54 protein-coding genes and 1 pseudogene (2 of these 55 cut by a window edge) are annotated in these 56,597 nt (G+C 65.8%); 32 read left to right on the top strand and 23 right to left on the bottom strand.

The genetic code is table 11. From position 1 onward, the window contains the following. On the top strand, positions 1–155 hold the end of the coding sequence (locus H3005_RS09385) for a PAS-domain containing protein (RefSeq protein WP_191078019.1). Its footprint begins 3,178 nt before the window's first position; the window shows 155 of its 3,333 coding nt (coding positions 3,179–3,333); its start codon lies off the left edge, out of view; it ends in the stop codon at positions 153–155. Positions 156–162: 7 nt separating this feature from the next. Here the strand turns inward: H3005_RS09385 and H3005_RS09380 are convergent, their stop codons facing one another. Then, the gene (locus H3005_RS09380) at positions 163–837 is read right to left on the bottom strand and encodes a response regulator transcription factor (protein WP_100552561.1); all 675 of its coding nucleotides are present in this window, start codon (positions 835–837) and stop codon (positions 163–165) included. 88 nt (positions 838–925) lie between these two features. Here H3005_RS09380 and H3005_RS09375 point away from each other — a divergent pair, with 88 nt between their 5' ends. Continuing rightward, positions 926–2,779, top strand: a complete 1,854-nt coding sequence (locus H3005_RS09375; protein WP_191078018.1) for a 3-hydroxybutyrate oligomer hydrolase family protein — start codon at positions 926–928, stop codon at positions 2,777–2,779. Positions 2,780–2,805: 26 nt separating this feature from the next. Continuing rightward, a complete protein-coding gene (locus tag H3005_RS09370) occupies positions 2,806–4,530 on the top strand; it encodes a fatty acid--CoA ligase (protein ID WP_191078017.1) in 1,725 nt (574 codons plus the stop codon). Positions 4,531–4,549: 19 nt separating this feature from the next. On the opposite strand, the pseudogene H3005_RS20925 reads toward H3005_RS09370, so the two are convergent. The 3 genes and pseudogenes from H3005_RS20925 to H3005_RS09360 all read right to left on the bottom strand — a co-directional run. Then, positions 4,550–4,846, bottom strand: a pseudogene (locus H3005_RS20925) (GFA family protein); the annotation flags it as partial. A 122-nt stretch (positions 4,847–4,968) separates the two neighbouring features. Beyond that, on the bottom strand, positions 4,969–5,871 hold the full coding sequence (locus H3005_RS09365; RefSeq protein ID WP_331273757.1) for an aspartyl protease family protein: 903 nt from the start codon (positions 5,869–5,871) through the stop codon (positions 4,969–4,971). Between the two features lie 112 nt (positions 5,872–5,983). After that, positions 5,984–6,142, bottom strand: coding sequence for a hypothetical protein (locus tag H3005_RS09360; protein ID WP_191078016.1), 159 nt, complete (start codon positions 6,140–6,142; stop codon positions 5,984–5,986). Between the two features lie 122 nt (positions 6,143–6,264). On the opposite strand from H3005_RS09360, the gene H3005_RS09355 reads away from it, so the two are divergent. Next, a complete protein-coding gene (locus tag H3005_RS09355; protein WP_191078015.1) occupies positions 6,265–6,711 on the top strand; it encodes a hypothetical protein in 447 nt (148 codons plus the stop codon). A gap of 73 nt (positions 6,712–6,784) precedes the next feature. Here H3005_RS09355 and H3005_RS09350 read toward each other — a convergent pair whose 3' ends face one another. The 8 genes from H3005_RS09350 to H3005_RS09315 form a co-directional block, all read right to left on the bottom strand. Then, positions 6,785–8,359, bottom strand: coding sequence for an alpha/beta fold hydrolase (locus tag H3005_RS09350; RefSeq protein ID WP_191078014.1), 1,575 nt, complete (start codon positions 8,357–8,359; stop codon positions 6,785–6,787). Between the two features lie 125 nt (positions 8,360–8,484). Continuing rightward, positions 8,485–9,756 carry a carbohydrate porin gene (locus H3005_RS09345; RefSeq protein WP_191078013.1) on the bottom strand — a complete coding sequence of 424 codons (1,272 nt, stop codon included), beginning with the start codon at positions 9,754–9,756 and terminating at the stop codon, positions 8,485–8,487. Further along, positions 9,753–11,150, bottom strand: a complete 1,398-nt coding sequence (locus H3005_RS09340; protein ID WP_100552569.1) for a cytochrome c — start codon at positions 11,148–11,150, stop codon at positions 9,753–9,755. Before H3005_RS09340 ends, H3005_RS09345 begins: the two co-directional genes overlap by 4 nt. After that, the gene (locus tag H3005_RS09335) at positions 11,147–12,787 is read right to left on the bottom strand and encodes a GMC family oxidoreductase (protein ID WP_100552570.1); all 1,641 of its coding nucleotides are present in this window, start codon (positions 12,785–12,787) and stop codon (positions 11,147–11,149) included. The genes H3005_RS09340 and H3005_RS09335 overlap by 4 nt, the downstream gene beginning before the upstream one ends. Before the next feature lie 46 nt (positions 12,788–12,833). Then, positions 12,834–13,367, bottom strand: coding sequence for a sugar dehydrogenase complex small subunit (locus H3005_RS09330; protein ID WP_100552571.1), 534 nt, complete (start codon positions 13,365–13,367; stop codon positions 12,834–12,836). A 1,062-nt stretch (positions 13,368–14,429) separates the two neighbouring features. Further along, a complete protein-coding gene (locus H3005_RS09325; protein WP_100552574.1) occupies positions 14,430–14,780 on the bottom strand; it encodes a hypothetical protein in 351 nt (116 codons plus the stop codon). 123 nt (positions 14,781–14,903) lie between these two features. Continuing rightward, positions 14,904–15,485 carry a hypothetical protein gene (locus H3005_RS09320; protein ID WP_100552575.1) on the bottom strand — a complete coding sequence of 194 codons (582 nt, stop codon included), beginning with the start codon at positions 15,483–15,485 and terminating at the stop codon, positions 14,904–14,906. 39 nt (positions 15,486–15,524) lie between these two features. After that, positions 15,525–16,145 (bottom strand): hypothetical protein, encoded by a 621-nt coding sequence (locus H3005_RS09315; protein ID WP_133120072.1) that lies wholly within the window; start codon positions 16,143–16,145, stop codon positions 15,525–15,527. Between the two features lie 428 nt (positions 16,146–16,573). Between H3005_RS09315 and H3005_RS09310 the strand changes: the two genes are divergently transcribed. Continuing rightward, a complete protein-coding gene (locus H3005_RS09310) occupies positions 16,574–17,314 on the top strand; it encodes a DNA/RNA non-specific endonuclease (RefSeq protein ID WP_100552577.1) in 741 nt (246 codons plus the stop codon). 83 nt (positions 17,315–17,397) lie between these two features. Here H3005_RS09310 and H3005_RS09305 read toward each other — a convergent pair whose 3' ends face one another. From H3005_RS09305 to H3005_RS09290, 4 genes are all read right to left on the bottom strand, one after another. Then, positions 17,398–17,628: a hypothetical protein gene (locus H3005_RS09305; RefSeq protein ID WP_100552578.1), complete on the bottom strand. Its 231-nt coding sequence runs from the start codon at positions 17,626–17,628 to the stop codon at positions 17,398–17,400. Beyond that, on the bottom strand, positions 17,625–18,044 hold the full coding sequence (locus H3005_RS09300; protein ID WP_100552579.1) for a VOC family protein: 420 nt from the start codon (positions 18,042–18,044) through the stop codon (positions 17,625–17,627). Before H3005_RS09300 ends, H3005_RS09305 begins: the two co-directional genes overlap by 4 nt. An 11-nt stretch (positions 18,045–18,055) precedes the next feature. After that, entirely contained in the window at positions 18,056–18,529 is a 474-nt protein-coding gene (locus tag H3005_RS09295) for an AraC family transcriptional regulator (protein WP_100552580.1), read from the bottom strand. A 133-nt stretch (positions 18,530–18,662) separates the two neighbouring features. Beyond that, positions 18,663–20,519, bottom strand: coding sequence for an XVIPCD domain-containing protein (locus H3005_RS09290; RefSeq protein ID WP_100552581.1), 1,857 nt, complete (start codon positions 20,517–20,519; stop codon positions 18,663–18,665). 120 nt (positions 20,520–20,639) lie between these two features. On the opposite strand from H3005_RS09290, the gene H3005_RS09285 reads away from it, so the two are divergent. Both H3005_RS09285 and H3005_RS09280 read left to right on the top strand, forming a co-directional pair. Then, complete coding sequence (locus tag H3005_RS09285) at positions 20,640–22,835, top strand: hypothetical protein (protein WP_223880154.1); 2,196 nt, start codon at positions 20,640–20,642, stop codon at positions 22,833–22,835. Between the two features lie 80 nt (positions 22,836–22,915). Continuing rightward, on the top strand, positions 22,916–23,401 hold the full coding sequence (locus tag H3005_RS09280; protein ID WP_100552582.1) for a TspO/MBR family protein: 486 nt from the start codon (positions 22,916–22,918) through the stop codon (positions 23,399–23,401). Positions 23,402–23,412: 11 nt separating this feature from the next. Here the strand turns inward: H3005_RS09280 and H3005_RS09275 are convergent, their stop codons facing one another. From H3005_RS09275 to H3005_RS09260, 4 genes are all read right to left on the bottom strand, one after another. Then, a complete protein-coding gene (locus tag H3005_RS09275) occupies positions 23,413–23,709 on the bottom strand; it encodes a hypothetical protein (protein WP_100552583.1) in 297 nt (98 codons plus the stop codon). A gap of 71 nt (positions 23,710–23,780) precedes the next feature. Beyond that, positions 23,781–24,464 (bottom strand): NAD(P)H-binding protein, encoded by a 684-nt coding sequence (locus tag H3005_RS09270; RefSeq protein ID WP_100552584.1) that lies wholly within the window; start codon positions 24,462–24,464, stop codon positions 23,781–23,783. Positions 24,465–24,483: 19 nt separating this feature from the next. Continuing rightward, a complete protein-coding gene (locus H3005_RS09265) occupies positions 24,484–25,158 on the bottom strand; it encodes a ChrR family anti-sigma-E factor (protein WP_100552585.1) in 675 nt (224 codons plus the stop codon). Then, positions 25,155–25,778: a sigma-70 family RNA polymerase sigma factor gene (locus H3005_RS09260; RefSeq protein WP_100552586.1), complete on the bottom strand. Its 624-nt coding sequence runs from the start codon at positions 25,776–25,778 to the stop codon at positions 25,155–25,157. The genes H3005_RS09265 and H3005_RS09260 overlap by 4 nt, the downstream gene beginning before the upstream one ends. Positions 25,779–25,922: 144 nt before the next feature. Here H3005_RS09260 and H3005_RS09255 point away from each other — a divergent pair, with 144 nt between their 5' ends. From H3005_RS09255 to H3005_RS09190, 14 genes are all read left to right on the top strand, one after another. After that, positions 25,923–26,690, top strand: coding sequence for a hypothetical protein (locus H3005_RS09255; protein WP_100552587.1), 768 nt, complete (start codon positions 25,923–25,925; stop codon positions 26,688–26,690). 84 nt (positions 26,691–26,774) lie between these two features. Continuing rightward, entirely contained in the window at positions 26,775–27,731 is a 957-nt protein-coding gene (locus H3005_RS09250; RefSeq protein ID WP_191078012.1) for an acyl-CoA desaturase, read from the top strand. 1 nt (position 27,732) lies between these two features. Beyond that, on the top strand, positions 27,733–29,010 hold the full coding sequence (locus H3005_RS09245; protein WP_100552589.1) for an FAD-dependent oxidoreductase: 1,278 nt from the start codon (positions 27,733–27,735) through the stop codon (positions 29,008–29,010). Further along, positions 29,007–29,774: a DUF1365 domain-containing protein gene (locus tag H3005_RS09240; protein ID WP_100552590.1), complete on the top strand. Its 768-nt coding sequence runs from the start codon at positions 29,007–29,009 to the stop codon at positions 29,772–29,774. Before H3005_RS09245 ends, H3005_RS09240 begins: the two co-directional genes overlap by 4 nt. Next, positions 29,771–31,036 (top strand): cyclopropane-fatty-acyl-phospholipid synthase family protein, encoded by a 1,266-nt coding sequence (locus tag H3005_RS09235; protein WP_100552591.1) that lies wholly within the window; start codon positions 29,771–29,773, stop codon positions 31,034–31,036. The genes H3005_RS09240 and H3005_RS09235 overlap by 4 nt, the downstream gene beginning before the upstream one ends. Position 31,037: 1 nt before the next feature. After that, positions 31,038–31,580: a DUF2878 domain-containing protein gene (locus H3005_RS09230; RefSeq protein WP_191078011.1), complete on the top strand. Its 543-nt coding sequence runs from the start codon at positions 31,038–31,040 to the stop codon at positions 31,578–31,580. After that, positions 31,580–32,356 (top strand): DUF1295 domain-containing protein, encoded by a 777-nt coding sequence (locus tag H3005_RS09225; RefSeq protein ID WP_191078010.1) that lies wholly within the window; start codon positions 31,580–31,582, stop codon positions 32,354–32,356. The genes H3005_RS09230 and H3005_RS09225 overlap by 1 nt, the downstream gene beginning before the upstream one ends. A 5-nt stretch (positions 32,357–32,361) precedes the next feature. Beyond that, entirely contained in the window at positions 32,362–33,438 is a 1,077-nt protein-coding gene (locus tag H3005_RS09220; protein WP_100552593.1) for a class I SAM-dependent methyltransferase, read from the top strand. Between the two features lie 14 nt (positions 33,439–33,452). Continuing rightward, positions 33,453–33,986 carry a lipocalin family protein gene (locus tag H3005_RS09215; protein WP_108265214.1) on the top strand — a complete coding sequence of 178 codons (534 nt, stop codon included), beginning with the start codon at positions 33,453–33,455 and terminating at the stop codon, positions 33,984–33,986. Between the two features lie 203 nt (positions 33,987–34,189). Then, positions 34,190–36,628, top strand: coding sequence for an aminotransferase class V-fold PLP-dependent enzyme (locus H3005_RS09210; RefSeq protein WP_191078009.1), 2,439 nt, complete (start codon positions 34,190–34,192; stop codon positions 36,626–36,628). A gap of 304 nt (positions 36,629–36,932) precedes the next feature. Further along, positions 36,933–38,081, top strand: a complete 1,149-nt coding sequence (locus H3005_RS09205; protein WP_089235748.1) for an SPFH domain-containing protein — start codon at positions 36,933–36,935, stop codon at positions 38,079–38,081. 24 nt (positions 38,082–38,105) lie between these two features. Next, positions 38,106–39,455: a hypothetical protein gene (locus H3005_RS09200; RefSeq protein ID WP_100552596.1), complete on the top strand. Its 1,350-nt coding sequence runs from the start codon at positions 38,106–38,108 to the stop codon at positions 39,453–39,455. Further along, positions 39,452–39,712, top strand: coding sequence for a hypothetical protein (locus tag H3005_RS09195; protein ID WP_191078008.1), 261 nt, complete (start codon positions 39,452–39,454; stop codon positions 39,710–39,712). The genes H3005_RS09200 and H3005_RS09195 overlap by 4 nt, the downstream gene beginning before the upstream one ends. 219 nt (positions 39,713–39,931) lie before the next feature. After that, on the top strand, positions 39,932–41,590 hold the full coding sequence (locus H3005_RS09190; RefSeq protein WP_191078007.1) for a tyrosinase family protein: 1,659 nt from the start codon (positions 39,932–39,934) through the stop codon (positions 41,588–41,590). Positions 41,591–41,664: 74 nt separating this feature from the next. Here the strand turns inward: H3005_RS09190 and H3005_RS09185 are convergent, their stop codons facing one another. Continuing rightward, complete coding sequence (locus H3005_RS09185) at positions 41,665–42,276, bottom strand: TetR family transcriptional regulator (RefSeq protein ID WP_100552598.1); 612 nt, start codon at positions 42,274–42,276, stop codon at positions 41,665–41,667. A 156-nt stretch (positions 42,277–42,432) separates the two neighbouring features. On the opposite strand from H3005_RS09185, the gene H3005_RS09180 reads away from it, so the two are divergent. From H3005_RS09180 to H3005_RS09145, 8 genes are all read left to right on the top strand, one after another. Further along, positions 42,433–43,281, top strand: a complete 849-nt coding sequence (locus H3005_RS09180; RefSeq protein WP_100552599.1) for a siderophore-interacting protein — start codon at positions 42,433–42,435, stop codon at positions 43,279–43,281. A gap of 205 nt (positions 43,282–43,486) precedes the next feature. Beyond that, positions 43,487–45,664, top strand: a complete 2,178-nt coding sequence (locus H3005_RS09175) for a TonB-dependent siderophore receptor (protein ID WP_191078006.1) — start codon at positions 43,487–43,489, stop codon at positions 45,662–45,664. Positions 45,665–45,763: 99 nt separating this feature from the next. Continuing rightward, positions 45,764–46,018, top strand: a complete 255-nt coding sequence (locus H3005_RS09170; protein ID WP_100554126.1) for a DUF3649 domain-containing protein — start codon at positions 45,764–45,766, stop codon at positions 46,016–46,018. After that, the gene (locus tag H3005_RS09165; RefSeq protein WP_223880153.1) at positions 46,015–47,637 is read left to right on the top strand and encodes a PepSY-associated TM helix domain-containing protein; all 1,623 of its coding nucleotides are present in this window, start codon (positions 46,015–46,017) and stop codon (positions 47,635–47,637) included. The genes H3005_RS09170 and H3005_RS09165 overlap by 4 nt, the downstream gene beginning before the upstream one ends. Continuing rightward, the gene (locus tag H3005_RS09160) at positions 47,637–47,915 is read left to right on the top strand and encodes a DUF3325 domain-containing protein (protein ID WP_191078005.1); all 279 of its coding nucleotides are present in this window, start codon (positions 47,637–47,639) and stop codon (positions 47,913–47,915) included. The genes H3005_RS09165 and H3005_RS09160 overlap by 1 nt, the downstream gene beginning before the upstream one ends. 77 nt (positions 47,916–47,992) lie before the next feature. Beyond that, positions 47,993–48,952, top strand: a complete 960-nt coding sequence (locus tag H3005_RS09155) for a cation diffusion facilitator family transporter (RefSeq protein WP_100552603.1) — start codon at positions 47,993–47,995, stop codon at positions 48,950–48,952. A 46-nt stretch (positions 48,953–48,998) separates the two neighbouring features. Further along, positions 48,999–49,661: a DNA-3-methyladenine glycosylase gene (locus H3005_RS09150; RefSeq protein ID WP_100552604.1), complete on the top strand. Its 663-nt coding sequence runs from the start codon at positions 48,999–49,001 to the stop codon at positions 49,659–49,661. A gap of 119 nt (positions 49,662–49,780) precedes the next feature. Continuing rightward, positions 49,781–51,487, top strand: coding sequence for a PAS domain S-box protein (locus tag H3005_RS09145; RefSeq protein WP_191078004.1), 1,707 nt, complete (start codon positions 49,781–49,783; stop codon positions 51,485–51,487). A 33-nt stretch (positions 51,488–51,520) separates the two neighbouring features. Here H3005_RS09145 and H3005_RS09140 read toward each other — a convergent pair whose 3' ends face one another. Both H3005_RS09140 and H3005_RS09135 read right to left on the bottom strand, forming a co-directional pair. Beyond that, entirely contained in the window at positions 51,521–52,615 is a 1,095-nt protein-coding gene (locus tag H3005_RS09140) for a crosslink repair DNA glycosylase YcaQ family protein (protein WP_191078003.1), read from the bottom strand. A 100-nt stretch (positions 52,616–52,715) separates the two neighbouring features. Then, complete coding sequence (locus H3005_RS09135) at positions 52,716–53,396, bottom strand: TraX family protein (RefSeq protein ID WP_191078002.1); 681 nt, start codon at positions 53,394–53,396, stop codon at positions 52,716–52,718. Between the two features lie 140 nt (positions 53,397–53,536). On the opposite strand from H3005_RS09135, the gene pip reads away from it, so the two are divergent. From pip to mgtA, 3 genes are all read left to right on the top strand, one after another. Next, positions 53,537–54,484 carry a prolyl aminopeptidase gene (gene pip, locus H3005_RS09130; protein WP_191078001.1) on the top strand — a complete coding sequence of 316 codons (948 nt, stop codon included), beginning with the start codon at positions 53,537–53,539 and terminating at the stop codon, positions 54,482–54,484. A 265-nt stretch (positions 54,485–54,749) separates the two neighbouring features. Next, positions 54,750–55,049 (top strand): hypothetical protein, encoded by a 300-nt coding sequence (locus H3005_RS09125; protein ID WP_025874438.1) that lies wholly within the window; start codon positions 54,750–54,752, stop codon positions 55,047–55,049. Positions 55,050–55,111: 62 nt separating this feature from the next. Then, positions 55,112–56,597 carry the 5' portion of a magnesium-translocating P-type ATPase gene (gene mgtA, locus H3005_RS09120; protein ID WP_191078000.1) on the top strand. 1,274 nt of this gene lie beyond the right edge of the window, so 1,486 of the gene's 2,760 nt are visible here — the first part of the coding sequence; it begins with the start codon at positions 55,112–55,114; the stop codon falls past the right edge of the window.

Raw genomic sequence — 56,597 nt, 5'->3', positions numbered from 1 at the left:
GGCCGACGGTGATCCTCAGCGCCGACACCGGCAGCGACACCCGCGAGGCGGTGCGCAGCGTGGGCCTGTCACTGCTCAACAAGCCGTTCAAACCGCTGGCACTGCGCTGGGCGATCAACCATCTGCTGGCAACGGCCGCTACGGCAACGCCCTGACCAAGGGTCAGGCGTCCTGCGTCTCTTCGATCTGCCGCGAGGGATCGGTCAACCCCATCTCGTGCAGCACACGGATGGCCTGCGCACGATTACGCACGCCCAGCCGGCCCATGATGCGGGTCATGTGCGCCTTGACCGTGCGCAACTGCACGCCCAGCCGGTCTGCGATCTGCTTGTTGAGCAGCCCTTCGGCCACCAGGCTCAGCACCTTGTACTGATGCGCGGACAGGCTGGACAAGCGCGCGGCAAGATCGGCGTCCTTGTTGAAGGGCGCAACCCGTGCCACTGGCTCACGCAGCAGCGCCGGAATCCAGCGTTCACCTTCCAGCACGGTCTGCAGCGCGGACTGCAGGTCGGTCAGCCCTGAACTCTTGGGCAGATAGCCGGCTGCGCCCAGATCGATGGCGCGGCGGATCACGTGCGGCTCTTCATTGGCCGAGACGATGATGATCGCCAGCCCCGGTTGCAGTGCACGGATGGTCGCCAGCCCGGCAAGACCATGGTTGCCCGGCATATGCAGGTCCAGCAGCATCAGGTCGATCTGCTGGCTCTCGATCGCTTCCAGCACGCTGTGCAGCGAATCGGCCTCGCTGATCTGCAGGTCAGCCACTGCCTCCTCGGCCGCGCGATGCAGCGCCGCGCGGAACAAGGGGTGGTCATCGGCGATGAGCAGGGTCGGCATGTCCAGCCGAGGTTAGCAAATCGCCTGCGCCTGGGCACGGGTACCAAGGTACGCTGGCGTGCGCCGCCGGTATTGCTAGGGTGGAGCAATGAACATCCATCGCTCCCTTGCTCCGCTGTGCGCCGCGCTGGCCCTGTTGCCGGGCGGGATCCCCATCGCCGATGCCGCCACGCCCCGCCCCGCCACCGCTGCTCCGGTGTTCGAGCAGTGGCGGGAAACCCCGCATCGCGGCAACGATGAACTGCTGACTGCGGGACTGGGAATCGACGCCCTGCGCTCGACCACCGCGCCAGCCTTCAGCAAGCCGGCCCAGCCCACGGCAGAGGAGGCCCGGCGCCGTGCGATCTGGAGCAGCTGGCGCGGCATCGCCGACCTGACTCCCGGTGGTGGCTTCGGCGATGTCTACGGCAGCCTGCAGGCGGTGCCCGGCCGCGAGTTCTCGGCCTACGCGCGCATTCCTGGCGCGCGCCAGCCCCACCGCGTACTGGTGCAGGTACCCGACAACTTCGACGCCTCGCGACGCTGCCTGGTCGTCGCTGCGTCATCCGGCTCGCGTGGCATCTATGGCGCGATTGCGGTAGCCGGCAGCTGGGGCCTGGCCCACGGCTGCGCCGTCGCCTATACCGACAAGGGCGCAGGCAGCGACTACTACGATCTGGACGCCAAGGCCGGCTTCCAGGCAGACGGCACGCCCGCCTCACAAGGCGCGTTGGCCTTCATCCCTGCGGGTGCGGCAGCCACGCAGGGAATCGCCTTCAAACACGCCCATTCGGGTGACAACCCGGAAGCAGACTGGGGCCGGCATCTGCTGCAGGCGCTGCAGTTCGGCCTGCAGTCACTGGACCGCGCCTACCCGGAATCGAAGCCATTCACGGCGGCCAACACGCGCACGCTGGGCGTGGGTGTATCCAATGGCGGTGGCGCCGTGCTGCGTGCGGCGGAGATCGAAGGCGACTGGTTCGATGCGATGGTGGCCGGCGAACCCAATGTCTCGGTGGCAGGCGCTCCACCGCTGTACGACTTCGTCACCCAGGCCGCGTTGCTGATGCCCTGTGCCCTGCTGGCAGAGGACGATCTGCCGCAACCGCCGATGCGGGCGCAGGCCGTGCCGGTGTGGACACTGCGATGCGCCACGCTGAAGTCCGCCGGCTTGGTGCAAGGTGATGACACTGCGGCACAGGCACGATCGGCACGCCAGCAGCTGCTCGACGCCGGCTTGAGCGCCGGCGCACTTCGCGCCGGCGCGTTCTCGACGGGATTCGATCTGTGGCGCGCCATCGCAGCGACATATTCGTCGGCCTATGGACGCTACGGCGCTGGCGAACATCCCTGCGCGTACAGTTTCTCGCCCACTGGGGCAGATGGCAGGCCTGGCGTGGCCGCAGCCGAGGCTCGCGCAACCTGGTGGAGTGAGGGCAGCGGCATTCCACCGGGCAACGGCGTGGTGCTGGTGGATGGCAATGCAGCCGGGGCGGCAGACAATCCGCTGCGTGGCCTGAACTGCCTGCGCGCACTCGGCAAGGGCGATAGCGCCGATGCCCGGCGGGTACGCGCCGGCATCGCCGCGGCCACCACCAAGGCGCCGCGTCGCGGCCTGCCCATCGTGGTGATCCATGGCATCGACGATGGGCTGGTGCCGATCAGCATGACCAGCGATCGCTACGTGCCACTTGCACACAAGGCGGGGGCGCCGATCGCCTATTGGCGGGTGAACAACGCACAGCATTTCGACTCGCTGCTGGCCTTCCCGGATTACCGCAGGCGCTACGTACCGCTGCTGCCCTACATGTTCGCGGCGCTGGACCAGGTGTGGGGTCACCTTGAGGATCCAACGCATGCGCTGCCGACGGATGCGCTCATCCAGCCGACCCCGCGCGCGGAAACGCCCTTGCTACGCGAGCAGCTGTCCATTCCCGCGGCCCAGACCATCCCAAGCCGCTGACACGCCGCCCACCAGGAAGCCCCCACATGTCATTCGCCACCGCCACAGACGCGCCCGCCGCCGAGGCTCATGCCTTTCCCCTGCTGATCAAGCAGTTGCTGCTGACGCCGCTGGCCGTGCGTCCACAGCAGGAAATCGTCTACGGCGACAACGTCCGCTTCGACTACCGCACCCTGCAGGCGCGCATCGGCCAGTTGGCCGGGCTGTTGACCTCGCTGGGGGTAAAGCACGGCGATACCGTGGCGGTGATGGACTGGGACAGCAACCGCTACCTGGAGAGCTATTTCGCCGTGCCGATGATCGGTGCGGTGCTGATGACGGTGAACATCCGCCTGGCACCCGAGCAGATTGCCTATACGCTCAATCACAGCGGTGCGCGGGTGATCCTGGCCAACCGCGAGTTCCTGCCGGTGCTGGAAGCCATCGACGAACAGCTGCCGGATGTGCGCACGCGTGTCCTGCTGGATGATGAGGATGGGCCGCTGCCAGCGGGCTTCGTGACCGAGTATGAAGCCGGGCTGCGCGAGGCCACGCCCATCATCAGCTTCCCGGACTTCGACGAGAACACCCGCGCCACGACGTTCTATACGACCGGCACCACGGGCCTGCCCAAAGGGGTGTATTTCAGCCATCGGCAACTGGTGCTGCACTCGCTTGCGGCGATGGCCGCACTCGGCAGCGCGTCCAGCCAGGGGCGCCTGCACCGCGACGACGTCTACATGCCGATCACCCCGATGTTCCATGTCCACGCCTGGGGCATGCCGTACGTGGCTACGCTGCTGGGCATCAAGCAGGTCTACCCCGGGCGTTATCTGCCGGGCAAGCTGCTGGCGCTGATCGCCCGCGAGAAGGTGACGTTCTCGCACTGCGTGCCGACCATCCTGCATATGCTGCTGGGCCATGCCACGGCGGCCGATACCGATCTGCGCAGCTGGAAAGTGATCATCGGCGGTGCGGCACTGCCGCGGGCACTGGCGCAGCAGGCACTGGCCCGTGGCATCGACATCTTCGGCGGCTACGGCATGTCCGAGACCTGCCCCCTGCTCACCGTCGCACAGATCGATGCCCACGCCCTGGACGACCCGGATGAGGAGCTGTCACTGCGTACCAAGGCCGGCATCCCAGTGCCATTGGTGGACCTGCGCATCGTGGACGAAGACATGAACGACGTTGCCCACGATGGTGTTGCTACCGGCGAGGTGGTGGTGCGCGCGCCCTGGCTCACCCAGGGCTACCTGCACAACCCGGACGCTTCAACGGCGTTGTGGGCGGGCGGTTACCTGCATACCGGAGACATCGGCAACATCGATGGTGGCGGCTATCTGCGCGTGGCCGATAGAATCAAGGATGTGATCAAGACCGGCGGTGAGTGGATCTCCTCGCTCGCCCTCGAAGACATCATCGCCCTGCATCCGGCGGTCAACGAGGTCGCCGTGATCGGCATCAGCGATACGAAATGGGGCGAGCGGCCGCTGCCGTTGGTGGTCCGGCAGGACGGCAGCGATGTTACCGAGGCTGACATCATCGAACTGGTCGCAGCACGCAGCCGCTCAGGCGACATCTCCCGCTACGCGATCCCCGACCGCGTCAGCTTCGTTGATTCGCTGGAACGCACCAGCGTGGGCAAGATCAACAAGAAGAAGCTGCGTGGGCTGCATGATCCAGAGGCAGTTGCTGATGACCCGGGCTCACATGAAGCGGACCGTCCCAGCCATCGAGGTACTTCGGCAGCGCATCTGCAACGTCGATGACGCGCTCCCGATAGAACAGGTGCATCGTCGGCGAAAACGCTTCATCCAGCACGCCATCAGCGGCTCGAGCAACTACCGCGTTGGGAACCACGCGCATTCCAAGGCGATTGGTTCCAAACAACACATCGCCGCAGTTCAGGCAGAAGGTCTTGGAAAGCTGCTTGGACGGGTGCTGGAACCGCGCATTCTTCACCCCTGAAACGGTCACCGATTCCGCCGCCCATGCGGTGGCCGAGAGCATCGCAACGCCGTAGAAATCCCTGCAGGTTGCGCAATGGCAGTTCGCCCGCGCAGCGGGACTGCCGTGCAGTTCCATGGTATTTGCGCCGCACAGGCAGGTGATGCGAAGGGCCATGGACGTCTCTTGAAGGGAATGGCTGGCGAGGAGTGTGCTGTTACCGCTCGCCGTTCACAAGAGGCGATGGAAGGCTGAAGCCTCTACTTCCTGGCCGGGTCCACGCCAACGTACTGGTTCCGTCGCAGATAGACCTCACCCGTCTTCATGTCCAGCAGCATGTTGAACTGCCGGAGAACACCCGCGCCGATCGTACCGTCGCCGGTGGAGGCGTCATCGTCGATTGGGAAGGATGCAGCAGGCTTGCCGATGGCCAGCCCCTGGATGCCAGCCGAGGGGACCCGCACATCCACTGCACGGATGACATTGCCCGCGCTGCCCGTAGATCGGGAGGTCCCCACCTTCTGGGTGAACACTTCCATCAGGCCATGGCGCGAGCTGTACGCATAGCTGAGATCGATGGAGCCGTTGCTTCCCGTATCCAGTGCCAGCCACGGTTTGAAGATGGCGTCGCCGTTGCCGAGCGTGACTTCGATTGCGGGTGTGTTGTCGATCCAGCGGACGTTGGCGCGGGTATAGCCGGTTACATCCGGCAGGCTACGATGGACGAGCAGCTGCTGCCGGTCGTAATCGATCTCGACCACCTTCCCTTCAAAAAACTTCCATCCCAGAACCGCATCAAAGGGACGGTTCCTGTAGTCGACCACTACCGCGCCCATGCGCGTATGCAGCCCGCCGATCTCCACGTCGTTGCGCGTGCTGTAGTCCATCGTGGTGACGCCGTCTGAACCTATGTTCTCAGTGCGATCATCGATGACCACCGATGCCTTCGGCACGATGGCGCGCGATATGGCCAATCCGTCCGCGCCGGTGTCCACCAGGAATCGCAAGGGCTCGGACCTGTTGACGCTGCCGCGGACGTAGATCCGGTGGTCCTTGTCCTGCTCGAACGGGATAGCCACCGGCGTGGCATTGGCGCCGGCACTCGCACCTGAAGCGGCTGAAGTGATGGCGGCAGCCAGCAGAAAATGCAGGATTCCAGGCACGGGCGACTTCCCTTTCGTTTGGCGATAGTGGCGTGGCACCTGATGGATGCTGCCAATGCGGGAAAGGTTTAAATCGATGCCGGTGCTGCGGGTGATACCGACCGATGGGGTGTCACTGCGGTGGCGCTGACGGAACGGGAGCGTCGCGCTTTTCTGGCGGTGTCACGTCAGCAGATGCGTACTCCCGCGCCTTCACGCGAAACGGGGCAATGCAGCCGGCAAGGCTGATGCAGATGGAGAGGGAAAGTGCGATCAGGGCCAGTGTTTTCATCGAGCTGCCAGGTTGTGCGGGGTATTCTTGGAGCGCCATGGTCAGGTGCTCGTGGCTATAAGTCCATAGCCCTCTGCCGCTGTCGGCATGCTGCCCCGTGGTAGGCTGGCCCAGCAGAACCCGTGCACGATATCGCAGCTGCATTCCCCTCCGGGATGACGTCCATGAAGAACCCACCCGTACCTGCCGCCGAGTCGGATCGTGCAATGGAAGGCCAGTCGCCCAACCTGTTTGCCGCCCTGCGCGATCTGCTGCTTCCCTACAAGGCCGATCTTCTCGTCGTGCATGACGAGGACGATCACTTCTACGCCAATTGCAGGAACGTAGACGCCAAGGGCAAGGCTCAGTTCTTCAGCGCGGTGAAAGTATCGGGTCGCAGGCATTCATTCCATTTCATGCCCATCTACACCTTCCCCGACTTGTTGGCCGGCATCAGCCCGGCCCTGAAGAAGCATATGCAGGGGAAGTCCTGCTTCAACTTCGATGCCTGGGATCCAGCGTTGCTGCACGAACTGCAGATGCTGATCGAACAGGGTGTCTCCCGCTACCGGGTGGTCGGCAAGCTCTGAGCACACCACGCGGCATCTGCCGCCGGTGTGCCCACGGAGCGGCCGCGCCCTCAACGGCGGGCGCGGCATGGATTCAGTGCAACGGCACCTTCAGCACTGATGGCGCGGATGCGGGTGAACTGAAGGTCACCGCCCCGCCCAACTGGCTGATGCCTGCATAACGCAGGTCCACCGTATCGACCACCAGCGTCAGGCGACTGCCGGCGGGAATGTTCCAGCTGCTCGCTTCCAGCCGCAGATCGAGGGTGGTCGCCTGGCCCGGTGCAACGCCGCGCAGGGTGTAGGGCTTGTGGCTGATCAGCTGGCCATTGCCCAGCACATCTTCCGCGTACAGATAGGCATACAGCGTGGTGTTGGCGCGGCTGGGGGTGACGGTCACGCGCACTTCCGGCGCACCGTCCAGGCGGCGTGCGTTCCAGTAGATCGGCCCCTGCCAGACGCCTGCAGCGTTGCGCCCGATGAAAGGCACGTATGCACCCGGCGGAAGGTTGATCATCTGCAGCGAGCCCGACACCATCGCCACGCCGGAATTGGCAGCGGTAGGCAGGCCGCTGCCGATGCGGTAATTCCAGCCATTGCTGCGCCCGTTTTCAACCAGGCCTCCGGTGGGCAGAAGCAGGCCGCCGGGTGCGGTCAACGCGTAGCTGACCGCGCCACTGTTGGTGGCCTGCCAGTTCGGGTAGCTGCTCCAGCTTCCCTTCTGTGACTTCAGCTGCACCGCCGGTTCGCGGTCGATGCCGTTGGTCACGCCCTTGAGGTAATGGTCGAACCAGTCGCCCACCGAGTCGTAGACCTCGTTGGGAATGCCCAGTGCGCCCAGGGCCTCGTTGAGGGCGTGGTCGCCGTGGCGCAGCTGCAGCTGCTTGGGGCCTTTCAGCTGGTTGAAGAAATCCACCAGCTGACCCGGCGGAAACAGGCTGTCGTTGAAGGCGTTGGCCAGGAATACGGCCGGCTGGTTGGCGTTGATTTCGTTGATGCTCGCAGCGGGGCTGCGGATCGCGGCCACCGGCAACAGCGATTCCACTGCGCCCTGATAGTTGCCGACCACCACGTTGCGGTTGATCGTGGCCAGTTCGGACCCGGGGCGGCCGGTGACCAGGCCGGCGGCCACCAGCAGTGCGATTCCCTGTGCACTTGGGGTGTCGTTGGCGTACAGCGACGCCTGCAGGTCGGCCCATCCGCTGAGGGCGGCCACTGCCTTGATGCGGGGATCGCGTGCGGCCGCCAGCAGGCTGGTGCCGGCGCCGTAGGAGATGCCCGAGACGCCGATCCGCGCCGGGTCGGCCTGGGTGTTCTCCAGCGCCCAGTCGATCAATGCGCTGACATCCTCGACCGTGGCTGGCCCGGCGATGTCGATGGCCCCGCCGGACTCCCAGAAGCCGCGCGAGCTGTAGCTGATGACCACGTAGCCGCGTTTGGCCAGCGACTGTGCGACCCCTACGTACTCCACGCTGGGAACGGCCCAGCTGCTGGGCATCACCAGCAGCGGGTACTTGCCGCTACCCGCGTCCTGGGGCTCGATGACAAAGACCCCAAGGGGTGTGCCGTCCCAGCTGGGAACGGTGCGGTGGGTGGTCTTGACCGTGGCGGCCCAGGCGGTGGGCGCCAGTCCGGTCAGCAGGATCAACAGCAGCAATACCTTGCGCATCGTCGTCTCTCCCCGTTGTTGGTGGTGCAACGGGTTGGACCGTACCAGTGCGAATGGTGGCTGACACCTTGCGCCGCAACATGCGGTGGCGGCCCTGCCACCCCACGCCACGGGCCTGAATGCGCCTACAGCGTCGCCTGCGCCTGCAGGGTGAACACCCAGCTGTCGGGTCGGCTGGCATAGGCGCCGGGACGTGCCACGTACTGAACCGCCGGCCGCAGCACCAGCCACGGGGCGACCTGCACGCCGTAGTTCAACTCGACGAACTGCTCGTTGCTCTGCACATCCTTTCCGGTCAGCTGCTGATGGCGAGCGAGCCGGTCGGAGATGTCCAGCCGATTCCAGGCCAGGCTGAGCACATCATCCTCGCGCGACGCGATCACGCCGCGCCAGCTCACGCCCGCTTCCCACGAGTAGCGCATCAGCCCTGTCTTTGCATCGGCACGGGTGGCCACGCCGAACACCGAGATGCCGCGCACCGTATCGCCCTCGGGCTTCCACACGCGCTGCGCGGCCTGCACGTATGAACCGCTGCGATGCGAGGCGCGAGGTGCGGCCGGATTACCGATGTCATCGGCGTTGGAGGTGTCCAGGTAGTAGCCGACCTTGTAGGTGCCGCCATAGTCCTCGCCGGACTTGCCGTGGCTGTAGCCCACTTCCACGGGCAGGAACAGACCGGTCTTTCCCCTCGTCGAAACACGAAAGCCACTGTTGGCCTGCTTGCGCGTCGGGTTGACGTCGTAGATGCTGGTCTGTGCGTACCAGCCCGACGGATCGTTCCACTTCACCCGCAGGCCCCACTGGCCCGTCGGGTTGTCCAGCCACCCGGAGCTGTAGATCGGGCCCAGCGGATGCCCGCATTGACCGTTGTTGTTGAAGTTGCAGGTGTAGGGCAAGCCACCGAAGTCGTTGCCCATCGAGTAGAAGCCCCCTTTCAGGCTCAGCCGCTTGTCCAGCAGCAGCCGCTCGTAGGAGAGCTCGTTGAAACGCAGGTTCTGGCCCTGGCCATAGAAGGCCTGGTTCTGGATATAGGAACCGGTGGACCGCTCGTTGATGGCGTTGCCGAAGCGGTCGGAGAACACCACGCGCAGCGTACCGTCGAAGCCGAGTGCTTTGCCGGTATCGATCGTCGCGCCCAGATCGATGTGTTCGGCGGTGGACCAACCACTGCCCTTGTAACCGTCGCTGTTGACGCCGCTGCCGATCACGATGCGTGCGCTGGGGGTTACACCACGGTCCTGCAGCCAGAGGCGCGCGGCCCAATCCGCACTCAGCGGCGTCTGCACGATGCTGTCGACCGGTTTGGGCTTGGCGGTGGCACTCGCTTCGGCGGCCGACACCGGGCCATTGGCCACGAGCAGGAGCAGGCCGAGGCCGTTCAAGGAGAGCAGCTTCATGCTGCGGCCCTCCTGTCCTTGCGCTTCTTCCAGGCGCGCCGCACCAGCAGCACGACGCCGACCAGCGCCAGCACGGCAACGATGAGCATCGGCAGCCACAGCCGTGCGATCTTCGCCAGCAATGGCTTCTCGCCGCCGGCGCGGGTCAGCGCCACCTGAGCCTCGGTGACCTGGTCGCCCGGCCCGAACTGTGTACGCACGTAGGTCGCCACCGCTGCGATATCGGCGTCACTCAGGTCCTGCACGAATGAGCCTTTCGAGAAATGCGGCATCAACGCGTGTTCGCCATGCACATCGCGGTCGATGCCGCCGATGATGGTGGCGATGAGGTTCTGCGGGCGGGTCATGCCGACGGTGGTGTTGTGCACCAGGGAGGGGTAGTACCCGTCCCTGCTGCCCTCGCCCCGCGATCCATGGCAGCTTGCGCACAGTCCCGAATACAGTACTCCGCCCGATGCCAATGCCGCACCCGTGCCGCGTACCGGTTGCTCGCCCGGCGTAGCGGCGGCATCGCCCCAGGCAAAGGCGGCCCGCGTGGCGTCAGGATCGGCCACCGCCGGTACCGTGCGCAGGTAGGCAACGATCGCGGCGATATCCTCGTCCTGCAGCTTGGACAGGCTGTTGCTCACTGCTTCGGCCATGCCGCCACCGGCCTGCGCCTTGCCGGCGACACGGCCGGTCTTCAGGTACTGGGCCAGTTCTGCATCGCTCCAGCCACCGATACCGCTGGTGGGATGGGAGGTGATGTTGGGCGCGTACCAGTCCCCCAGCGATCCGCCGGCGAAGGCCTTGCCGCTCACTTCCTGCATCATCAGCCCGCGCGGGCTGTGGCAGCTGGAGCAATGCGCCAGGCCTTCCACCAGATAGGCGCCGCGATTCCATTGCGCACTCTTGCCTGCATCGTGCTTGAACGTTTCCTTGTCCAGGAACAGCAGGTTCCACACCGCCATGGACTGGCGGATGCTGAAGGGGAACGGCAGTTCGGTCGCGTGCGCTTCCTCATCGACCGGCGCCACCTCCGTCATGAAGTAGCTATACAGCGCGTGGATGTCCTCGTCGGTCAGCTTGGCATACGAGGTATAGGGCATCGCCGGATACAGATGGGCGCCATCCTTGCGCACGCCTTCACGTACCGCCTTGGCGAAGTCATCTTCGCTGTAGAGGCCGATGCCATGGCTCTTGGAGGGGGTGATGTTGCTGGCCCAGATCTCACCCAGCGGGGACGCAATCGCGTAGCCGCCGGCGTAGGGTTTGCCCTGTTTCGGGCTGGTGTGGCACGCCACGCAGTCTGCGGCGACCGAGAGGTAGCGCCCACGTTCGGCGACCTCGTCTGCGCGCGCGGATTGGCTGGCTGCAGCCAGCAGCATCAGCAGAGCCGACGCGAAGGTCTTCATGCCGCACGCTCGATGGCATCTGCAGCCCGCAATGCCAGCGCGGCCATGGTCAAGGTGCTGTTGACCACGCTGGCCGATACCATCGGACCACCGCCTGGCAGCCACAGGTTCGGGTGGTCGTGCGCTCGGCAATTGCCATCGACCACCGAATCGCGCGGGTCAGCGCCCATGATGGTCGAGCCCATGATGTGGTTGTTGGCGTTGAGCGCCGTGGTGATGACGAATTCCTCGGCGTTGAACAGCGAGCCGATATGCCGCAGCTGTTTGCAGGACTCGTCATAGCCCTTGCGGGCGTAGTCGCCCAGCGAGTAGTGGATGTCCGGGCAAGCCAGGCCATGGCCATCGACCCGTGTCTTCGACAGCGTCAGCCGATTGCTCGGGTCCGGCAAGGGTTCCAGGCTGATCGAAAGATCGACGCCGAAGATCGCGCGACGGCGGATTTCTGCATCCAGCGCGTCGCCAACCAAGCCTTTCTTCAGCGCCTGGTCGGTGGCGATCGCCACGCGGCTGATGTTGTTGAGGATGATCTTGGTGGCCGAGTACTGCGAGCGGAAGGCACCGTCGCGCGGACCGACCATGCAGCTGGACTGCGCCGGTCCGCGTCCCAGCCAGATCGGGCGATCGGCGATGAACGAGCAGTGGAACCCGGAGTGATCGAGCATGTTGCGCCCGACCTGGTCGGAACTGTTGGCGATGCCGTTGGGGTTCTGCTCGTTGGCGGCAAGCAGCAGCAGTCGCGGCGTCTCCAGCGCGTTGCATGCAATCACGAAGCTGCGCCCGGTGGCCTTGTGGCTGACCTTGTTGTTGTCATACCAGTGAATGGCCGTCACCCGGTTCTGCGCATCGGTGTCGATCCTGTAGGCCACTGCTTCGGCCAGCACCTGCGCACCCAGTTTCTCGGCCGCTTCGATGGTATGGATGCCGTTGTACATCGCGCCGATCGGGCAGATCGGCTGGCAGTTGTTGTTGCCGCAGCAGGCCGGCCGATCATTCCACGGCGTGACCATGCGACCCTGCGGAATGGGCACCAGGTTGTAGCCGTGCGGATTGACCACCTCGGCGAACACCTTGTCGCCGTTCCCCCAGGGAATCATGTCGGCCAGGTACGGCTTGGATCGCTCGGAGGGGCTCTGCTTGCCCGGGTCGTTCGGCCCGGAGACACCCATGGCCTCTTCCGCGCGGCAGTAGTACGGCTCGATGTCGTCGTAGCTGATCGGCCAGTCGCGCCCTACCCCATAGGTGGACTGCATCTTGAAGTCCACCGGCAGGTGGCGCCAGCAGGAGGCGGCCCAGTGCCAGGTGGTGCCACCCACCGCCTTGATGAAGCCCTGGTGGAAGCTGCTGGCGTCCGGGCCGGTCAGGCCCACGTAGTCGTTGGCCGGGAAATACAGCGGCGCGGTGGCCAGCGGCGACTGCGGATATGGGCCCTGGAAGTCGCTGCCGATGCGTCGCTCGAAGCTGACGTTGCGCCAGTTTTCAACCACGTCGGAGCGATGCAGGCGCGGGCCGGCTTCAAGGACCAGAACCGATTTTCCGGCACGAACCAACTGATGGGCGATCAATGCGCCGACGACGCCCGAACCGACGATCACAACATCGGCATCGGCGTCGCCATCACGGAAAACCGGAGCTTTCATGAGGGGGAATCCAGATCAATTACGGGAAAGAGATGAAAGCGCTGGCTCAGCCGTGCGCTCGTACCGTCGGCGGCGGCGCAGCCGTCCACCACGCAGGGCCACCTTGTGCGTAGGTCGGCGGGAACAGACCATCGTCCACCGGGCGCTGCATCAGCGCGTCGCGATAGGAGACGGTGATCGCCTGCGGGCCCTTGCCGACGCTGCCGGTGTACCAGGCAGTGATGATGGCCAGCGCTGTGGGACGTGCATCGCCAGCCGCAGCCAGCAGTGCTTCGGGGCCTTGTGCCTGTTGCGCCTTGGCCGCGAGTGCCGGGAACCGGGCGTGCATCTCAGGATGCAGCTTGGCGAATGCGGCTTCGATGCGGCCGGCGGTCGCCGGATCGAGATCGGTCTTGCCCGTCAGCGCCTGAGACAACTGTAGAAAGCGCCCGTCCGCCGGCTTTGCTGGGGCGGCATTGGCAGCGGTTGCTGGCACCTTGCCGTTGCAGGCCACCAGCAACGAAGCCGAGCCGACGGCCAGCAGGAAGGTTCTGCGCGTCAGGCCTTGCCCACTCCCTTCCAATCCCTCGGGAACACTCATGATGTGGACTCCTGATGCGTCACTTCTTCGGCTGCCCCGGACCGCGACGCGGGGGGCACCTACAGGTGAAACTGTAACGCACCTGCTCGTCGTCGCGGGGTGAGTGGGAGGGGCGATACAAGGGCCACGTGCGCTCCCTTTCAGCGCCAGAGGCGGTGGATTTTCGTTGGTGGCAACGCGATCCCGTCACGCCCGGAGAACGCGCTCAGCGCTAGAAACAAGGGGGTTTTCCACTCTGGAGTCTGGCCATGCGGGTACTACTGTTCTGTGCCGTGGCGGTGATGGCATTGTCGGCCTGCGACCAGGCCGAACGGACCGATCAGGCACAGCATGCCGATGCGGTTCGGCAAACCGCACCAACGGGCAGCGAGCCGGCGCGCAACGTGCCTGGCGGCGGCAGCGGGACCGCAGCCTCCGAGGACCAGGCATCGGGAACGGACGCCAACGACGGAAAGGATGCCCCGCCACAGCCTCCTGCAAAGCGTTGAGCTCCAAAAGGACGACCCTCAGCTTGCCGTAAGGGTGCTCGATCCCATGCTGGCGCCATGGGGCGTTCAAAGGAAAAGCCGCCGCGACAGAACACCGTCGCGGCGGCCTGGATCAGGCGTTTTCAACGAGATGTGAAACTCGACCTGACGTGGATTCACGCCGACAGCGCTTGAGCAGTGGCATGTTTGCACCGCTACCAGAGAGGTCTGCTCCATGCCCGATACCGGACTCTTCTACGTCTTTTCAGTGGATTACGCGGCCGACGCAATGGGCGGCCCCGATCAGGTCAGCTCGATCACCTTTCGCTGCAACCAATGCCACCACGTGTCCCGCACTGAAGCCGGCGTCCAGCGTGTAAGCGGGGGTACGCTGCTGACCTGCGGAAAATGCGGCGCCCACCAAGCCGTCAGCAACGCGCGCTTCGTCGACTGCATGCCTCCGCCTGCAGCTCTGCGATCTGCAACTGCTCCAGGTGAACGGTAAGGTCGCTACCCCGGCACCTTTCGTAATCCACTACGTCCACTCCATCCCCTGACATCCATCACGCCAGCGTTGTCAGGCGTTGCGGGCTGCTCAGGTGCTGGTGGTACTGGCCACGATGCCTGCGGGCTGCTGCCGCAAGGGCATGCAATGTCTGCTCGACGGCGCAACGCGCTCGTGGGTGGCGGCGAGAACCTGGTTCACGCGATGAAGCGTGCCACGACCACCGGGTTCGATACCGATGATGTAGACGAAGCGGCCATCGCAGCGCGACTGGGCCGATTCAAGCCCCTCTGCTTCAGCAAGGACACGCTTCAACGTCTTTTCCCAGGCTCTGCCCGGAGCCGATGCCAACTCCACCACCACCGCAGTTTCCCCGCAGTCCAGCGGCATCACCTCCACGCGCAGGATGCGTGGCGTCCTGATGGTCTCGGCGCTACCCATTTTGAGTCCTCCTCAGCATGCGACGGCGGCAGTATCCACGCCCGGCGCCAAGGCGGCGTCAAGAATGGATGGCCGTTGCGTGCAGATCGGCCTCTGCCAGCTTTCCCGCGTGAGCCATTGACATCAAGGCGTGACCAGATGCTGCCCGCCCTTTTCTTCTGCCGGCGGGGGCACTGCGGGAGCGCTGACAAATTCATGGCGTGCGAGCAACCAGGCGTGATCGGCAGCCAGGGCGGCTCTCGCCTGTGCCTCCCGATCAATGACGCTGACCAGATTGCCCGTTATCCGCAACAGTGTCTCGGTGTCCACGCGGAAGGGTGAAACGTCGCCAACGTAGATATCACCGATGTAGTTGAGCTTGCCCGCCTCGATCGTGAAGCTGACTGCCTGGGGCTCGGCAATGGCGATGCCCTGCTGCCCGATGCCAACCCAGCCGATGTAGTAGCGGCCAGCCTTGATGGGGCGGGTCTTCAGGCCCTTTGCGCAGGTGGCTACGGCATCGAACCTGTACGGCCCCCAGAAGCCGGTCGACGTATTTCCAGACAGGTAGAGCTGCACGAAGTTGATCTGATCTGCGCAGGTGACCGAAGTGGCCAGAATCCCTTCGTCCGGCTTGAGCTTCTTCGATTCCTTCATGTTCTCGATACCCGCGCAGGCCGTTGTAGACAGCATCAGCAGCACTGCCGCCGCAATGATTCGCTTCATTTTCCAGGTTCCGTTGAAATGCTGGGTGTCACGCGGGGACTACCGCATCTGCAATGGTGGTGCGAGGTACGCGTTGCACTTTTCGCCGCAGGCTCTCAACTCTTCTTCGAGCGCGTCGCTGGACGGTGCGCCCTGCGCGGGAACGGCCAGCTGGCGTCGGAAGGGATACCGCGCGAGCAGCCATCCCTGCTTCTCTTCGAGAAGGCGTCGGGATTCGGCTTCGCGGTTGCGTACCGACACCCAGCGATCGCTGTTGCCGGTGTGGCTGTACAGCCCGAACACGATGATCTCGCCGACGTAGGTGATCACGCCGGGCTGAACATCGAAAACGAGCGCCTCACCTTCCTTCACCAGACCCATGAAGCCGTAGCCATGTTCGATAAGGTGGCCGATGTAGTGCCGCCCTGCCTTCATCCGCAAGGACACCAGTCCCGCCTTGCAGCCCACATCGAAGTCACTGCGCCTCTCGGCAAATGCGCCGCCGGAATCCGCGCCGCTGGGAAAGAGGGTGACGTAGTTGATGTTGCTTTGGCAGTTCATCGACATCACCACCATGCCCTCGTCTGTGGCGAGCGGGATATCGGGTCTGGCCAAGTAGGAGGTGCAACCGCTCATGGGTAGCGCGCAGAGTGCTGCGGCCGCGATGGAAGTCCATTTCATCTGCGTATGCCCTTTTTCGGGCGAGCATAGCGCCAGCGCTGCGCGGCCGCTACGGGGCATCGAGCCGCTCACTCGTGATGCGTCACGTTAATCATCGGCGAGCGCTCTGCAGGCAGGTCTCGCCCAGGCAACGGCCACGCCACTAGCAGCTCTTCTTTTCATGCATGGGTGCCCTGATCTGACAGGAGCCCAGTGCTTGCGCGCAGTCACACCTTCGCACTTTGGTCGTTGACCTGCTGGCGTCAACAAATGACGCTAACGACACCGCAGCACTATTCCTAGTGCCCTTCCGCGGTCGAGATCCCAGGCAGTACCGGCCACGGCCGGGTCGCGTCCCCAATACCTGTCACCGCATCGTCCTTCACACGGAAAGGCCTGGCCTGCCGTGGTGGACGGCTGCGCCTTGCCCATACCCATGGAGATCCGCAATGCGCCTTGCCACGTTCTTCTTTGCCCTTGTTTTCAGTACCTTTGCCGGGGCTGCACATGCTCAGGTCGTGACCCTCAACAAGGGCGGGTACGTATTGACCTATGACTGCAGCATCCACAGCGCGACCCGATACGAATACACACTGGTGGCCGACACCGGCTCGGCCGCCCGCCCGTCCAGCTTCTACAAGGACCCGGACCTGCCGGCCGGCTGCCTCGGCCAGACCAGCACCGCCTCCTATGCCAGCGTGCAGTCCGGCTATGACCGCGGCCACCTGGTGACGTCCAACCACATGGACTACGACACCACCTACATCCGCCGCGCCAACTACATGACCAACATCGTGCCGCAGGTTTCCAGCTTCAACCAGGGCATCTGGGTGAAGGCCGAGAACGTGGCCGAGTGCTATCGGGACATTGCCCCGGTCGACGTCTATGGCGGCGTGGTCTATGGCGATGCGTCCAATGACTATTTCCTGTCCAGCCATGGCATTCCGACCCCGGAATTCTTCTGGAAGACGATCATCACCAAGGATCCGAACACCGGCACCGCCAAGGCCATCAGCTGGATCATTCCCAATGAAACGGGACTGGGCAGCCTGGACAGCTATCTGGTCACCATCGCGGATCTGGAAGAGTTGCTGGGCGCCAGCTACGTGGCGATCAACGCACCGGCGTCGCTGAAGAACATGCTGCCCAGCGCCAGCTGGCCGCTGCCCAGCGGTTGCGATCTGAGCTGAGCACCCAACGGCCCGACGGAGTGCGCTCCGCCGGGCCCATCACGCCCGCCGGCTCAGCCTGGGTGACCCTCTGCTGGGCAGCCTCAAGGTGCCGCCTCGGCGCGCGAACCGAGAGCTCCGCGCCGGTAGTGCAGCGCAAACAGATACAGCCCGGTGAACAACTGCAGGAACAACGGCGGCAGCGGCGAGTACGTGATCCACGCCGGGGGCTCGCCCTGCCCGATCCCGCGCGCCACGAAGTTGGCGATCACCGCCAGGGTGAAAACGATCGAGGTCCAGCGGTGCACGGGACGCGCCCAGCCACCGGCCCTCATTGTGGCTTCCTCGCGGGGCGCTCGATCATCTTCCAGCCATTGCCGGACGGATCACGGAATCCGGCATCCACCGCACCGTAGCGCTCCACCGGCTCCTGGGTGAATTCCACGCCACGGGCCTGCAGTTGTTTGTAGCTGGCCCGGCAATCATCCACCGCCAACACCAGCGGCGGCATCGCGCCCTTGGCCACCATCTGCTGCAGGGTCAGCGCAGTGGCTGCGTCGTGCACCGGCGGCCCCGGCTTGAACAGCCCGAGCTGGAAACCGCCCTCGTCGCCCGAATGCACCGTCAGCCAGCGATAGTCGCCGCTGCCCACGTCGGTGTGCACCTGGAAGCCGAGTTTGTTGACGTAGAAATCGAGCGCTGCATCCTGGTCATGCACATACAGGCCGACCACATTCACCATGCCAGTCATAGGATCCTCCCTCAGGTGGGATCTACGCTAACAAGGCCGCTGCGACGGCGCTTCTCCAAAACTGCGATCTTCAGGTCCGGACGCTGCGCGGCACGGGCGTGGCACTCGGGAACGGGGCCCTGCGCCGGGGAGATTGCACGCTGGCGGTCGCGGATGGCGCCGGGGCTGTCGCCGGTGATGTCGCGGAAGATCCGGCCGAAGGTGCCCAGGCTGGCCCAGCCGGTCTGCAGCGCGATCTCGGTGATCGGCAGGTCGGTATCGCGCAACAGAGCGACGGCGCGCTCGATGCGTCGACTGAGCAGATAGCGGTGCGGCGGCACTCCGAACGCCTCCTTGAAGGAACGCGCGAAATGGGCCGTGGAGACCGCACTGACCTGTGCCAGCCGTGCCACCGGCCAGTCCTCATGGCTGGCCCGATCCATGTGATCTTTTGCGCGCAGCAGGCGGCGCAGCAATTCCGGACTCTGAGGGGAGTGGGCGGCCATAGGTGCGGCCTAGCCTGAGCCGTACCGCCTGCGGGGTCAATCCCCTGGTCGACGTCCGCGCAGCGGCGTGTACCCGAGGCAGATTCCGCTGCGGATTGGCGCAGGGATGTTCACCCCTGCGCCAACGCTCAACTCAGTGCGCCATGACTCGGGCCGACTGCTCACGCGCAGACTGCTCCTGTTCCCGCTCCTGCTGCGGGCTTGGCTGCTGGGCCGCTGCCGACTGCGTCTGCTCCTGCAGTTCACGCACATGCTCGCTGACCGGCGTCGCCACCGCCTGCGCGGTCTCGGTGCGGGCGATCTGTCGATCCGCGGCGTGCGGCTGGCCCTGCACCGCAAATGCATACCTGCCGTCGTCACTGAGCACGGCCTCGTCGATCCGCTGCATGCCCTTGTCCTTGGCCGCTACCAGCAGTGCCATGCCAAGGCGTTCGCTCATTTCATCCGGCTGTCGCCCCATCGCCTGGTCGAGGCTGCTGACCGCGCCTTGGCTCTGCAGCCACATGCCATGGTCCGGGCTGGAAGTGTGCCGGGGGTCCTGCCGGGGCAGCAGCGGTGACGGCGGCGCAAGTGACTGCAGGTGCTCGCCCTGAACGCCAGCGTCGATCTTCTGAAGATCCTTGCCGCCAGCCGCGGCGATGTGGAACATGCGCTCGGCCATGCCGTAGGTGGATTGCCCCTGGTTGCGCGCCAGCCCCAGGGCGAAGGCGTCCACGTCCTGCTGCGGCTTGCCGCTGCCGTCCTCTGCAAGCACCTGCCACGATGGCCCCAGCATCGGGTTGTCCTTGACCATCGACTGGGTGCGCTCCATCAGCGTGCGCATCTGGGCCTCGCTGAAACTCAGTGTGTTCAGCTCACCGGCCTTCATCGGCCCGCGATCACCGGCAGGGTCGCCGGACAGCGCCGCGTTGACCATGCCGGCAATCTGTTCGCCCTGCGCATTCCCGCGCAGGTCGAAGGTGAATTCGTAGCGGCGCTGCGCCGTATCCTCCTGGCCATCGGCGCCGTAAGTGCTGATCCGGGATGCAGGCAGGTTGCCGTTGTACTGCACGCTGCGCAGCTCGGTGCGGCTGCCGTCTTCGCGACTGACCTGCACCACATCACCGCTGTTGCGTGCACCGGCCAGGTCGACACCAAACGTGTCGCCGTAGCCGACCTTCAGCCGCGTCTGCGAACTCATCCCCAGGCGCTCGACCGTGGCCAGATCCTGCACGCCCGCGGTCTGGCTGTTCATCGTGCCGTTGTCGATGAACTGTTCATAGGCCTGGCGGCCCTCGGCGTGATCGAGGTTGAAGGTGGCGGTGCGGACGGCGGAGTGACCGAGCGCGTCCTGGCGACCAGCAATCGCGCTGAACCTGCCTGCGTTGAAGCCGATGCCATTGAAGGCCTCGACCGCCTCGTTCGGCCCGGTGGTAACGCGCACCCGGCCATCATCCAGGCGATCCACGCGGTAGCTGGCACCGCTCGCCTCGGTCGTCTGGCTCTGCATGGCGATGTTGCGGAAACTGCTTTCCAGCGCGGTGCCGGTGAACTGTTGACCATCCAGGGTGATGCTGCCGCCCTTGGGAATGGTCTGCGGATCAAACGGGTTGATGCGTGTGGGATCGACGTCCAGGGCGTCACTGGGCAGGGTGACCCTGTAGCGCCCGCGTACACCCGTGCTGCTGGTGTCCTGGAAACCGGCACCCTTCACGCTTGCACCGACCACCGACTCCATCGTCAGCAGGTAATCCCTGCCGCCATCGGGCGTCGGGCTGCCGGCCATGTTCAGCGACGTGCCCTGGAACTGCGATGCAAGACTGGACGCTGCACGCTTCTGCTCGGCACCCACTTTCAACGCACCGTCACCCTCGTTCAACGTGACCGAGTAACCGCCGGCGGCAGCGCGGACCTCGCTGTTGGCCGAGGTGTAAGTCGGATCGAACGACGCCGTGGCGGCATCGCGCGGCGCATCCGGGGTTGCGCCTTCCTTGCTGGTCTGGGCATTCATGCCGTGACCTCCTTGAACAGAGACGCGCTGATTATAGGGCGCAGGGCGCGCGGCACGTTCACATCGCGCCGCAGCAGCATCCACGATAGTGATGGCCATCCCATTCCCTGCCGAGGGTCCATGCCCCGCTCCCTCGCCCGCCCGCAGCGATGGCTCCACCATGCCCGCAAGATCCTGCCTTATCTGCTGGGCCTGTATCTGCTGTACCTGCTCGCGGGCAATGTCTTTCTCAACACGCCGCTGTTCGATCAGGTCACCAATCGCAAGCCGCACAAGTTCGTGATGACAACCGGGCCCGCGATCACGCTGCTGCCGGGCCATGTGATCGCCTGGAACGTGCAGATGCGCGGCCACGTCAATCACACGGTGTATGTGCTGCGCGCAGACCGGGCCAGTGCACGTCTGGCGTTGTTGCCACTGTTCGAGCGCGAGGTGCGCGTGCCGTCGCTGCACGCAACCGGTGTAGCCGCCGAGATCGCGCGGGTGGATGAGGCGATCCCCTCACCTCCGCGCGGCGATCGCGGCTGGACGTTGCGATTCGATGCCATTCACAGTGAGAGCATCCGCAGCTTCCGCGCCGGCAAATTGTTGATCGTCGGCGAAGGCAGCGGCACGGTCGGCTTCGTCAAGCAGCTGCGTGGCGGGCCATCGGAGCTGCTGGACTCGGAGGTGGCGTTCGCTGATGCCGATGTCAGCCTTGACGGCACCCAGCTGCTCGGCGACATGCAGCTGAAGACGCAGTTCTCCTACCCACGGCATTACCGCGACCAGGCACCCGGGCTGGCAAAGCTGGGCCTGCTGCATGCAGTGTTGGAGGTACAGGCGCGCAGCCAGGGGTTGCGGCTGGATACGGACACGCAACGGCCCTCCGTTGCCAGCGCCGCCGTGCCGGGGCAGCTGCAGGCCTCGATCACCCTGGACCAGGGCGCACTACAGCCGGGCAGCCATGCCGTCTGGCGGGTTCCATTGCAGGTGGGGGCCGGCGCACCGGATCGAGGAACGCTGGCGATACAGCTGGACGCCACTCGCGATATCCGTCTGCAGGCGCGGTTGCCGCAGCGCGATGGCACCGGTGCTGCACTGGATGCGGATCTGATAATTGCCGGGCGACAGATTCCATTTGACGATCCCAGCGAGATGCTGGGGCGCACCTCTGGCACGGTCAAGGGCGAATGGACCTTTACCTCGCTCAACTGGATTCCCGCACTGTTCGTGCAGAAGCCCTGGTTCCAGCTGCAGGGCGGTGGCGTGCTGCGGGCGGACCTGCGCCTGCAGAACGGCGAACTGGCCGCCGGCAGCAGCGTCGATATTCCCGCGGCGCGGGCGGTGGCCGAGGTCGCCGGCGTGCACATGCAGGGAACGGCCAGCGCGCATGGGCAACTGCAGGCCGGGACGCCGACGCGCGCCGTGCTGGCAGTGAAGCTTCCCACGTTCAATGCCCGTGCGGGCAACGCCAAAGGTGCCACGCTGTTCGATGGGCGCGACCTGGCGCTGACACTGACCGGTGACGGGCGCCTGCGCGAGCTGCGCAAGGGTGTGCGTGCGCAGCTGCGCTTCGATGACGCGACCATTCCAGACCTCACCGCCTACAACCGCTACCTGGGAAGCGGCCAGGTACGGCTGCTGGGGGGCGCCGGCCAGGTGAGCGGCGATGCTCAGCTTGATACCCAAGGCCGGGTCGGCAACGGCAGTGTCCGCCTGCGCAGTCAACGCGCACGCCTGCAGGTGGCGGGGCTGGACCTGCAGGGCGACGCCCGGGTGGATGGCAGGCTGAAGCGTGGCGATTTCAGCCAGCGCCGGTTCGATCTGGGCGGAAGCGTGATCGAACTGCGCAACGTACAGGTCGGTGACCAGCAGCGACCACAACCGTGGTGGGGCCGTGTCACCATCGCCCGCGGCGACATCGATGCGCAGTCCCCCTTCCAGGTGGACGCACGTGCGGACCTTGCCATGCGCGACGCCGGCCCGTTGCTGGCGCTGTTCGCCGAGCGCAGCGATTACCCGCGCTGGGCATTGTCCCTGCTCGATTCCGGCCAGGTGGACGCGCATACCCGACTGCGCTGGCGGGCCGGGCATCTGGTGCTGGATGGGCTGCAAGCGGAAAACGAGCGTCTTTCGCTGCGTGCGCGGCTGGATCTGCTGGACCAGCGCAAGCGCGGCGACCTCTACCTGCGCTGGGGCCTGCTGGGCGCCGGCATCGAACTGGATGGCCAGCGCCGGCAATGGCATCTGGCCGGCGCGCGGGAGTGGTTCGACGGTCGGCCTGCGTTGTTGCCAGCCCCTGCGCAGTCTGGCACCGGTGGCACAGCCGACTGACCGGGCGCCTGCATCCAGTCGCGACGCAACTGCGTACAACGCGCTGTCACAACCGGTGGCAGTGCAGGAGGAGATACACCATGAATGTCCGCAGGCAGGTTGTTGGTCTTCTGGGCTGGGCCGTGGTTACTTTTCTGGCTGCCGCGCTGGGTGCTCGCGCCTCTATTTCTGCGGCGGACTTCTACGCAGGCCTCACGTTGCCTGCATGGGCGCCGCCTGCCAGCGTGTTCGGTCCGGTGTGGACGGTGCTGTACGCGCTGATGGCGCTGGCCGCGTGGCTGGTCTGGCGCCAGGGCGGATGGCGCGCGGCCACGCCTGCGCTGGTGCTCTACCTGCTGCAGCTGGCCCTCAACGTGTTGTGGAGCTGGTTGTTCTTCGGCTGGAAGCAGGGAGCGCTGGCGTTTGCGGACATTCTGCTGTTGCTGGTGCTGATCGTGGCCACGGTGGTCGCCTTCCATCGCGTGCGTCCGGCAGCGGCGTGGCTGCTGCTGCCTTACCTGGCATGGGTGGCGTTCGCCAGCGCGCTCAACTTCGCCGTGTGGCAGACCAATCCGGGCGTGCTTTAGCCGGGCAATGCTTACAGAGCGTGTGGCGCCTGCCGCCACTGGCGCAGCACGCTGCCCCTGAAAGCCTGCTCGCCGCAGCCGGTCGGACAACGCAGTACGCGTGCGGCAGAGGTGCTGACCAGTCCATCGCCTTCCTGCGCCTTGAACACCAGTTCGCAGGACAGGCAGCGCGCCACCAGCGAGTAGAGATGGACGATGCGGCCGCTGCCGGGATCCTGCAGCGCGTTGACATCCAGCAGGTCGAAACGGCCGTTGTCAGGCACTGGACGCGAGGGGCGAAGCGGAGAGGACGATGGCTGCAGGTTCACGTCGATGCGTCACAGAAGGAGGAGCCTCGACTGTAGTTGCCGCGATGTGCAGCAGATGTGCACCACGGTCCTCAGCCTGCGGAAGCAGAACCCAGTCGATTGATCTGCGCACATTCCAGCACTGCTGGCGGGTCCGGCATCGTCGCCAGCACGATCATCGCGCGGCCAATGGCCTCGTTGCTGGTCACCAGCGAAGGCAGGACGCGGCCCGCCGCCGCCATCAAGGGGCCGCCGAAGCGGTACAGCGGCTTCAATGCCGCATGACGGGTGCCGGTTCCCGCCACCGGGCGTACCCCGGCTGGACGCAGCATGACGGTGCGCACCGCGAGCTGCGCCAGCGCGGCCTCGGTCTCGCCCTTGATGCGCAGCGGCATGATCCGGCTGTGTGGATTGGCGTGGGCGCCAGAGACATACAGGAACCGGCCGTCCGGATTCGCTTCCGCCCACGCTGCAGCCACAGCCAGAGTGGCATCGAGCGTCACCTTCCGATACTCATCCTCAGCGGTGCCGACCGGTGGCGCGCCGGCGCAGTAGAAACAGGCATCGAATCCGGCCAACTGCGGGCTCACGTTGCGGGCCTGCTGGAAATCCGCGAGCACGATCTGCTCGATTCGAGCGTCCAGCCCGGCCTTGCTGCGGACCAAGGCTGCGGTCCGCGCAACCTGCGGCGAAGCGAGGCAGGCACGGGCAACGCCCTGCCCGACCAGTCCGGTTGCACCGGTCAGCAGAATCCGCAGCGGGCGTGTTTCGTGCATGCGTTGACCTTGAAGAAGACTAGAGTTTGACGAAGCGCTGGATTTTTCGGGCCAGCCAACCGCTGAACACCAGCGGCGCGTCCAGCGCGGAAACGCAGATACACGGTACACCAGGCGCCGTTACCGGCTGGTGCTCGACGTCCTCGTCCAGGTCTGCAACATCGCCGGGCGCGAACAGCCCCAGCGCATCATTGTAGGAGCCTCGCAGGATCTGGGTCAGTTCGCTGCGGCCGTGGCTATGCATCGGCAGGCATTTGCCCGGCGCGATCTTCAACATGATCAGCGAAGGCATCTGCTCGGCGCGGATGCAATGCACACCGGGGGCCATCCAGCGCCAGTGCAGCCGACCCAGCGAATCGCCAAAGTAAGGATGCAGCGACTTCGGCAGATGGTCCGGATCGGCCTCGGGCCGTTCCGGCGGCATCGACCGCAGCGGGCTCGATACGATGCCGGCGTGGTCCTCACCGAGCTGCGCAAGCATTGCGTCGCGCAGCCCTGCCCGCCGCGCCTCAGCTGCCGGCGGCTGGGTCTGCTCCAGCAGTGCGGCACCGATGGCCTCCGCTTCGCGCAGGCGCTGGCGGCAGTGCGGGCACTGTTCCAGATGCGTGCCGGCGACGATGCTCAAGGGCGTCGGCAGGGCGCCGGCGGCGTAGCTCATCAACGTCGACTCATGCAGGTGATGGTGCGGATTCATGATGCACCCCCGACCTTCGACTGCAACTGCAGGAACGCTCGTCGCAGGTGCGACTTGACCGTACCCAGCGGCATGCCCAGCGCCTGTGCGATCTCGCTGTGGCTCTTGGCCTCGAAATAGGACATCCGCACCAGGCGCGCCTGTGTGGCCGGCAACTCGTTGATACGCTGGCGCAGACGGGCATGATCGGCAAACTGTTCGGCGCTGCTGCGTTCGCTGACATCTCCAGCGGCAGCATCCTCCACCGCCTCCTGCACCTGCATCCAGCTGCGCTCACGGCGCACGCGGTCGATGTGCAGGTTGCGGCCGATGCGGTACAGCCAGGTGCTCAGCGCGCCCTGCGCAGGATCGAATTCGGACGCGCGCAGCCACAGGCGCAGCAGGCACTCCTGGGCCAGTTCTTCGGCCACCGCCGCAGGTGCGCCAAGGCCGCGCAGGTAGATGCACAGGCGCGGCATGAAATGGTCGTAGATGCGCATGAAACAGTCACGGTCGCGCAGCCGGGCGACGCCGTCCATCTCGCCATTCCAGTTCGTCGGCTCGTTGCTGGGCTGCTGTGAACTGGACACGATCCGCGCGGTGTCAAAGGAAAGAGAGGGGCTGGCGGGAGGACGGTACATCGGCGGGGGCAGCCGTTGAGTGAAGAGGAGTCCTTGTCTCTACGCACAGCAGCACCGGTTGGATGCACCCCGGATGGGCGCCAGCGTGCATCCAGCCGGTGCCACCGCCCGTACAGCCGGGCAAGCCTCCCATGGATCGCCCCGATGCGTGTTGCCTGGTTGTTGATGGTTGCCCCCTGCGCCGCCGGTGCGGCGCCGCTATTGCGTTCGGAGGGCGTTGCCACCCTACCCGATGGAACCGCCGCCTACCGCGAAGTGCATTGGCAGCGCGGCGCCGGCGATGGCAGCGAGCGCTGGGTGGAGTACCTCTGCCCTGCAGGGCAGCCCTTCGCCCGCAAACAGATGCCCGCCGCCGCGCGGCTGCAGGCGCGGGGCTATGTGCTGCAGGACGCCCGCAGCGGCCAGGCGGCCCGCGTGGTGGTCGGCCGCGACGGGGTGCAGGTCGACTGGAAGGAAGACAGGTCTTCGCCATCACGAACGAAGCAGCTGCCTCTACCGGCGGATGCCGTGATCGACGTCGGCTTCGATGCCGCCGTACGGGCCCACTGGCAGACGCTGTTGGGTGGTACGCCGGTCAGCCTGCCCTTTCTGGTCCCCGGGCGGCAGCGCTTCTATCCCGTGCAGGTGCAGTACCGCGGCCTGGTGCGCTGGCAAGGGCTTGCCGCCCATGCGGTGGAGGTCCGCCTTGATACCTGGTTCGGGGCGGTGGCGCCGCGTCTTTCGCTGGTCTACGCCGATGCCGATCGCCGTCTGCTGGAGTTCCGCGGCACCAGCAATCTGCGCGATGCGCGTGGCGATTATCCGCAGGTGACCGTGCGCTTCTCGGCACCCGCAACGGAACGACCGGAGCAACGCTGGCGCGATGAACTGCAGCGACCGCTGGTATCGAGCTGCGTTGTGACAACCAAGTGAAAACACAGACGGATGCGATCCACTGCATCCAACCTGCACTACTACACGTAGAGGTAGGCAATCGACTCCCTCGGGCTTCCGTCCATGGCATCCGCAGCGCCTCCACTCCGCAGACGTTCGCGCCTGTTGCGTACCTTCCAGCGCTGGTTCGATACCGATGCCGGAAGCGAAGCGGCGGCCGACCGTGGCCAGGGTGACCGCATCGACTGGCTGCGCGCCCTGCCCTTCGCGCTGCTGCATGTGGCCTGCCTCGGGGTGATCTGGGTAGGCGTGTCCTGGACGGCCGTCGCGGTCGCGGTGTTCCTGTACGCGATCAGGATGTTCGCCATCACCGCGTTCTATCACCGCTACTTCTCTCACCGTACCTTCGAGGCATCGCGCACCGTGCAGTTCGTGTTCGCGGTCATCGGTGCCGCCAGCGTGCAGCGTGGCCCCCTCTGGTGGGCAGCCCACCACCGCCATCACCACCGCCACGCGGATCAACCGCAGGACCCGCACTCCCCTCGCCAGGGCGGATTCTGGCGCAGCCACATGGGATGGTTCCTCACCCGCGGCGCCTTTGCCACCGATCTGCAGCGCATTCCCGATCTGGCCAAATACCCTGAGCTGCGCTGGCTGGACCGGTTCGACACCGTGGTTCCGGTGTTGCTGGCCGCTGCCTTGTACGGCCTCGGTGCGGTACTGGAGCGCGTGGCCCCGGCCTTGCATACCTCCGGCCCACAGCTGCTGGTCTGGGGCTTCTTCATCTCCACCGTCGTGCTGTTCCATGCCACGGTCACCATCAATTCGTTGGCGCACCGCTTCGGCCGGCGCCGCTTCGAGACCCGCGATGACAGCCGCAACAACCTGTGGCTGGCCCTGCTGACCTTCGGCGAGGGCTGGCACAACAACCATCACTTCTTCCCCGGCACCGCGCGCCAGGGCTTCCGCTGGTGGGAGATCGACATCAGCTGGTATGGCCTGCGGGTGATGGCCGCGCTGGGCCTGGTGAAGGGCCTCAAGCCGATCCCGGCCTGGGTATTGGCCAAGGCGAGGCACTGACATGCGCATCGCGATCATCGGTTCCGGCATCGCCGGTCTGGCCAGCGCGTGGTGGCTGGACGGCGAGCATGACGTCACCCTGTTCGAGGCCAACGACTACCTGGGCGGCCATACCCACACCCATGAGGTGACGGTGGACGGACGCAGGATGGAGGTCGATACCGGGTTCATCGTCTTCAATCCGCACCACTACCCGCTGCTGTCGGCACTGTTCGATGAACTTGGCGTGGCCTCACAGCCCACCACGATGAGTTTCTCGATGCACAGCGAGCGCAGCGGCGTGGAATACAACGCCACGTCGCTGGATGGACTTTTCTGCCAGCGCCGCAATCTGCTCTCACCGCGCTTCTGGGGGATGCTGGCCGACCTGCGGCGTTTCTATCGTGACGCACCCCTGCTGCTCGGCGAGGAGAAGGGGCCTACGCTGGGCCAATACCTGCACAGCCAGCGCTATGGCGAGGCGTTCGTGCAGGAGCATCTGCTGCCGATGGCCTCTGCGCTGTGGTCGTCACCGACGGCGCAGGTGCTGGACTTCCCGGCGCGCTACCTGGCGCAGTTCATGGCCAACCACCAGATGTTGCAGATGACCGGGCGCGCGTCCTGGCGCGTGGTCAAGGGCGGTTCGGCCCGCTATGTGGATGCCCTGCGTGCACGCTGGCGGGTACACGAGCGGCTGGAATGCCCGGTGCACGCGGTCGAGCGCATGCCCTGGGGTGCGCGTGTGCACACGGCGAACGGTATCGAAGGCTTCGATGAGGTTATTCTGGCCTGCCACAGCGACCAGGCCCTGGCGCTGCTGGCCGACGCCGACCCGGTTGAGCAGGCGGTGCTCGGTGCGATCCGCTACCAGCCCAATGAGGCGGTGCTGCACACCGATGCCTCGCTGCTGCCCGCCAACCGCAAGGCCTGGGCGGCCTGGAACGCGCATGTGCCGCGCGACCCCGCTGCGCCCTGCACGGTCAGCTACTGCATGAACCTGCTGCAGGGGCTGCCCGGCGACACTCCGTTGGTGGTGACCCTCAACCGCAGCGAGGCCATCGATCCGGCCAAGGTACTGCGGCGCCTGCACTACGCACATCCGGTACATGACCACGGCGCAGTACAGGCACAGCAGCGTTGGGCCGAGGTGCAGGGACATCGCCACACATGGTTCGCGGGTGCGTACTGGGGCTGGGGTTTCCACGAGGACGGCATCCGCAGTGCCCGCCGCGTGGTCGACGCGCTGCAGGCACGCTCATTCCGCTGCCACAGCGCGCAGCAAGCGGAGGTGCCCGCGTGAGCGCCAGCGCCATCTACTTCGGCCACGTCGAGCATCGTCGCTACCACCCGCATGCGCACGCGTTCCGCTACCCGATCGCGCAGCTGCTGCTGGACCTCGACGAGCTGGACCAGGTATTCGCCGGGCGCTGGCTGTGGTCGGTCGGGCGCCGCAACCTGGCAGAGTTCCGCCGCAGCGACTACTTCGGTGATCCCGCCCTCTCCCTGGCCGACGCCGTGCGGGATCATGCCGCCGCGGTGCTCGGGCGGCGCCCCGACGGCCCGGTTCGCCTGCTGAGCCACCTGCGTTTCGGCGGCCACGTGTTCAATCCGGTCAGCTTCTACTACTGCTATCAGGCTGACGGGGAAACCCTGGACTGCATCGTCGCCGAGATCACCAATACCCCGTGGAAGGAACGGCACGCCTACGTGCTGCCGGTCGCAACCGCGGTGCAGCAGGGTCGCGCCCTGCGCTGGCAGTTCGACAAGGCCTTCCACGTTTCCCCCTTCATGCCGATGGATTGCGCCTACGACTGGCGCTTTACCGCGCCCGCTGACGACCTGCGTGTGCACATGCAGGTCTGGCGCGACGGCCAACGCCAGTTCGATGCCACCCAGAGCATGCAGCGGCGGCCCATTGATGCCCGCGGACTTGCCCGGGTGCTGGCCGGCTACCCCTTGATGAGCGCGCAGGTGGTCGCCGCCATCCATTGGCAGGCACTGCGCCTCTGGCTCAAGCGCAACCCTGTGCACGACCATCCTTCCCTCGCCGAGAAACCGCGATGAACGAAATGACCCCCTCGGCCACCCTGCCCCAGCCCGGCACCCTGGACTCGTTCCTGCGCCGACGCCTGCTGGCCCAGCTTGCGCCGCTGCACAACGGGCGTCTGTGCGTGCGCGATGCGTTTGGAGAAGTGCAGTTGGGTAACGCAGGAAGCGACCTGCAGGTCACCGTGACCATCGATGACCCGGCGTTCTACCGCAAGGTGGCGGCGAACGGCAGCGTTGGCGCCGGCGAGAGCTACATCAACGGTGATTGGCGCTGCGACGACCTGGTGGCGCTGGTGCAGCTGCTGGTCCGCAACCGCGACCTGCTGGATGGCATGGAACGCGGGCCGGCGCGCATCGGCGGCTGGCTGCTGCGCGGCTGGAACCGGCTGCGGCGCAACAGCCGCGAAGGCAGCCGTCGCAACATCGCCGCCCATTATGACCTGGGCAATGATTTCTTCGCCCTGTTCCTGTCGCCGGACCTGATGTACTCCTCCGCGCTGTTCACCGATGCCGGTGACTCACTGGAAAGCGCGTCGCGACGCAAGCTGGACCGCATCTGCCAGCAGCTGCGACTGCAGCCGGGTGATCGCGTGGTCGAGATCGGCACCGGCTGGGGTGGCTTTGCCGTGCATGCCGCGCAGCACTACGGCTGCCATGTCACTACCACCACCATCTCCGCCGAACAGCATGCCTTGGCCGCACGGCGGGTGGCCGATGTGGGCCTGCAGGATCGGGTGACGTTGCTGATGCAGGACTACCGCGATCTGCAGGGACAGTTCGACAAACTGGTTTCCATCGAGATGATCGAGGCCATCGGTGCCGAGTATCTGGACACCTACATGGCCACCCTGCAGCGGCTGCTCAAGCCTGATGGGGTGGCGCTGCTGCAGGCTATCACCATCGAGGACCAGCGCTACGAACAGGCGCGGCGCAGCGTGGACTACATCAAGCGCTTCGTATTTCCAGGCAGCTTCATTCCCTCGATCAACGCCATCCTGGCCGCCAAGACCCGGGCCAGTGATCTGCAGCTGATCGCCCAGCAGGACTTCGGCCACTCCTATGCATTGACCCTGCGCGCCTGGCGGCAGCGCTTCCTCGCGCAGTTGCCTGCAGTACACGCGCAGGGCTTCGATGAGCGTTTCTGCAGGCTGTGGGAGTTCTACCTGGCCTACTGCGAAGGTGGCTTCCTGGAGCGCTCCATCGGCGTTTCCCATCTGCTGCTGGCACGCCCTGGCTACCGCCCCGAAGCGGATTCCCATGGCGAGCGGACCGGCTGACATGCGCCGCACCTGGGTCAACGTGATCGGCAACCAGATGGTGTGGCTGTGCGCCGTTGCCGGCGCCGACCGTGGCTGGCAATGGCCGGCAATGCTGTCAGCCACTGTGTACATCGGCAGCCAGCTGCTCACCTCAGCGCAGCCCCGCCTGGATCTGCGCTTGTTGCTGCTCGCGCTGGCCTGCGCATTCCTGGTGGATGGCAGCGCGGCCGCCAGTGGTGGCGTGCACTACGCCGCTGCGCCGCTGGGTTGGGTGCCGCCACCGTGGATTCTCGCCCTGTGGGCTGCCTTTGCGATGACGCTGACTGCATCGATGGCGTTCCTGCAGCGACACTGGCTGCTGCCGGTGGCCCTCGGCCTGCTGGCGCCGCTGGCGTATCTATCTGCGGCGCGCGGATTCCAGGCGGTGCATTTCACCCCCCCGGCCTGGCAGGGCGTAGCAACACTGGCGCTGGGCTGGTGCATCGCGCTGTCGCTGCTGTGCGCGGTGGCACGCCGCAGACCGCCCGGCAACCACGCCACCCCATTGATTGGAGCAACCTGATGAGCAGCTTGTGGTGGGTACTGCTGTATGCCGTGCTGATCATGGCCTGGGGCTGGGCGTGGCAGCGCAGGCACCAGAACATCGGCATCGTCGATGTGCTGTGGGCAAAGGGTGTGGCCGCAGGCGCGCTGTTGCTTGCATGGCTGGGCGATGGCGCGCTGCAGCCCCGCATCGCGCTGGCGCTGCTGGGTGGGCTGTGGGGAAGCCGGCTTGCCCTGCATCTGTGGCGGCGTGTGCGCAGCGAAGCAGAGGACGGTCGCTACCGCTATCTGCGTGAGCACTGGCACGGCCACCAGGGAAAGATCTTCGGCTTCTTCATGGCACAGGCCGCGCTGGTGGTGCTGTTTGCGCTGCCGTTCGTGGCCGTGGCCAACAACCCGCGCAGCGACATGCCTGCCTGGATCGCAGCGGCGCTCGTGGTGTGGCTGCTCAGTGTAGGTGGCGAAGCACTCGCCGACCGCCAGCTGGCTCGTTTCCGTGCCGACCCGGCCAACAAGGGCCGCACCTGCCGCGAAGGGCTGTGGCGGTATACGCGCCACCCCAACTACTTCTTCGAGTGGCTGCACTGGTTCACCTATGTAGTGCTGGCAGCGGGGTCGCCGATGTGGTGGCTGGCCTGGACCGGGCCGGTGCTGATGTACGTGTTCCTGCGCTACCTCAGTGGCGTTCCCTTCACCGAGAAACAGGCGCTGCGCAGTCGCGGTGATGACTATCGCGACTACCAGCGCAGCACCCCGATGTTCTTCCCGTGGTTTCCGCGCAGCCCCAAGGAGTGATTCCGATGAACAGCACCCCGTCCCTTGCTCCGGTTGCCGATACCGAGGGCGGACTCACCGGCTGGGCCGAGCGTGGCTGGCTGCCTGATGCGGCGCTGCGCGCGGGCATCCGTCGCCTGTGCGCACAACGCCTGGCCGAAGAGTCGGCCGGCAGCATGGAGGAGCAGTCGCAGCGCTTCAGCCGCCGCATTGCCGAACTGGCCAGCAGCCCGCTCGCCCTGCACGTGGATGCAGCCAACCGCCAGCACTACGAGGTTCCTGCCGCCTTCTTCCAGGGCTGCCTGGGGCATCGCCTGAAGTACAGCAGCTGCTACTACCGTACCGGCAGCGAGACGCTGGACCAGGCCGAGGACGCGATGCTGGAACTGTACGGGCAGCGCGCCGGGCTGGCCGACGGCCAGCACATCCTGGAGCTGGGCTGCGGCTGGGGCTCGCTGACCTTGTGGATGGCCGAGCGCCACCCGAACGCGCGCATCACCGCCGTGTCCAACTCGCATAGCCAGCGCGACCATATCCTGGCGCAGTGCGAGGCGCGTGGGTTCGGCAACGTCGAGGTGCTGACCCGCGACGTCAACCAGCTGGAGCTGCCTGCAGCGGCATTCGACCGCTGCGTATCGGTGGAGATGTTCGAGCATGTGCGCAATTACGACCGCCTGCTGGGTCGCATCGCCCGCTGGTTGAAGCCGGACGGCGCGCTGTTCGTGCACATCTTCGCCCATCGCACCCTGATGTATCCGTTCGAGACCGAGGGCGACGACAACTGGATGGGCCGGCACTTCTTCACCGGCGGCCTGATGCCGGCTGCGGACACGCTGCTGCACTTCCAGCGCGAGCTGGTACTGGACCAGCGCTGGCTGCTGGATGGCACCCACTACCAGCGCACCGCCAACCATTGGCTGGCCAATCAGGATGCCGCCCGCGAGCAGCTGCTGCCGATCCTGGCGCAGACCTATGGCGACGAAGCCGCCGCACGCATCTGGTGGCAGCGCTGGCGCATGTTCTGGATGGCCTGCGCCGAGCTGTTCGGCTACGACGATGGTCAGCAATGGCTGGTCGCCCACTATCTGTTCCGCCCGCGCTGAAGGAGACCGCCACCATGCGCATCGCCCCACTTTTCACGCTGCTGGCCGTGGCCCTGTTCGGCGCAGGCTGCAGCAGCCACGACACCCGCCCCATCCCGCTGCCACCGAAGGTGGACGTGCCCCGCTTCATGGGCGACTGGTATGTCATTGCCCATATTCCTTCGCGGCCCGAACGCGAGGCCTTCGATGCCGTGGAAAGCTATGCGCTGCAGGCTGATGGGCGCATCAAGACCACCTTCACCTATCGCAAGGGCAGCTTCCAGTCGCCACAGAAGTCGATGCACCCGGTAGGTCGGGTGGAGAAACATGGCAATGGTGCGGTCTGGGGCATGCAGTTCATCTGGCCCATCCAGGCCGAGTACCTCATTGCCTGGCTGGATGAGGGCTACACGCAGACCATCGTGGCCCGCAGCAAGCGCGACTACGTGTGGTACATGGCGCGTACGCCGCAGGTGAGCGAAGCGGAGTATCAGCAGGCGGTCGCCCGCATCAAGGCAATGGGGTACGACACCGGAAAGCTGCGCCGGGTGCCGCAATCGGTGCGCTGAGCATCCGCTAGGCGAGGGTCCAGGACAGAATGATGCAAGGGCCAAATGGCGCTGTTGCCTCATGAATGGGGGAATGGATGGCTACCCGTCCCTTCACGGATTATCAATCCTCCTTTATGTGATTAATATCACTTAATGACATTTACTCCCATGCAATAAAAGGCGCCGAAGATTGACCGGCCTCCGGCCACATGGAGCGTGCCATGCAGGATGTCTCGCCGCACCAGTGCAAGGTGGTATCCGATCGAAAATGGTCTCTCAGCACCTTCATGGAGTTCTATGAGCGCGTCCTGAGCCAGCGCATTTTCGGACCCTACGGAAAGCTGCTGGCCGAGGAGATCGCTGGCGACATCCGGGCAGGTTTCAAGGCGTCCGACGTCCTGGAGGTCGCCTGCGGTACCGGGGTCATCACCGCCAACCTTTACCAGCACCTGACCAGGCCCCTCGGCCTACGGTTGGTCGCCACCGATCTGTCGGCAATCGCCGTGGACGTGGCACGCAGCGTGCTGAGCGATGAGGTGCAGCGCAACGTGCCGCTCCTTGCCGATGTGGACATGGCAGAGCTGCCCTTCGCGGACGCCAGCTTCGATGTCATCGTATGCGGATTCGGCCTGATGTTCCCGCCGGACAAGGCGCGCGTCGCCCGCGAGTTCAGGCGGGTGCTCCGCCCTGGTGGACGGGTCTACGCCACGGCATTCCACTACAACCAGCTTTTCGAGCTGACCCGCGAGCAGTCACGGCAGCACTTCGGCATGCCATCCCGGCTGATGGATGCCGCCCTGAGCCTGACCGACCCGTCGCCGATCACGCGCGCGTTCGCGATCGAAGGACTTTCCCCGCGCGAGGGCGACATGGCTGAATTGCGGCCCCTTGCGTTCGCCATGGGGGACGCCGATACGCGCGAATTCCTGTTCAACGCCTGCGTCCTTCTGGAGGAGTTCAACCAGTGCGACACCCCCACCAGGGAGCGCTATCTGGACACGATGCTGGACGCGGTCCATGCAACAGTGCCAGACCGGCGTTACCACGTGGAAGCCTGGTTGCTGCGCGGCTGTGTGGATGCTGCACATACACCTGCGCGGGCCGCCATCCGGGCGCCGGATTTCTCACCACTGCTGGCGTTCCACCTGCCGCTGCAGCAGGATGCGCCCGCGATGCACGGCTTCGAAAGCGCTCGCGCACAGTTCCTCGCCGACCACCCTGGTTACCCCCATGATCAGGTCGAGGCTATGCGCCAGCAGGAATATGCGCGACTGGATGAGCAACAGGTGACCTATCTGGATCACGTGGGCGGAACATTGCCACCCGACAGCCTGCTTGAGCAGGATTACCAGGCACTCAAGCGGACGATTCTCGGCAATCCGCACAGCGGATCGAAAGCATCGCAGGACGCACTTCATAGGGCGCGTGAGGAGATCTACGCCTTCTTCGGAACCACACAGGAAGAGTACGAGATACTGTTCACCGCCAATGCCAGCAGCGCAATCCGGTTGGTGGCGGAGTCATTTCCGTTCCAGGCCGGGTCGCAGGCACTGCTGACCAAGGACAATCACACCTCGGTACACGGCTTGCGCGAGTACGCCACGGCGAAAGGCGCACAGGTGAAGTACATTCCGCTGGATGACGAGCTGCTGCTGCATGAAGGGCTGATGTGGCGCGCCTTGCAGCGGCTGCAGCCCGGCGCGCCACATCTGTTCGCCTTTCCTGCGCAATCCAATGCGACCGGCGCCCGGCACGATCTTGCCTGGATCGAGCGGGCACAGGCGCACGGCGCGATGGTGCTGTGTGACGCTGCGGCCCTGGTGCCGCAAAGCCGGCTTGACTGCTCCCGTCATCCCCCCGATTTCGTGGTGGCGTCGTTCTACAAGATATTCGGCTACCCCACCGGCGCGGGTTGCCTGCTCGCCCGACGGGCCGCACTCGGCCTGCTGAAACCGCCATCGTTTGCCGGTGGTGGCGTGTGCTACTACTCCGGGCCGTGGTCACCCACCGATCGCCTGCTGTACCGCGATGCGGGCCAGCGATTCGAAGTCGGCACGCCGAACTACGCGGCCTTCCCGGCCATCGCCAGAGGCTTTGAATTCGTGGCCGCGCTGGGCGGAGTGGAAGCGGTTGCGTTGCGCTCGCGTGCGTTGACCGAGTGGCTGCAGGCGCAGCTGTCATCGCTTCGCCACCACATCGGTGACGAGCTGCCGCTATGCCGGGTATATGGCCCGCCCGCTGCGCAGCGGGGCGCGACGCTGATGCTGAACTTCTTCGACTGCTATGGCTCCATCCTGCCGCACGCCCGCATCAAGCGGGCCGCAGACCGGTTCGGCATCACCCTGCGCAATGGCTGCTTCTGCAATCTGGGCGCCGTCCAGCAGGCGACCTACGCGACCGCGGGCGCCGAGCATTGTGAACTGGACAAGACCGGGAAGATTCTCGACTGCACGGCATTCGACGAGAAGATCCTGGAGAAGGGTGATTGCGGTGCGGTCAGGATTTCGTTCGGGCTGGGATCGAACTTCGCCGATGCCTATCGCTTCCTGCTGTTCACCACCTGCCTGCTGGATACGGACGCTTCAGGTCTGGAATGTGTGATGGAGGAATCACCGGCACCGGCTCCGGAAACACCGGCTGCCAGCACTGTGCCGGCTTGAGTCGCTGCGGGGCCGTGCTCAGGCCGGATTGTCACCGCCTGGGGATCGCTGGATCCGGACTACACCGAAGCCCGTTTCCGCACACCTGTTCGCGCGCCGCGGGATGGCGATTTTGCCTGCCATTGCGGCGATGGCTACGGAACTGGTGCCGCTGATCGGTCACGGCCTGATCAACTGTGCCCTGGCCTGAGACGCGAGATGAATGGGGATTCGCCCGGCTGCTAGCCGCGCGTAGCCTGCCTCCTCTATAGTCAGCCGAGCACGACAGGCGTGGTGCCTGTCCGGCAACTACAGGGAGTGGGTCATGGGTCTGGTACAAGCGGTGAAGGGTGCAGTCGGCGGCGTGCTGGCTGACCAATGGAAAGACTTCTACACCGTGCCGACCGGCCTGCCGTCCACGGCAGCCCTGTTCGCGGCGGTGCCGCAGGGCACCAACGCCGGGCGCGGCTCGAACACCAGCGGCTCCTCCAACATCATCAGCAACGGCTCCAAGATCGTCGTGCCGGAGGGCTACGGCCTGCTGCTGTTCCAGGATGGCGCGATCACCGCCTTCGTCGCCGAGCCGGGTGGCTACGAGTGGCGCTCGGACGATCTGAACTCACAGTCGATCTTCGCCGGCGACGGCCTGGTCAGCACCTTCATCAAGCAGAGCTGGGAGCGCTTCAAGTTCGGCGGCCAGCCGGGCTCGCAGCAGGCCGCCTTCTTCGTTTCGTTGAAGGAACTGCCGGACAACCGCTTCGGCACCCAGTCGGAAATCTACTGGGACGATGGCTTCCTCAACACTCAGGTCGGCGCGGTCACCCGTGGCTCGTACACGCTGAAGATCGTCGACCCGATCCTGTTCGTGAAGAACTTCGTTCCGGCCAGCTACCTGCAGCCGGGCCAGGTATTCGACTTCACCGATCTGGACAACGCCGCTGCCAGCCAGCTGTTCAATGAAGTGGTGGGTTCGCTGGCGCCGGCATTCAGCCTGTACACCAACGATCCAAGCAAGGGCAACCGCATCACCAAGCTGCAGCAGGATTCGCTGGGCTTTGCCCAGAGCCTGTCGGCCGCCGTCGAGCAGGGCTACCAGTGGAAGTCCGATCGCGGCCTGGCCATCGTCAAGACCGCCATCGTCTCGATCGAGTACGACGCCAACACCCGTGAACTGCTGAAGACCGTGCAGCGTGCCGATGCCTTGTCCGGCTCGCGCGGCAATTCCAACCTGCAGGCCAGCGTTGCCCAGGGCATCCAGTCCGCAGGCGAGAACGGCGGTGCCGCCGGCCTTGTCGGCGTTGGCATGGCATCGGGCATGTTCGGCGCGGGCAACCTGCAGCAGCCGGCAACCCCGGCCGCGCCGGCTGCCGACGACCCGGTGGCCAAGCTGAAGAAGGCCAAGGAAATGCTGGATCTGGGCCTGATCACCCAGACCGACTACGACGCGCTGAAGGCCAAGGCGCTGGGACTGTAAGCAGACGCAGGACGCGCAACCACCATGTCCGATCCCAGAAACACGCCTCCGCCGCTGCCCCGATCCGCTTCAGCACCGCCGCCCCTGCCGGCGGCGGTGCTGGACGGGCCGGGTTCGCCGCAGGACGTCCCTCCCCTGCCCGGCAGCTTCCCGCTCGATACCTCGACGCTGCCTGAGGCCATCCGCAACGAGGTCGGGGCGCCCGACCCGGTCGCCATCGACACATCCGCTGACGAACTGAAGGACGGCCTCAACCGCTGCCCGAAGTGCGGCGCTACCGATATCCGGCCCAAGCTGGGCACCGATATCCTGGTCTGCCTGTACTGCCGTCACGAATGGCATGGCGCACGGGTGGAGGAGGAATTCGGCCTGGGCGAAGCCATCGACCAGCTGCGTGGCACCGTCATCGCATCGGGCGCGCGCGATATCGATGCCGACACCTCGGCACTGATGACCTTCAAGTGCACCGGTTGCGGCGCCGAAGTCACGGTCAACACCGAAAGCACGATGACGGCGCGCTGCCACTGGTGCCGTCACGTATTTGGCGTGAACGAACAGATCGCCAATGGCGCCGTGCCTGACGCCGTGCTGCCGTTCCACATCAAGAAGGAGGATGCGGTCGCGCGCATCCGCCAGTTCGTCGACAAGCGCCGGATGTTCGCGCTCAAGGCGTTCAAGGAACAGTTCACCCCGGAAAACGTGGTGGGTGTGTACCTGCCCTACATGATCGTCGACGGCAATGTCAGTGCGGCGGTGGCCGGCAAGGGCGAGATCAAGACACGCGAATACACCCGTGGCAGCGAAAAGAACAAGCAGACCTACTACGACGCGGACATCTACCAGGTAGAACGCCAGGTCGATTTCACCGTGGACGACCTGCCGCTGGAATCGTCGGCAGAGCGCGGCAACCTCGACACGCGCGCCAACACCAACAACATCATCAACACGATTCTGCCGTTCGACACCAAGAATGCAGTGAAGTGGAACGCCTCCTACCTGGCGGGTTTCACTTCGGAAAAGCGCAACCTGGATGTCGAAAAGCTGCGGCCGCGACTGGAAGACCAGCTGCTGTCGATCGCCCGCGCGCAGGTGGAAGGCACGGTGCGCCGTTACGACCGTGGCGTGCGCTGGGAACAGGAGCAGCTGGAGGTGCACGGCACCCGCTGGGTGGCCATGTACCTGCCGGTGTGGCTGTATTCGTACCACCAGCCCGGCAAGAACGGCGGCATGCTGCACTACATCGCAGTGAACGGCCGGACCGGTGAAACCATGGGCAGCGTGCCCGTGCAGCAGTGGAAAATGCTGCTGGCGGCGCTGACCGCCGGCACGATCATCGAAGCCCTCGCAATTGCCTTCCTGGTGGCCAGCACATGAGTGATGACAGTGGTCTTTGGTTGTTGGCTGCAGGCCCGGCCGGCGCGACCGCGCTGTACTGGGCGCTGTACCGGTTCTACCGCAACACCGACAAATCGCATTCGTTCGAACACGAAACCGCTGTCGAGGCGCAGCCGGTGACCGGCTCGGATCGTCGCGTGGACAGCATCAGCGGGACGCAGGAAAAGCGGATTCGCGGAGACAACGTGTATGAGTACCGAAAGCGGGTGGCGCGGGTGAAGACCGACCCGGAATAGTCGAGCCGGCCGGCCAGGGCCGGCCATGACTGTGGCGTACTGCCCAGAACCGGGCGCAATGCCGTGCCTATACTGCTGCCGCCTGGTGCGGCGGCGCGTTCGCGCCCATCGACCCGGGCGGCGGGGCTGGATGTTCCCGTCCGGCCCGTGGCAGCAGCCGCGGGCCCTTGCAGTGATTCGTAACCCGACGCGGTTGAACCAATCACCAGGGAGGACGCTATGCGTTACACACGCCGTGATTTCCTAGCAACCACTGCCACCGCCTCATTGGCCTCGCTGTTCGCGCCCAGTGCCTTGGCCAGTGCCCAGAGCGCGACCGACGGTACCGCAGTGGCGCGCTTCCACCGCTACAACGTCACCAGCCCGGAAGGCCAGCGCATGCTGGCCAGTTATGCCCGAGGCATCCAGGCAATGCTGGCGCTGCCGGCTGACGACCCGCGCAACTGGTTCCGCAATGCGTTCGTGCACCTGATGGATTGCCCGCACGGCAACTGGTGGTTCTATGTCTGGCACCGCGGCTACGTAGGCTACTTCGAACAGACCATCCGCGAGCTCAGCGGCGATCGCCAGTTCGCCATGCCGTACTGGGACTGGACTGAACTTCCGCAGATTCCGGTTGCGATGTTCGACGGCCTGTTGACCCCGACCGACAAGGCCTATACGCCCTACACCCGCAACCTGGCGGTGTTCACCCAGTTCATGAAGCCTGCGTTGCAGCGCCACTGGAACACCCTGGACAGTGGGCAGCGGCAGCAGCTGTCGCTGCGTGGCTACAACAGCGCCGAAGACGTCTGGAACGACGTCACCGGCTACAACGCCAAGGAACAGACCGGCATTTCCGGCAATGCGGCGTACGCGGTTACCTGTGGCGCCCGCTATCTCTGGCGCGAGCATCCGGGCTTCGACCCGAAGACGGCCTCCGCCGTGTCCGCCGACACCATCCGTGCCGGCCTGTCACCGGTGGAGTTCAACAACCCTGACATCAGCCGCAGCTTCACCAGCTCGCGCACCACCTCGCACGTGCTGCAGCCCGATGGGGCCACCAAGTTCTCGATGCTGGAAGGCTTCCCGCACAACAAGGTGCACAACTGCATTGGCGGTGTCGGCGCCGTCGATCCCGGCCCTTACGGCAACATGACCAACTTCCTGTCGCCGCTGGATCCGATCTTCTACCTGCACCACGCCAACATGGATCGCCTGTGGGATGTGTGGACACGCAGGCAGCAGGCCTTCGGCCGCCCGATCATGCCGACCGACGCTGCCGAACGCCGGCAGTTCATGGACGAACCGTTCCGCTTCTTCGTCAATGGCCAGGGCCGTTACGTCGGCACGCGCCCGGCCGCGGAATTCTTCTCCACCACCGCGTTCGACTATGACTACGTCTATGGCCGCGGTGTCCGTGCCGCAGAGCAGGCCGCAACGGCTCCGAACGCCGCGAAGGCCGCGCGGCTGGTGCGCGGCAAGCGGACCGACGGCGCCGTGCGTGTAGCCGTGCCCAACGAAGCGGTTCGTGCGCATCTGGCGGCCACCGGCCCGCGCATGCTGATTGCGGAGGTGACCCTCGAGCGTCCCCATGGACTGCACAACACGCGCGAGTTCGACGTGCTGATCAATGCACCGGCCGACGTCACGTCGGTCAGCGCGGACAGTCCGTACTACGCCGGCACGGTCTCATTCTTCGGGCCGAGCATGGCGGCCATGGGCCACGATCATCCAACGACGTTCGCCGTGCCATTGCCACAGACGCTGGGGGCGCTGCGCGCGGATGCTGCCGGCGGCGGTTCGACGACGCTGGAGATCCGCCTGGTCGCCTCGTCGGGCCAGGCACCGCAATCGTTCCCGGTGCTCGACGCTGCGATCCTGGTGTCCCCGAACTAGCGGGCACCCATGCCGGGTGGCGTCGCCACAGGGCGGCGCTACCCGGGTCTGCGCAGGCAATCGACGCGGGAAATCTATCCGGCGTTCTGGCCCCGGCACATCGCCAACGCGCCACGTATCAGCGCCTGCATGCCACGATCGAACTCGGTCTCGGCTTGCTCCGGGTCGTAGGCGCGGCGTGAGGTGTCCACCGTCTCGTGCCGTGCATACACCGTGTCAGCCAACGCCACGCAGTGGTAGGCCACGGTCGACAGCAGCCAGGCGGCCTGTTCCAGCGGCAGGTCGTGCGCACGCGCGAATGCCGCATGGTGCTGGTGGATGCGCTCGACCATCTCCGGCGTCTTCGCACCATGGCTGACCAGGAAAGGTGCCAGGCCCGGGTTCTGTTCGACCAGTGTGCGCAGCGATCGATGGAAGGTGAACAGATCACCCTCGATCGTCGCACCTTTGCCCGTGGCCAACGGCGGCGCGTGCCAGCGCTCGAAGATCGCCTCGGCCACCTGCTCGCGCAGCGCCGCAAGATTGGCCACGTGCTTGTACAGCGCGATATGGCTGACGCCCAGCAACGCGGCCACGCCGACGAAGCTGAGCTTCGGCAGGGTCATCTCGATGCCGGCGTCGGCAATCCGCTCACGGGTGATGCTGGGCGGTCGTCCGCGCGTCGAGCTTTTCTTCGGTGCAGCCATGGAACTCCGGTGCGCGGCATGTGGATGGATTACGCGCCATGGTGGTCAGCACTGCCGGATTGGTCAATGCGCCAGCAACCGCATTGTTGCGGCCGCGTGAAATTAGTTTACTATGATGTAACTAATTCGCATTCGCGCAGTTGCAGGCCATATCCGATGTCCGACACCTCCATTGCCGAAGGTCCGCCCGGCGCCCTCCGCGGCGCTGACCACGATCGCGGCCTGCAGTCGTTGCGGGTCGGCGTCGTCGATGTAGTGCGACCGGCCGGCAGCCTGCAGCGGGTGACCGCGCAGCTGCCTGCGCAGGCCGATCTGGCACCCTGGCTTCGCGCGAACACAGCGGTACGGATCGCGCTGGGTGCCACGTTCGGCGATGTCTCACGCATCTATACCGTGCGCAGCGTCGACCCTGCCGCAGGTCGTTTCGTGTTCGACGTGGTGCTGCACGCATCACCGGGGCCGATGCTGGCCTGGGTCGCTGCGTTGCAGCCAGGCGACACCTTCACCCTGACCGGCCCGCGCCCGCATCTGCAGGTGCCATACAGACAGGGCGCCAGTGCGCTGCTGTTCGCCGACCAGAGCGCCATTCCTGCCCTGTACGCGCTGCTGCAGCAATGGCCTGAGGGCCTGCGCGCCGAGGCCTGGATTGCATCGGATGACCCGCTGCCGGTGGCCGAACTGCCTGCGGTCGCCGGCGTGGTCCTGCACCGCATCGAGGCGCCCTCCCCGGCTGCACCGACGCCGCTGCTGCGCACTGCGCGCGCCCGCAGCACCAGCGCGGCAAGCGTGGTGTGGGCGGCCGGTGAACGCGAAGAAATGCGTGAGCTGCGCCGCCATTTCCTGCATGACATCGGCCTGGATCGAGCGGACGTTGCAGTCGCCGGCTACTGGAAACGCGGCGAGACCACCAGCGAGACCGACCAGCGTCGCCGCCGCAACTACGAGCGCGTGCTGGCACGTGGCGGTGGCCTGCAGGATGTCGACGACCTCGCCGACGACATCTGATCCGCCCTCATATACCCGCTTCATCCTCCGCGCCCCGAAGCACGGAGATCGTTACACCGAGCCACAGATCGCCGATGTCCCCTGCCCGTCGCAGGGTGTTGCGTGCCCTCTGCCAGCCATCCCTGCAGCCCGCGTCGTCCTGTCCCCAGGCCATCGACGGCGCCGCGCTGGCCGAACGCACCGCTTCCCACGACGAGTACCCCCCATGATCTGCCTGACGTCCATCCCCCCCCTTCCTCGCCTGCGCTTGCTGGCTGGCACCGCGCGGCTGGCACTGCTGCCATCGCTGCTGGCAGCATCGCTGGTACACGCGGCCGAGCCCGATCAGGGGGCCACGCAGTTGCCGTCGGTGAACGTCCGTGCCGACAAGCGCTCACCGACGTCCCCGTATGCCGGAGGCCAGCTCGCACGCGGCAGCCGCGTCGGCCTGCTCGGCGCCCGCGATTTCATGGACACGCCGTTCAACACCACCAGCTACACGGCCGAGTTCATCGACAACATCCAGGCACCGGACCTGGTGCGGGTGATCGCGCTGACCGACCCCAGTGTCTACAGCAGCGGCTCGAGCGGCGGCATCACCGACTACTTCAACATCCGCGGCTTCGGTGTGGCCTCGTCGGACATCGGATTTGGCGGCCTGTACGGGCTGATCCCCTACTACCGGGTAACACCGGAGCTGGCCGAGCGCGTCGAAGTGCTGAAAGGCCCGTCGGCGCTGCTCAACGGCATGCCGCCCGGTGGCTCGGTGGGCGGCGCGGTGAACCTGGTGCCCAAACGGGCCGACGACACGCCCTTGACCCGCTTCACCGTCAGCTACGGCAGCGATGCCCAGTTCGGCGGTCATCTTGATATCGGCCGCCGCTTCGGTGCCGGCAAGCAGTTCGGTGTGCGCCTCAATGCGGTGCACCGCGATGGCGACACCGCGACGCGCAACCAGCAGCACAGATCGCAGCTGGCATCGCTGGGGCTGGACTGGCGTGGCGAGCGCTCGCGGGTATCGATGGATCTGTTTGCCAGCCGTGACCATGTTGATGGCCTGAATCGTGGCGTATCGCTGGCGGCGGGGCTGGCGGTACCGCGCCCACCAAAGGCAGACACCCTGTTCGCGCCAGACTGGACCTTCAGCAACGTCAAGGACCAGGCAGCGGCGCTGCGCTGGGAGTTCGACATCAACGAGCAGCTGTCCGCCCACGCGGCCTACGGCCATGGCCATACCGACTTCGACTCCATCGCCAGTGGCACCACGCTGATCGTCAACAGCGCAGGCGACTTCCGCAACAACTTCGCCCATCAGCGTTTCATCTACAGCAAGGACACGGCCGAGGCCGGCCTGTCCGCACGCTTCCGCACCGGTCCGGTCGACCACGCGCTGGCGCTCAGTGCCGCGTGGTATCACCACGACTACAAGTTTGGCTTCCAGCGCAACCTGCTGCCGCGGGACTGGCTGACCAACATCCACGACCCGCAATGGGGCCCTGCGGTGGATCGCAGCTTCAGTGACGCCTCGCTGCCGAAAACCGGCGAGGTGCGCACTACCAGTGTCGGTATCGCCGACACGCTGTCTTTTGCCGGCGACCGGCTGCAGCTGACCGTGGGCATCCGCCGCCAGACCGTGCTGAGCGACACCCTGGATGGCGCTACCGGCAAGCGCACCGCGCGTTACGATGCCAGCGCCAACACACCTGCCGGCGCCCTGCTGTTCAAGGCCAGCGAACGCCTGTCGCTGTATGCGAATTACATTGAAGGCCTGAGCCAGGGCACCACGGCACCGGTCACTGCCGCCAATGCCGGCGAAGTATTCCCGCCCTACAAGACGCGGCAGCGCGAGATCGGCGCGAAGATGGATTTCGGCCAGTTGGCCAGCGCTTTCAGCGTGTATGAGATCGAGAAGCCCGGCTCCTATACGGACCCGGCCAGCAATGTGTTCTCGTTCGGCGGCCAGCAGCGCAACCGCGGCGTGGAATGGACCGTGTTCGGACAGGTCAGCGACCAGCTGCGTCTGCTCGGCGGCATCGGCTGGCTGCAGCCGAAGCTGACCCGCACCCAGGGCGGCGTCAACGAGGGGCGACTGGCCACCGCCTCGCCGCAATGGCAGGGCAAGCTCGGCGCGGAATGGGACGTTCCCGCCCTGCCCGGCCTGACCCTCACCGGCAACGCCATCAGCATGTCCAAGGGCTACATCACCGCTGACAACAGCCAATGGGTGCCAGGCCGCACGGTGTTCGATCTGGGCGCGCGCTACGCCACGCAGGCGGCGGGCCATCCGCTGGTGCTGCGGGCAAGCGTGCAGAACCTGACCAACAAGGCGTACTGGGCCGGCAGCCTCGGTTCTGGACTGGGCTCGCCGCGCACTGCGCTGCTGTCGGCCACCGTTGATTTCTGATTGCCTGCCAACCTGCGCCAGGTCTTCGGGCCTGGCGCGCTGGAGTTCGCTTCCGTGAATGCTCGTTGGATTGCTCCGGTAGCTGCATGGCTGCCGCTGATGTCACGTATCGCCGCTGCACTGTTCGGCGGCTACGCCCTGGCTGCGCTGTGCAGCGTCGCGGCCCTCGCATTGCCGATTGATCCGCAACAGGCCGTGTTCACCGGCATGCTGGCCAGCTTCCTGCTGTATGCCGGCGCGGTGATCTGGGTGTTCGCGGTGCGCTCGGCGGCACGGGCCTGGCTGGGGTTGGGGATCGCCGCCATGCTGTTGCTGCCGGCGGTTTGCCGGGTCTCTGCCGGAGCAGGCCCATGAGGTCGTCCGCCGCCGGTGCGGCGATGCCGCGCGGCATCCGCCAGACCATGTCCGACCTACACATCTGGGTGGGGCTGCTGGCAGGCTGGATTCTGTACGCGATGTTTCTCACCGGTACCGCAAGCTACTTCCGTGATGAGATCTCCCGCTACACGCGTCCGGAAATCAACACACCGCAGGCCCTGCCCGATTCGGCAGACACTGCCACGCGGCTGACAACCCACGTGCTGGCCAACGCACCTGCAGTCACCCAGATCAACATCACCCTGCCCAGCGAACGTACGCCGTGGGCGTCAGCGATGTGGGCCAGCCCGGGTGGGCGCGGTCGCCACGGATTCGATTCGGGTCTGTTCGACGCCGCCACCGGCACGCCGTTGCAGTCGCGCGATACCAGCGGCGGTGACTTCTTCTACGCCTTCCATTTCAACCTGCATTACATGCCCGCGATGTGGGGTCGCTGGATCGTCGGCGTGTGCGCGATGTTCATGCTGGTGGCCATCGTCAGTGGTGTCATCACCCACAAGAAGATCTTCGCCGACTTCTTCACCTTCCGCTGGGGCAAGGGCCAGCGATCGTGGCTGGACGGCCATGCGGCCGCTTCGGTGCTGGGCCTGCCGTTCCACTTCATGATCACCTGGAGCGGGCTGGTGATGCTGGCGGTGCTGTACATGCCGTGGGGATTGTCGACGCTGGATGACAAACGGCAGCAGGCCGAAGTGGTCAGCGAAATGCGGCTGTTCCTGCCACCACATCCCGCCGCCGCAAGCGCTGCGCCCTTGGCGGATATCGGCGCGATGGTGCGCCAGGCAGAACATCGCTGGGGCAGTGGCGCCGTGGGCGGCATGCAGATCCAGAACCCCGGGGATGCACAGGCACGCGTGGCGGTGGTGCGCGCACAGTCCACCCGCGTATCCACCACCCCGAACTACCTGCTGTTCGATGGCACCGGTGGTGAGCTGCTCCTGGCAAAGGAGTCCTCGGGCGCCGCTGCACAGACCCAGGGCGTCCTGTACGGCCTGCATCTGGGCCGCTTTGCCGATGCCGCTACGCGCTGGCTGTACTTCCTGGTCAGCCTGGCTGGCACGGCGATGGTCGGTAGCGGGCTGGTGCTGTGGACGGTCAAGCGACGCAGCCAGCTGCCCGATCCGCAGCGCCCCTACTTCGGCTTCCGGCTGGTCGAATGCCTGAACATCGGCACGGTGGCTGGGCTGTCAGTGGCGATGGCGGCGTTCTTCTGGGCCAACCGCCTGCTGTCGGTCACGGTGGCCGGTCGCTCGGCGTGGGAAGTCCATGTGTTCTTCCTGGCGTGGGCGGCGATGTTCGTCCATGCCTTCCTGCGCCCATCCAAACGTGCGTGGGTCGAGCAGTTCGCGCTGGCGGCCATCCTGCTTGCATTGCTTCCCGCACTGACCGCGTTCACCACCCCGCATCCGCTATGGCGGACCCTGGGCGCTGGTGACTGGGCGTGGGCCGGTGCGGACCTGACCCTGCTGGCGTTGGCGATGCTGCATGCTTACATCGGATGGCGCACCTGGCGATTCACACCCAAGGCCCGACGGCCGCGCGCATCTGCCGCCCCGCAAAGCGCATCCGTGCGTTCGGCAGCGGAGGTCGGGTGATGGTGCATGCACTGTTGTTCGTGCTTTCGCTGGCAGGGTTCGTCTGCCTGGCCCTGGCGATGGAGCGCCACCAGCGCGATCTGTGTGGTCATGCGTTCGCGCGGCATCGCAGCCGTCACTGGCGTGTTGCCGGCTGGGCATTTCTGCTGCTGGCACTGGCCACGGCAGTACTCGCGCAGGGCGTTGGCTTCGGCCTGGCCAGCCTGTCCGGACATACCAGCATCGCTGCGGGTGTCGTGGTGCTTGCGCTGATGCTGCGTGCCCGACAGCGTCCCTGACTTCCAGCCGGGGTCCTGCACACCGCCGGGACAGCGGCAGCGCGATCATCGGCCATCGATTCCACCGCCGCGCTGCCATGTCCCGTCCTACCGGCTCACGCCTTGTCATCTACGCTGCACTGGCAGGCAACCTCGCCATCGCCATTGCCAAGTTCATCGCCGCCGGCCTGTCCGGCAGCTCGGCCATGCTCAGCGAGGGCGTGCACTCGCTGGTCGATACCCTCAACGAAGTACTGCTGCTGTACGGTCTGCGCCGTGCCGAGAAGGTCCCCGACACCCTGCACCCGTTCGGCTACGGTCGCGAGCTGTACTTCTGGAGCTTCATCGTCGCCCTGCTGGTATTTGCCGCCGGTGCCGGCGTCTCGGCCTACGAGGGCATCCAGCACATCCGCCAGCCGGAGGCGGCCACCAATCACGCCATCAGCTACGGCGTGCTGGGCATCTCCATCCTGTTCGAAGGTGCCTCATGGTGGGTGGCGCTGCGCGAATTCCGCCGCGGCAAGGGCTCATTGGGATACTTCGAGGCGTTCCGCCGCAGCAAGGATCCTTCCACCTTCACCGTGCTGCTGGAAGACAGTGCCGCCCTGCTCGGCCTTGGCTTCGCCCTGGTTGGGCTGCTGGCCGCGCAGCTGCTGGAGATGCCGGTGCTGGATGGGGTCGCCTCGCTGTGCATTGCGGGTGTGCTGGCGCTGACCGCGTTCCTGCTCGCGCGCGAGACCAAGGGCCTGCTGATCGGTGAGCCGGCCCACCCGGCGGTGGCGCAACGGATCATGGCCGTGGCCGTGACCGACCCGGATCTGCGCCGCGCCAACGGTGTGACCACCCTGCAGATGGGCCCGGAACAGGTGGTGGCGATGCTCAGTGCAGAATTCGAGGACGATCGCACCACGCCGCAGATCGAGGCCTGCATCACCCGCATCGAGTCTGCGGTGAAACAGGAGTTCCCGGAACTGGTGGCATTGTTCATCAAACCGCAGACACCGGAGGTGTTTGCCGCGCGCCGGGCCGCGCTCGATCGTCCGGCCACGGCGGAGTGACGCCGCGCTGGCGACAGCTTCACCGCGGACAGGCGATGATTCCAGCATGCCGAAGCAGACCGATCCAGATGCCACGTTCGCCGCGCTGCCCGTTGACGGAGCCCGGCTCCCGCGCGCCTTCTATCAGCGGCCTTCAACGGTGGTCGCACCGGAGTTGCTTAACAAACTGCTGGTCCGCACCGATGGCCGCGTGGCGCGCATTGTCGAGGTCGAGGCGTATGCGGGCAGCGAAGATCCGGCGGCGCACTCCTGGCGCGGCATGACCGCGCGCAACGCCAGCATGTTCGGCGAAGCGGGCCATCTCTATGTCTACTTCACCTATGGCATGCACTGGGGCAGCAATGTCGTCTGCGGTGACGTCGGCGAGGGTGTTGCGGTACTGCTGCGCGCCGCCGCGCCGGTTGCCGGGCAGGAACTGATGTACCCGCTGCGCCCTGCCGCCCGTCGCGACCACGACCTGGCCAGCGGCCCCGGCAAGCTGTCGCAGGCGTTTGGCCTGGACCGGCGCTTCGACGGCGCCGACCTGGTGACCACCAGCCACGGCATCACGATACTGGACGATGGCATGGCGCCGCCGGACGACCCGGTGGTGGGGCCGCGCATCGGCATCACCCGTGCCGTGGATTTTCCCTGGCGCTGGCATGTGCGCGATCACCGTCACGTTTCGGTGCGCGCGCCCCGCGCGGCAACGCGAAAGAGACCTGCATGAAACCCATCACTGAAGAATCATTGACACCAGCCTCACTGTTTCGCGCAACGGCATAACGGGCCGAGCCCTAGCGTGACCGCTGTGACCTGCCCTTCCCTGCCGGAGACGCAGTGCCTGCCATGGATGAAGCTTCCAGACTCCTCGAGATCGACCGCCTGGGTGTTCTCGATACGCCGCCAGAGCCCGTGTTCGATGCCATTGTTGCCGCCGCGCTCGCTGCCACCGGCATGCCCATCGGGTTGATTTCCATCGTTGCCGCGCAGCGGCAATGGTTCAAGTCCAGCATCGGGCTGGGAGACGTTACCGAAACGCCCCGCTCGATTTCGTTCTGTTCGCATGCCATCGAGCAGGACGAGCTGCTGGAGATTCCAGACGCGAGGCAGGACCCCCGGTTCGCCAGCAGTCCGCTGGTCACCGCAGGGCACCGGGTACGCCACTACGCTGGAATAGCACTGACCACCGCCCATGGCGCGCGCATCGGCACACTGTGCCTGCTCGACACGCTGCCCGGCGTGCTGTCGCCGTCGCAACGGGAATTGATGGTCCATCTTGGCCGGGTCACCACGCAGGTGCTTGAACAGCGCAGCGCACTGCTGCGGCAGATCGACCAGGCGCAGGCGCTGCATCGCGATCTGAAGCGCAGCGAGGACTTCCTGCAGCGCACCAACACCGCGGCCAAGGTCGGCGGCTGGGAACTGGACCTGGACACCCGCGAGGTACGCTGGACGCGCGAGACCAAGCAGATCCACGGCGTGCGCTCCAGCTACCAGCCCACATTCGAATCGGCCTTGTCGTTCTACCGCCAGGACAGCCGCAGCATCATCCAGACTGCCGTGCAGCGTTGCGTGGAGGATGGCACGCCCTGGGAGGTGCAGCTGCCGATGAGCACAGCCGATGGACGCAGCATCTGGACCCGCGTGGTGGGCAACCGGCAGCAGGTGGAGGGCCATCCGCGGCTGGTGGGCGCGATCCAGGACGTCACCGAAGAACGCGCTGCGCTGGACGCCCTGGAGGCGAGCGAGGTGCGCTATCGGCGTCTGTTCCACTACAGCCTGGGGCTGATCTGCACGCATACGCTGGATGGCACACTGACCTCGGTGAACCCGGCAGCGCTGCAGTCGCTTGGCTACGAGGAGCGCCAGATCATCGGCCGCAGCCTGTGCGACTACATGCCAGCCGAGCGCCGCGAGGTATTCAATGCCTACCTCAAGCGTATCGAAGCCAACCACACCGATGCCGGCGTCATCGAACTCATTGCCGCCGATGGAACGCTGCGCTACTGGGCCTACAACAACGTGCTCGACAGCGAGGGACAGCCGCCCTTCGTGCTGGGCCACGCCCAGGATGTCACCGCGCTGCGCCTGCAGGAGCAGCGCCTGCGCGAACTATCGCTGAAGGATCCACTCACCCAGTGCCACAACCGCCGCTACCTGCACCGGCTCGACGAGATGACCGCCGGAACGTGGGCGTGCCTGGTATTTGACCTGGACGATTTCAAGCGGATCAATGATGCGCAGGGGCACCGCCGCGGCGACGCGATGCTGGTCGAGTTTGCCGCCTTCCTGAAGGCGCCTCTGAGTGCGGGAGAGACCGTGGTCCGTCTGGGCGGAGACGAATTCCTGGTGGTGTTGACCGCATCGGCGTCCGAACGCCTTCCCGTACTGGAGGGCTGGTACACCACCAACGCAGCGCAGTCGCCGACGGCGTTCTCGATGGGCGCGGCGGTCAGCGCGCCAGGGGAATCCGTGGCCGACACCATCCATCATGCGGACAGCCAGCTTTATGACGCACGCGCACGGGTGCGCACGCAGCGGCGCGACGACTAGCAACAGCGTCTGCTGTCACCGCAAGGCAAGACTTCATCCGGTGAGGAATCGCGTCATCCGCTCCAGTTCATCATCCAGCGCATTGCGGAACAGAACGTCCTTCATGGGAGAGGCGCTGGCGAAACCAATATCCGGCTGCAGAGCGCCATCCTTGACGGTGACATTGGCCCAGCCGACCACCTGCTCGCGCCACAACAGCGGCAGCGCGTAGTAGCCGAAGCGACGCTTGGCCGCCGGCGTATAGGCCTCGAACTTGTAGACCCAACCCCAGAATAGTTCGAATCGTCGCCGATCCCAGGCCACGGGATCGAACGGTGCCAGCAGCCGCACCTGCTCATCGGCCTGGTAGCGCCGCGAACGGGGGTTCTCCTCGGCCGGCCAGTACCAGCTGGTTCCGTCGATGACGCCGCCAGCCAGTCGCTCGCGCGCCAGCCGCAGTGCCTGCTGGATCTCAACGGACAGATGTGGAGCGCCATAGCCCAGCAGCCGCGCCAGATAGGTGAGGCTGGCCGAAGGCAAAGGCGCGTACTTGCGCACCACCAGGTCGATCAGTGCAGTGGCGCGCTGCAGGCGTGCGGCCTTGCCGCCCTCGGCGAGTGCATGTGACGCAACGGCGTAGATACGGGTACCACTGTCACGACGGGCGATGCGCAACATGCCGCGGTAGTGCATGCCATCCAGCAGGTGGGTGCTGGCATTGCTGGTGCCGCCCCAGTAGTTGGTCACCCGGCCATGCGCGAACGCCTGGTCGACTTCGCGCGGATGCACCGCACCCCGCTCCTGCACGAACGCCAGCACCTCGGCCGCCTTGCGCCGCGTGCTGGCGTCCCACGGCCTGCGGGACACCCGCGGATGCATCAACGACAAGTGTTCGCGCGGCAGGAAGCCGTAGTTGACCAGGAAGTCTTCCTCGATCGGCAGCCGGCTGTAGCGGCGCTCAAGATCCCCGGCCTGATAGCCCTTCACCCGGTGCCGCAGGGTCAGGTCCTGGGCTCGCGCGGGTGCACGGATGGGATCGGCCTGCACGAAGCCCAGGCGACGGATCGCGGTCAGCAGCGTGGTGGGCGTGAACAACGTGCGGGCTACGGCGTAGCGGCGCAGATCGTCGAGGGTTGGCGAGGCAGGCATTGGCCGATTGTAGAGGCGAGCGTTCCTGGTGTGCGTTGCGGCGTGGAAAGACACCAGCGGCGTGATCGGGGCAGCTGACCGCTACCATGAGTGCCGTTACTCAGCGCAGCCACTGCGCATAGGCGGCGAGGACCGCCAGGTGCCCCACGTAGTACACGTAGAACGCCCAGCGTGAACGCGGAACCTTCCACGGCACCCTGGCCAACGCCAGTACCAGCGGGATGGCCAGCAACGCCCATCCGTTGCCGTTGACCCAGCACAGCCCGCCGAATCCGAACGCCAGCAACCAGTACGCCCGGTGGCGGAAGGCGATCCAGCCCAGCATCACGAATGCCACGCCCGCCCATTGGTAATCCACGAAGAACGGCAGCAGGCCTCCCGCCACCAGCAGCAACAGCTGCCGGTTGTTGACCAGCGCATGCACGGCCACGGCAGCCAGCGCGAAGGTCAACAGGATGTTCAGCGGCAACCAGTGGCCGAAGGCCAGCATGTGCAGGGGTTGCGCGACCAGGCCCCATGCGGACAGGCGCCGGATCGACTTGCCCAGATCGGCGCCCGGTTGCGCCAGGTTGCAGGCCATCACCAGTGCGAACAGCGGGAAGGCGATGCGCCCAAACTCGCTGACCACCGGCACATAGCCACCGAAAACCACTTTGGCGACGTGGTCACCGGTCATCGACAGCAGCGCGAGCCACTTCATCAACTCACGGGCACCACTGCTGAGGGTGCCGCGCGCCGGTGGGGCGTGTACGGTGACGTCCTGCGCGCTCAAGTCATTCATCCTCTGCGTCCTGCAGGGTCTCTATCGCCAGGAATCGCCGGCCATTACCCCTTGAACGCAAAGAGTACTTGAACCTGAGGCGGATGACGCCGGCCGATACGCCCCGCTATCCTTGTGCTCCCCGCTTGTGAGGCACCACCATGCGCACGCTGTACCCGCCGATCACCCCGTACCGCGAACACACGCTACCCGTCGACGCGCTGCACACCCTGCATATCGAAGAGTGCGGCACGCCTGATGGCATTCCGGTGGTGTACCTGCATGGTGGCCCGGGCGCTGGCATCTCGCCCACCCATCGCCGCTTCTTTGACCCGGCGCGCTACCGCATCGTGCTGATCGATCAGCGCGGCAGCGGCCGCTCCACGCCGTTCGGCGAGCTGCGTGACAACACCACGCAGGATCTGGTGGCCGACATCGAGAAAGTGCGCGAACTCCTGGGCATCGAGCGCTGGCTGGTCTACGGCGGTTCCTGGGGTTCAACCCTGTCGCTGGCCTACGCACAGGCCCATCCCGACCGTGCCACCGGGCTGATCGTGCGCGGCGTTTTCCTCGGTCGCGAGGAAGAGAACCGCTGGTTCGCCGAGCTCAACGGCGGTGCCCGCTGGATCTTCCCGGAGCGTTGGGATCGCTACGAGGCGCACATCCCGGAGGACGAGCGCGGCAACATGCTCGAAGCCTACTGGAAGCGCCTGGACCATGCCGACGAGGCCATCCGCATCGCAGCGGCGCAGGCCTGGCTGGGCTGGGAAGACAACGCCGCCACGCTGGTGCATGACGTCGACGCGGCGTCCGCTACCGATCCGCTTGATACCCTGGCCAAGGCGCGCATCGAGGCGCATTACTTCCGCCACAACACCTTCCTGGAGCACGGCCAGCTGCTGCGCGATATCGATCGCATCCGCCACCTGCCCGGCGTCATCGTGCAGGGGCGCTACGACATCATCTGCCCACCACGCAGTGCCTGGGACCTGGCCAAAGCCTGGCCGGAAGCCACCCTGGAGATGGTCATCGCCGGCCACAGCGCCAACGAAGCCGCCACTACCGATGCTTTGGTGCGGGCCACCGACGCTTTCGCGGACCGCAGCTGAACAAAAGGGGCCAACGGCCCCTTTTTCTATACCAAGGTATAGCCGGGCTAACCCACGGGCCTCTAGGCCTGCTGAATACGAGCGCGGACAATAGCGCCACTGGCCAGCGACTGGCCGCCCCACGCGGAGACGCAGATGGATCCCGACCCTGCCGGGCGCGACGCGCGCCCTTGCCTGTCCCCTTGTTTACTGCTGGCGACTGACGGCCGGTTCCTGTCCGTGTAAGCGATGGGGGCCCCGGGCGGCGCCTGCCCGGAGGAATCCCATGTCCTACAAGATTCTCTACATCACTGTCCGCCGCCTGATCGGTGAGCGCGATGTTTCCGCCCTGCGCAGCCTGCTGCTGCAGCACGGCCCTGTCCTCTTCGCCCGTTCGCTGGCCCTCGGCTCGCCACGGGTGGTGGCCGACGCCCTGTCGCTGCTGCCGATCAGCGAGCGCATCAACGTGCTGCGCCACCTGCCCTACCCGCTGCGCGATGCGATGAAGCCGCTGTGCATCGGCGGCAGCCAACGGCTGCGCATGCAGCCCTGGTCGCCATCGGTGCTGGCCATGCGCCACGCCTGACTCCCCGCCCCTTCCGCTCCACGCGCCGGTTACGTCCGGCGCCGCTCCAAGAGGACCTTCCCATGAGCCTGCTCAACGCCTGGTTCAACGCCTTCCTGCGCAGCCGCCGCGCGGGCAACCTGTTCGGTCGTCGTGCGATGCCCGAAGCCGGTTACGGCCGTGGCAGCACGCAGGCCGCACCGGCCACGCTCACTGCCGGACTGCTCGCGCTTGCACAGGGCAGCGAAGCCGATGCGCTGGCCACCCTGCAGTCGCACGTCGACGGTCTCAGCCCGCACGAAGCCGAAGAGCGCCTGTTGCGCTTCGGCCCGAACGAGGTCGACCACGAGAAGCCGCTGCCGTGGTGGCGTCATCTGTGGCAGTGCTATCGCAATCCGTTCAACCTGCTGCTGACGGTGCTGGCGGCCGTGTCCTGGCTGACCGAGGATGCCAAGGCGACCGTGGTGATCGGCGCGATGGTGGTGCTGTCCACCTTGATCCGCTTCGTGCAGGAGGGGCGCTCCAACCGCGCTGCCGAACGGCTGAAGGCCCTGGTGGGCAATACCGCACGCGTGCTGCGCCGCGCTGCGGGCACCGAAGCGGCGGAAGTGGCCGACCAGTACTTCGGCGCACAGCTGCACAGCCGGCGGCCGGCACGGCTGCTGGATCTGCCGATCCGCGACCTGGTACCGGGCGACCATATCGTGCTGTCGGCCGGCGACATGATCCCGGCCGATTGCCGTGTCCTCGCGGCCAAGGACCTGTTCGTCGCACAGGCCGCGATGACCGGCGAATCGTTGCCGGTGGAGAAGTTCGTGCAGGCGGGCAACGCCGAGGCTGGCCTGATGGAACAGGCCAACCTGTTGTTCATGGGCACCAATGTGGTGTCCGGCACGGCAACAGCGCTGGTGCTGGCGACCGGCAACAGCAGCTACTTCGGCACCCTCGCCCAGCGCAGCATTGCAAGCGATCGCGCGCCGACGGCATTCCAGGCCGGGGTCAACAGCGTCAGCTGGCTGCTGATCCGGTTTGCATTGGTGATGGTGCCGTTTGTCCTGCTGGTCAACGGCTGGACCAAGGGCGACTGGACCGAAGCGTTCCTGTTCGCGCTGTCGGTGGCGGTCGGCCTGACCCCGGAAATGCTGCCGATGATCGTCACCTCCACCCTGGCCAAGGGCGCGGTGCTGCTGTCGCGGCGCAAGGTGATCGTCAAGCGCCTGGACGCGATCCAGAATTTCGGTGCGATGGAAGTGCTGTGCACCGACAAGACCGGCACCCTCACCCAGGACAAGATCGCGCTGGAGCGGCACACCGATGTGTTCGGGCAGGATTCGGAGGATGTGCTGACCTTCGCCTACCTCAACAGCCACTTCCAGACCGGCCTGATCAACCTGCTTGATCGTGCGGTGCTGGAGCATGTGGAGCTGCAGAGCTCGCTGCGCCTGTCACAGGACTACCGCAAGGTCGATGAGATCCCGTTCGACTTCGAGCGCCGCCGCATGTCGGTGGTGGTATCCGAGCGCGAGGACCATCACGAACTGATCTGCAAGGGTGCGGTGGAGGAAATGC

The sequence above is a fragment of the Stenotrophomonas sp. Br8 genome (assembly GCF_014763005.1).
Classification (GTDB): Bacteria; Pseudomonadota; Gammaproteobacteria; order Xanthomonadales; family Xanthomonadaceae; genus Stenotrophomonas; species Stenotrophomonas lactitubi.
The sequence above is the reverse complement of the archived record's forward strand: the minus strand, read 5'-3'. Positions and strand labels throughout refer to the sequence as shown.

Bases quoted from the DNA above. Each gene is read 5' to 3' on its own strand.
- H3005_RS09330 (WP_100552571.1), bottom strand. From the start codon at position 13,367: ATGAGTGTTCCCGAGGGATTGGAAGGGAGTGGGCAAGGCCTGACGCGC.
- H3005_RS09350 (WP_191078014.1), bottom strand. From the start codon at position 8,359: ATGCGCAAGGTATTGCTGCTGTTGATCCTGCTGACCGGACTGGCGCCC.
- H3005_RS09310 (WP_100552577.1), top strand. From the start codon at position 16,574: ATGCGCCTTGCCACGTTCTTCTTTGCCCTTGTTTTCAGTACCTTTGCC.
- H3005_RS09320 (WP_100552575.1), bottom strand. From the start codon at position 15,485: ATGAAGCGAATCATTGCGGCGGCAGTGCTGCTGATGCTGTCTACAACG.
- H3005_RS09195 (WP_191078008.1), top strand. From the start codon at position 39,452: ATGAGTGATGACAGTGGTCTTTGGTTGTTGGCTGCAGGCCCGGCCGGC.
- H3005_RS09290 (WP_100552581.1), bottom strand. From the start codon at position 20,519: ATGAATGCCCAGACCAGCAAGGAAGGCGCAACCCCGGATGCGCCGCGC.
- H3005_RS09175 (WP_191078006.1), top strand. From the start codon at position 43,487: ATGATCTGCCTGACGTCCATCCCCCCCCTTCCTCGCCTGCGCTTGCTG.
- H3005_RS09190 (WP_191078007.1), top strand. From the start codon at position 39,932: ATGCGTTACACACGCCGTGATTTCCTAGCAACCACTGCCACCGCCTCA.
- H3005_RS09360 (WP_191078016.1), bottom strand. From the start codon at position 6,142: ATGAAAACACTGGCCCTGATCGCACTTTCCCTCTCCATCTGCATCAGC.
- H3005_RS09325 (WP_100552574.1), bottom strand. From the start codon at position 14,780: ATGGGTAGCGCCGAGACCATCAGGACGCCACGCATCCTGCGCGTGGAG.
- H3005_RS09205 (WP_089235748.1), top strand. From the start codon at position 36,933: ATGGGTCTGGTACAAGCGGTGAAGGGTGCAGTCGGCGGCGTGCTGGCT.
- H3005_RS09170 (WP_100554126.1), top strand. From the start codon at position 45,764: ATGTCACGTATCGCCGCTGCACTGTTCGGCGGCTACGCCCTGGCTGCG.
- H3005_RS09135 (WP_191078002.1), bottom strand. From the start codon at position 53,396: ATGAATGACTTGAGCGCGCAGGACGTCACCGTACACGCCCCACCGGCG.
- H3005_RS09140 (WP_191078003.1), bottom strand. From the start codon at position 52,615: ATGCCTGCCTCGCCAACCCTCGACGATCTGCGCCGCTACGCCGTAGCC.
- H3005_RS09340 (WP_100552569.1), bottom strand. From the start codon at position 11,150: ATGAAGACCTTCGCGTCGGCTCTGCTGATGCTGCTGGCTGCAGCCAGC.
- H3005_RS09215 (WP_108265214.1), top strand. From the start codon at position 33,453: ATGCGCATCGCCCCACTTTTCACGCTGCTGGCCGTGGCCCTGTTCGGC.
- H3005_RS09270 (WP_100552584.1), bottom strand. From the start codon at position 24,464: ATGCACGAAACACGCCCGCTGCGGATTCTGCTGACCGGTGCAACCGGA.
- H3005_RS09295 (WP_100552580.1), bottom strand. From the start codon at position 18,529: ATGGCCGCCCACTCCCCTCAGAGTCCGGAATTGCTGCGCCGCCTGCTG.
- H3005_RS09220 (WP_100552593.1), top strand. From the start codon at position 32,362: ATGAACAGCACCCCGTCCCTTGCTCCGGTTGCCGATACCGAGGGCGGA.
- H3005_RS09200 (WP_100552596.1), top strand. From the start codon at position 38,106: ATGTCCGATCCCAGAAACACGCCTCCGCCGCTGCCCCGATCCGCTTCA.
- H3005_RS09125 (WP_025874438.1), top strand. From the start codon at position 54,750: ATGTCCTACAAGATTCTCTACATCACTGTCCGCCGCCTGATCGGTGAG.
- H3005_RS09370 (WP_191078017.1), top strand. From the start codon at position 2,806: ATGTCATTCGCCACCGCCACAGACGCGCCCGCCGCCGAGGCTCATGCC.
- H3005_RS09155 (WP_100552603.1), top strand. From the start codon at position 47,993: ATGTCCCGTCCTACCGGCTCACGCCTTGTCATCTACGCTGCACTGGCA.
- H3005_RS09375 (WP_191078018.1), top strand. From the start codon at position 926: ATGAACATCCATCGCTCCCTTGCTCCGCTGTGCGCCGCGCTGGCCCTG.
- H3005_RS09180 (WP_100552599.1), top strand. From the start codon at position 42,433: ATGTCCGACACCTCCATTGCCGAAGGTCCGCCCGGCGCCCTCCGCGGC.
- H3005_RS09160 (WP_191078005.1), top strand. From the start codon at position 47,637: ATGGTGCATGCACTGTTGTTCGTGCTTTCGCTGGCAGGGTTCGTCTGC.
- H3005_RS09230 (WP_191078011.1), top strand. From the start codon at position 31,038: ATGCGCCGCACCTGGGTCAACGTGATCGGCAACCAGATGGTGTGGCTG.
- H3005_RS09245 (WP_100552589.1), top strand. From the start codon at position 27,733: ATGCGCATCGCGATCATCGGTTCCGGCATCGCCGGTCTGGCCAGCGCG.
- H3005_RS09285 (WP_223880154.1), top strand. From the start codon at position 20,640: ATGCCCCGCTCCCTCGCCCGCCCGCAGCGATGGCTCCACCATGCCCGC.
- pip (WP_191078001.1), top strand. From the start codon at position 53,537: ATGCGCACGCTGTACCCGCCGATCACCCCGTACCGCGAACACACGCTA.
- H3005_RS09265 (WP_100552585.1), bottom strand. From the start codon at position 25,158: ATGAATCCGCACCATCACCTGCATGAGTCGACGTTGATGAGCTACGCC.
- H3005_RS09300 (WP_100552579.1), bottom strand. From the start codon at position 18,044: ATGACTGGCATGGTGAATGTGGTCGGCCTGTATGTGCATGACCAGGAT.
- H3005_RS09225 (WP_191078010.1), top strand. From the start codon at position 31,580: ATGAGCAGCTTGTGGTGGGTACTGCTGTATGCCGTGCTGATCATGGCC.
- H3005_RS09165 (WP_223880153.1), top strand. From the start codon at position 46,015: ATGAGGTCGTCCGCCGCCGGTGCGGCGATGCCGCGCGGCATCCGCCAG.
- H3005_RS09345 (WP_191078013.1), bottom strand. From the start codon at position 9,756: ATGAAGCTGCTCTCCTTGAACGGCCTCGGCCTGCTCCTGCTCGTGGCC.
- H3005_RS09150 (WP_100552604.1), top strand. From the start codon at position 48,999: ATGCCGAAGCAGACCGATCCAGATGCCACGTTCGCCGCGCTGCCCGTT.
- H3005_RS09250 (WP_191078012.1), top strand. From the start codon at position 26,775: ATGGCATCCGCAGCGCCTCCACTCCGCAGACGTTCGCGCCTGTTGCGT.
- H3005_RS09315 (WP_133120072.1), bottom strand. From the start codon at position 16,145: ATGAAATGGACTTCCATCGCGGCCGCAGCACTCTGCGCGCTACCCATG.
- H3005_RS09380 (WP_100552561.1), bottom strand. From the start codon at position 837: ATGCCGACCCTGCTCATCGCCGATGACCACCCCTTGTTCCGCGCGGCG.
- H3005_RS09335 (WP_100552570.1), bottom strand. From the start codon at position 12,787: ATGAAAGCTCCGGTTTTCCGTGATGGCGACGCCGATGCCGATGTTGTG.
- H3005_RS09280 (WP_100552582.1), top strand. From the start codon at position 22,916: ATGAATGTCCGCAGGCAGGTTGTTGGTCTTCTGGGCTGGGCCGTGGTT.
- H3005_RS09185 (WP_100552598.1), bottom strand. From the start codon at position 42,276: ATGGCTGCACCGAAGAAAAGCTCGACGCGCGGACGACCGCCCAGCATC.
- H3005_RS09210 (WP_191078009.1), top strand. From the start codon at position 34,190: ATGCAGGATGTCTCGCCGCACCAGTGCAAGGTGGTATCCGATCGAAAA.
- H3005_RS09145 (WP_191078004.1), top strand. From the start codon at position 49,781: ATGGATGAAGCTTCCAGACTCCTCGAGATCGACCGCCTGGGTGTTCTC.
- H3005_RS09305 (WP_100552578.1), bottom strand. From the start codon at position 17,628: ATGAGGGCCGGTGGCTGGGCGCGTCCCGTGCACCGCTGGACCTCGATC.
- H3005_RS09260 (WP_100552586.1), bottom strand. From the start codon at position 25,778: ATGTACCGTCCTCCCGCCAGCCCCTCTCTTTCCTTTGACACCGCGCGG.
- H3005_RS09235 (WP_100552591.1), top strand. From the start codon at position 29,771: ATGAACGAAATGACCCCCTCGGCCACCCTGCCCCAGCCCGGCACCCTG.
- H3005_RS09255 (WP_100552587.1), top strand. From the start codon at position 25,923: ATGCGTGTTGCCTGGTTGTTGATGGTTGCCCCCTGCGCCGCCGGTGCG.